Origin of the sequence: Arthrobacter sp. CAN_A212, from assembly GCF_015752345.1 — a bacterium.
GTDB lineage: Bacteria > Actinomycetota > Actinomycetes > Actinomycetales > Micrococcaceae > Arthrobacter_D.
Map to the genome: position 1 here is coordinate 114544 of NZ_JADOUT010000004.1, position 57053 is coordinate 171596.

The 57053-nt window shown below is 66.2% G+C and carries 53 protein-coding genes, 4 tRNA genes, 1 pseudogene and 1 riboswitch (1 of these 59 running past the window's edge); of the genes and pseudogenes, 20 read left to right on the forward strand and 38 right to left on the reverse strand.

Translation table 11 applies throughout. The features are described from left to right. The first annotated feature begins 370 nt into the window (after nucleotides 1–370). Nucleotides 371–1711 (forward strand): HNH endonuclease signature motif containing protein, encoded by a 1341-nt coding sequence (locus tag IWX64_RS05605; RefSeq protein ID WP_334683172.1) that lies wholly within the window; start codon nucleotides 371–373, stop codon nucleotides 1709–1711. A gap of 393 nt (nucleotides 1712–2104) precedes the next feature. Here IWX64_RS05605 and glpK read toward each other — a convergent pair whose 3' ends face one another. The 3 genes from glpK to IWX64_RS05620 all read right to left on the reverse strand — a co-directional run bounded on the left by glpK (nucleotide 2105) and on the right by IWX64_RS05620 (nucleotide 6331). After that, nucleotides 2105–3619, reverse strand: coding sequence for a glycerol kinase GlpK (glpK, locus tag IWX64_RS05610; RefSeq protein ID WP_196866174.1), 1515 nt, complete (start codon nucleotides 3617–3619; stop codon nucleotides 2105–2107). A gap of 84 nt (nucleotides 3620–3703) precedes the next feature. Next, on the reverse strand, nucleotides 3704–4450 hold the full coding sequence (locus IWX64_RS05615) for an MIP/aquaporin family protein (protein WP_196866175.1): 747 nt from the start codon (nucleotides 4448–4450) through the stop codon (nucleotides 3704–3706). A gap of 132 nt (nucleotides 4451–4582) precedes the next feature. After that, the gene (locus tag IWX64_RS05620; RefSeq protein WP_245345626.1) at nucleotides 4583–6331 is read right to left on the reverse strand and encodes a glycerol-3-phosphate dehydrogenase/oxidase; all 1749 of its coding nucleotides are present in this window, start codon (nucleotides 6329–6331) and stop codon (nucleotides 4583–4585) included. A gap of 183 nt (nucleotides 6332–6514) precedes the next feature. Between IWX64_RS05620 and IWX64_RS05625 the strand changes: the two genes are divergently transcribed. The 5 genes from IWX64_RS05625 to IWX64_RS05645 are packed head-to-tail and all read left to right on the forward strand — an operon-like array spanning nucleotide 6515 to nucleotide 10863. Next, nucleotides 6515–7474 carry a sugar-binding transcriptional regulator gene (locus IWX64_RS05625; RefSeq protein ID WP_196866226.1) on the forward strand — a complete coding sequence of 320 codons (960 nt, stop codon included), beginning with the start codon at nucleotides 6515–6517 and terminating at the stop codon, nucleotides 7472–7474. Between the two features lie 28 nt (nucleotides 7475–7502). Next, a complete protein-coding gene (locus IWX64_RS05630) occupies nucleotides 7503–8339 on the forward strand; it encodes an aldo/keto reductase (protein WP_196866176.1) in 837 nt (278 codons plus the stop codon). A gap of 3 nt (nucleotides 8340–8342) precedes the next feature. After that, a complete protein-coding gene (locus IWX64_RS05635) occupies nucleotides 8343–9233 on the forward strand; it encodes an alpha/beta fold hydrolase (protein WP_334683173.1) in 891 nt (296 codons plus the stop codon). Continuing rightward, nucleotides 9230–10339 carry a glycosyltransferase family 4 protein gene (locus IWX64_RS05640; RefSeq protein WP_196866177.1) on the forward strand — a complete coding sequence of 370 codons (1110 nt, stop codon included), beginning with the start codon at nucleotides 9230–9232 and terminating at the stop codon, nucleotides 10337–10339. The genes IWX64_RS05635 and IWX64_RS05640 overlap by 4 nt, the downstream gene beginning before the upstream one ends. Further along, on the forward strand, nucleotides 10336–10863 hold the full coding sequence (locus IWX64_RS05645; RefSeq protein ID WP_312883976.1) for a GNAT family acetyltransferase: 528 nt from the start codon (nucleotides 10336–10338) through the stop codon (nucleotides 10861–10863). The genes IWX64_RS05640 and IWX64_RS05645 overlap by 4 nt, the downstream gene beginning before the upstream one ends. An 81-nt stretch (nucleotides 10864–10944) precedes the next feature. On the opposite strand, the gene IWX64_RS05650 is transcribed toward IWX64_RS05645, so the two are convergent. The 13 genes and pseudogenes from IWX64_RS05650 to pyrR all read right to left on the reverse strand — a co-directional run bounded on the left by IWX64_RS05650 (nucleotide 10945) and on the right by pyrR (nucleotide 26089). Continuing rightward, entirely contained in the window at nucleotides 10945–13248 is a 2304-nt protein-coding gene (locus tag IWX64_RS05650; RefSeq protein ID WP_334683174.1) for a primosomal protein N', read from the reverse strand. Then, a complete protein-coding gene (metK, locus tag IWX64_RS05655) occupies nucleotides 13214–14428 on the reverse strand; it encodes a methionine adenosyltransferase (protein WP_196866178.1) in 1215 nt (404 codons plus the stop codon). Before metK ends, IWX64_RS05650 begins: the two co-directional genes overlap by 35 nt. Before the next feature lie 114 nt (nucleotides 14429–14542). Beyond that, nucleotides 14543–15787, reverse strand: a complete 1245-nt coding sequence (gene coaBC / locus IWX64_RS05660; protein ID WP_196866179.1) for a bifunctional phosphopantothenoylcysteine decarboxylase/phosphopantothenate--cysteine ligase CoaBC — start codon at nucleotides 15785–15787, stop codon at nucleotides 14543–14545. 48 nt (nucleotides 15788–15835) lie between these two features. Beyond that, a complete protein-coding gene (gene rpoZ / locus IWX64_RS05665) occupies nucleotides 15836–16099 on the reverse strand; it encodes a DNA-directed RNA polymerase subunit omega (protein ID WP_019482806.1) in 264 nt (87 codons plus the stop codon). Between the two features lie 56 nt (nucleotides 16100–16155). Beyond that, the gene (gene gmk, locus IWX64_RS05670; protein WP_196866180.1) at nucleotides 16156–16725 is read right to left on the reverse strand and encodes a guanylate kinase; all 570 of its coding nucleotides are present in this window, start codon (nucleotides 16723–16725) and stop codon (nucleotides 16156–16158) included. Between the two features lie 37 nt (nucleotides 16726–16762). After that, the gene (mihF, locus tag IWX64_RS05675; protein WP_196866181.1) at nucleotides 16763–17092 is read right to left on the reverse strand and encodes an integration host factor, actinobacterial type; all 330 of its coding nucleotides are present in this window, start codon (nucleotides 17090–17092) and stop codon (nucleotides 16763–16765) included. 104 nt (nucleotides 17093–17196) lie between these two features. After that, nucleotides 17197–18090 carry an orotidine-5'-phosphate decarboxylase gene (pyrF, locus tag IWX64_RS05680; RefSeq protein ID WP_196866182.1) on the reverse strand — a complete coding sequence of 298 codons (894 nt, stop codon included), beginning with the start codon at nucleotides 18088–18090 and terminating at the stop codon, nucleotides 17197–17199. Then, on the reverse strand, nucleotides 18077–21391 hold the full coding sequence (gene carB / locus IWX64_RS05685) for a carbamoyl-phosphate synthase large subunit (protein ID WP_196866183.1): 3315 nt from the start codon (nucleotides 21389–21391) through the stop codon (nucleotides 18077–18079). The genes pyrF and carB overlap by 14 nt, the downstream gene beginning before the upstream one ends. Continuing rightward, nucleotides 21392–22603 (reverse strand): glutamine-hydrolyzing carbamoyl-phosphate synthase small subunit, encoded by a 1212-nt coding sequence (gene carA / locus IWX64_RS05690; RefSeq protein WP_196866230.1) that lies wholly within the window; start codon nucleotides 22601–22603, stop codon nucleotides 21392–21394. A 114-nt stretch (nucleotides 22604–22717) separates the two neighbouring features. Beyond that, nucleotides 22718–23158, reverse strand: a pseudogene (locus IWX64_RS17260) (PH-like domain-containing protein); the annotation flags it as partial. Continuing rightward, nucleotides 23146–24483 carry a dihydroorotase gene (locus tag IWX64_RS05695; RefSeq protein ID WP_196866184.1) on the reverse strand — a complete coding sequence of 446 codons (1338 nt, stop codon included), beginning with the start codon at nucleotides 24481–24483 and terminating at the stop codon, nucleotides 23146–23148. The gene IWX64_RS05695 and the pseudogene IWX64_RS17260, both read right to left, overlap by 13 nt. Continuing rightward, on the reverse strand, nucleotides 24480–25493 hold the full coding sequence (locus IWX64_RS05700) for an aspartate carbamoyltransferase catalytic subunit (RefSeq protein WP_196866185.1): 1014 nt from the start codon (nucleotides 25491–25493) through the stop codon (nucleotides 24480–24482). The genes IWX64_RS05695 and IWX64_RS05700 overlap by 4 nt, the downstream gene beginning before the upstream one ends. Further along, a complete protein-coding gene (pyrR, locus tag IWX64_RS05705; protein ID WP_196866186.1) occupies nucleotides 25490–26089 on the reverse strand; it encodes a bifunctional pyr operon transcriptional regulator/uracil phosphoribosyltransferase PyrR in 600 nt (199 codons plus the stop codon). Before pyrR ends, IWX64_RS05700 begins: the two co-directional genes overlap by 4 nt. A gap of 144 nt (nucleotides 26090–26233) precedes the next feature. Here pyrR and IWX64_RS05710 point away from each other — a divergent pair, with 144 nt between their 5' ends. Then, entirely contained in the window at nucleotides 26234–27406 is a 1173-nt protein-coding gene (locus IWX64_RS05710) for a PrsW family intramembrane metalloprotease (protein ID WP_196866187.1), read from the forward strand. Between the two features lie 3 nt (nucleotides 27407–27409). Here the strand turns inward: IWX64_RS05710 and nusB are convergent, their stop codons facing one another. From nusB to IWX64_RS05775, 13 genes are all read right to left on the reverse strand, one after another. Then, nucleotides 27410–27820 (reverse strand): transcription antitermination factor NusB, encoded by a 411-nt coding sequence (nusB, locus tag IWX64_RS05715; RefSeq protein WP_171587123.1) that lies wholly within the window; start codon nucleotides 27818–27820, stop codon nucleotides 27410–27412. Further along, nucleotides 27817–28380: an elongation factor P gene (efp, locus tag IWX64_RS05720; RefSeq protein ID WP_019482818.1), complete on the reverse strand. Its 564-nt coding sequence runs from the start codon at nucleotides 28378–28380 to the stop codon at nucleotides 27817–27819. Before efp ends, nusB begins: the two co-directional genes overlap by 4 nt. A gap of 136 nt (nucleotides 28381–28516) precedes the next feature. After that, nucleotides 28517–29608 (reverse strand): 3-dehydroquinate synthase, encoded by a 1092-nt coding sequence (gene aroB / locus IWX64_RS05725; RefSeq protein ID WP_196866188.1) that lies wholly within the window; start codon nucleotides 29606–29608, stop codon nucleotides 28517–28519. Continuing rightward, a complete protein-coding gene (locus IWX64_RS05730; protein ID WP_196866189.1) occupies nucleotides 29598–30191 on the reverse strand; it encodes a shikimate kinase in 594 nt (197 codons plus the stop codon). Before IWX64_RS05730 ends, aroB begins: the two co-directional genes overlap by 11 nt. Further along, nucleotides 30191–31390: a chorismate synthase gene (aroC, locus tag IWX64_RS05735; protein ID WP_196866190.1), complete on the reverse strand. Its 1200-nt coding sequence runs from the start codon at nucleotides 31388–31390 to the stop codon at nucleotides 30191–30193. The genes IWX64_RS05730 and aroC overlap by 1 nt, the downstream gene beginning before the upstream one ends. 32 nt (nucleotides 31391–31422) lie before the next feature. After that, complete coding sequence (locus IWX64_RS05740; RefSeq protein ID WP_196866191.1) at nucleotides 31423–32328, reverse strand: shikimate dehydrogenase; 906 nt, start codon at nucleotides 32326–32328, stop codon at nucleotides 31423–31425. After that, nucleotides 32329–33600: an endolytic transglycosylase MltG gene (gene mltG, locus IWX64_RS05745; RefSeq protein WP_196866192.1), complete on the reverse strand. Its 1272-nt coding sequence runs from the start codon at nucleotides 33598–33600 to the stop codon at nucleotides 32329–32331. It lies immediately after the preceding gene. Beyond that, nucleotides 33597–34187 carry a Holliday junction resolvase RuvX gene (gene ruvX / locus IWX64_RS05750; RefSeq protein ID WP_334683175.1) on the reverse strand — a complete coding sequence of 197 codons (591 nt, stop codon included), beginning with the start codon at nucleotides 34185–34187 and terminating at the stop codon, nucleotides 33597–33599. The genes mltG and ruvX overlap by 4 nt, the downstream gene beginning before the upstream one ends. Nucleotides 34188–34220: 33 nt before the next feature. After that, nucleotides 34221–36899, reverse strand: coding sequence for an alanine--tRNA ligase (gene alaS, locus IWX64_RS05755; RefSeq protein WP_196866193.1), 2679 nt, complete (start codon nucleotides 36897–36899; stop codon nucleotides 34221–34223). Between the two features lie 177 nt (nucleotides 36900–37076). Beyond that, nucleotides 37077–37322 (reverse strand): DUF6167 family protein, encoded by a 246-nt coding sequence (locus IWX64_RS05760; protein WP_171587115.1) that lies wholly within the window; start codon nucleotides 37320–37322, stop codon nucleotides 37077–37079. A 19-nt stretch (nucleotides 37323–37341) separates the two neighbouring features. Further along, nucleotides 37342–37716, reverse strand: coding sequence for a DUF948 domain-containing protein (locus IWX64_RS05765; protein WP_196866194.1), 375 nt, complete (start codon nucleotides 37714–37716; stop codon nucleotides 37342–37344). 146 nt (nucleotides 37717–37862) lie between these two features. Continuing rightward, the gene (gene rpsD / locus IWX64_RS05770; RefSeq protein ID WP_019482828.1) at nucleotides 37863–38489 is read right to left on the reverse strand and encodes a 30S ribosomal protein S4; all 627 of its coding nucleotides are present in this window, start codon (nucleotides 38487–38489) and stop codon (nucleotides 37863–37865) included. A 302-nt stretch (nucleotides 38490–38791) separates the two neighbouring features. Then, nucleotides 38792–40183 carry a replication-associated recombination protein A gene (locus tag IWX64_RS05775; protein ID WP_196866195.1) on the reverse strand — a complete coding sequence of 464 codons (1392 nt, stop codon included), beginning with the start codon at nucleotides 40181–40183 and terminating at the stop codon, nucleotides 38792–38794. Between the two features lie 111 nt (nucleotides 40184–40294). Between IWX64_RS05775 and IWX64_RS05780 the strand changes: the two genes are divergently transcribed. Next, the gene (locus IWX64_RS05780; RefSeq protein ID WP_334683176.1) at nucleotides 40295–40951 is read left to right on the forward strand and encodes an acVLRF1 family peptidyl-tRNA hydrolase; all 657 of its coding nucleotides are present in this window, start codon (nucleotides 40295–40297) and stop codon (nucleotides 40949–40951) included. 98 nt (nucleotides 40952–41049) lie between these two features. Here the strand turns inward: IWX64_RS05780 and rpe are convergent, their stop codons facing one another. The 5 genes from rpe to IWX64_RS05805 all read right to left on the reverse strand — a co-directional run bounded on the left by rpe (nucleotide 41050) and on the right by IWX64_RS05805 (nucleotide 45992). After that, nucleotides 41050–41721, reverse strand: coding sequence for a ribulose-phosphate 3-epimerase (gene rpe / locus IWX64_RS05785; protein WP_196866196.1), 672 nt, complete (start codon nucleotides 41719–41721; stop codon nucleotides 41050–41052). Nucleotides 41722–41821: 100 nt separating this feature from the next. Continuing rightward, on the reverse strand, nucleotides 41822–43342 hold the full coding sequence (locus IWX64_RS05790; RefSeq protein WP_196866197.1) for an RsmB/NOP family class I SAM-dependent RNA methyltransferase: 1521 nt from the start codon (nucleotides 43340–43342) through the stop codon (nucleotides 41822–41824). A 13-nt stretch (nucleotides 43343–43355) separates the two neighbouring features. Beyond that, nucleotides 43356–44318, reverse strand: coding sequence for a methionyl-tRNA formyltransferase (gene fmt / locus IWX64_RS05795; protein WP_196866198.1), 963 nt, complete (start codon nucleotides 44316–44318; stop codon nucleotides 43356–43358). After that, the gene (def, locus tag IWX64_RS05800; RefSeq protein WP_334683177.1) at nucleotides 44315–44920 is read right to left on the reverse strand and encodes a peptide deformylase; all 606 of its coding nucleotides are present in this window, start codon (nucleotides 44918–44920) and stop codon (nucleotides 44315–44317) included. The genes fmt and def overlap by 4 nt, the downstream gene beginning before the upstream one ends. A gap of 193 nt (nucleotides 44921–45113) precedes the next feature. Then, on the reverse strand, nucleotides 45114–45992 hold the full coding sequence (locus IWX64_RS05805) for a cytochrome (protein ID WP_196866200.1): 879 nt from the start codon (nucleotides 45990–45992) through the stop codon (nucleotides 45114–45116). A 173-nt stretch (nucleotides 45993–46165) separates the two neighbouring features. Here IWX64_RS05805 and IWX64_RS05810 point away from each other — a divergent pair. The 4 genes from IWX64_RS05810 to IWX64_RS05825 all read left to right on the forward strand — a co-directional run bounded on the left by IWX64_RS05810 (nucleotide 46166) and on the right by IWX64_RS05825 (nucleotide 46592). Beyond that, a tRNA-Gly gene (locus IWX64_RS05810) sits at nucleotides 46166–46239 on the forward strand. Nucleotides 46240–46294: 55 nt separating this feature from the next. After that, a tRNA-Cys gene (locus IWX64_RS05815) sits at nucleotides 46295–46368 on the forward strand. A 25-nt stretch (nucleotides 46369–46393) separates the two neighbouring features. Then, nucleotides 46394–46465, forward strand: a tRNA-Val gene (locus IWX64_RS05820). Between the two features lie 50 nt (nucleotides 46466–46515). Next, a tRNA-Gly gene (locus tag IWX64_RS05825) sits at nucleotides 46516–46592 on the forward strand. 399 nt (nucleotides 46593–46991) lie between these two features. Here the strand turns inward: IWX64_RS05825 and IWX64_RS05830 are convergent. After that, a complete protein-coding gene (locus IWX64_RS05830) occupies nucleotides 46992–47306 on the reverse strand; it encodes a DMT family transporter (protein WP_196866201.1) in 315 nt (104 codons plus the stop codon). A 15-nt stretch (nucleotides 47307–47321) separates the two neighbouring features. Next, nucleotides 47322–47383: riboswitch (guanidine-III (ykkC-III) riboswitch) on the reverse strand. Nucleotides 47384–47543: 160 nt separating this feature from the next. Here IWX64_RS05830 and IWX64_RS05835 point away from each other — a divergent pair. After that, the gene (locus IWX64_RS05835) at nucleotides 47544–47795 is read left to right on the forward strand and encodes an antitoxin (protein WP_196866202.1); all 252 of its coding nucleotides are present in this window, start codon (nucleotides 47544–47546) and stop codon (nucleotides 47793–47795) included. 113 nt (nucleotides 47796–47908) lie between these two features. Here IWX64_RS05835 and zapE read toward each other — a convergent pair whose 3' ends face one another. Beyond that, complete coding sequence (zapE, locus tag IWX64_RS05840) at nucleotides 47909–48943, reverse strand: cell division protein ZapE (protein WP_196866203.1); 1035 nt, start codon at nucleotides 48941–48943, stop codon at nucleotides 47909–47911. Nucleotides 48944–49097: 154 nt separating this feature from the next. On the opposite strand from zapE, the gene IWX64_RS05845 reads away from it, so the two are divergent. Together IWX64_RS05845 and IWX64_RS05850 are read left to right on the forward strand one after the other, a co-directional pair. Next, nucleotides 49098–49997: a sulfurtransferase gene (locus IWX64_RS05845; RefSeq protein ID WP_196866204.1), complete on the forward strand. Its 900-nt coding sequence runs from the start codon at nucleotides 49098–49100 to the stop codon at nucleotides 49995–49997. Beyond that, on the forward strand, nucleotides 49994–50437 hold the full coding sequence (locus tag IWX64_RS05850) for a SufE family protein (protein ID WP_196866205.1): 444 nt from the start codon (nucleotides 49994–49996) through the stop codon (nucleotides 50435–50437). Before IWX64_RS05845 ends, IWX64_RS05850 begins: the two co-directional genes overlap by 4 nt. 24 nt (nucleotides 50438–50461) lie before the next feature. On the opposite strand, the gene IWX64_RS05855 is transcribed toward IWX64_RS05850, so the two are convergent. Next, complete coding sequence (locus IWX64_RS05855) at nucleotides 50462–51703, reverse strand: alpha/beta hydrolase family protein (RefSeq protein WP_196866206.1); 1242 nt, start codon at nucleotides 51701–51703, stop codon at nucleotides 50462–50464. Between the two features lie 112 nt (nucleotides 51704–51815). Between IWX64_RS05855 and IWX64_RS05860 the strand changes: the two genes are divergently transcribed. The 4 genes from IWX64_RS05860 to IWX64_RS05875 all read left to right on the forward strand — a co-directional run bounded on the left by IWX64_RS05860 (nucleotide 51816) and on the right by IWX64_RS05875 (nucleotide 55018). After that, complete coding sequence (locus IWX64_RS05860) at nucleotides 51816–52307, forward strand: hypothetical protein (RefSeq protein ID WP_196866207.1); 492 nt, start codon at nucleotides 51816–51818, stop codon at nucleotides 52305–52307. 14 nt (nucleotides 52308–52321) lie between these two features. Beyond that, nucleotides 52322–52744, forward strand: a complete 423-nt coding sequence (gene msrB / locus IWX64_RS05865) for a peptide-methionine (R)-S-oxide reductase MsrB (RefSeq protein WP_196866208.1) — start codon at nucleotides 52322–52324, stop codon at nucleotides 52742–52744. Nucleotides 52745–52961: 217 nt separating this feature from the next. Beyond that, a complete protein-coding gene (locus IWX64_RS05870; protein ID WP_196866233.1) occupies nucleotides 52962–54281 on the forward strand; it encodes a DUF6421 family protein in 1320 nt (439 codons plus the stop codon). Continuing rightward, nucleotides 54278–55018 (forward strand): SDR family oxidoreductase, encoded by a 741-nt coding sequence (locus tag IWX64_RS05875; protein ID WP_196866209.1) that lies wholly within the window; start codon nucleotides 54278–54280, stop codon nucleotides 55016–55018. The genes IWX64_RS05870 and IWX64_RS05875 overlap by 4 nt, the downstream gene beginning before the upstream one ends. A gap of 12 nt (nucleotides 55019–55030) precedes the next feature. Here the strand turns inward: IWX64_RS05875 and IWX64_RS05880 are convergent, their stop codons facing one another. Beyond that, nucleotides 55031–56590 carry a sulfatase-like hydrolase/transferase gene (locus IWX64_RS05880; protein ID WP_196866210.1) on the reverse strand — a complete coding sequence of 520 codons (1560 nt, stop codon included), beginning with the start codon at nucleotides 56588–56590 and terminating at the stop codon, nucleotides 55031–55033. A 227-nt stretch (nucleotides 56591–56817) separates the two neighbouring features. On the opposite strand from IWX64_RS05880, the gene IWX64_RS05885 reads away from it, so the two are divergent. Next, nucleotides 56818–57053 carry the beginning of a threonine aldolase family protein gene (locus IWX64_RS05885; RefSeq protein WP_196866211.1) on the forward strand. Its footprint extends 850 nt past the window's final position, so the window shows 236 of its 1086 coding nt (coding positions 1–236); the start codon lies at nucleotides 56818–56820; the stop codon falls past the right edge of the window.

The window sequence follows — 57053 nt, forward strand, 5'->3', positions numbered from 1 at the left end:
GTCCACCGATACGTCCACAGGGGCTTCCTCAGGCTCTTCCTCGGGGTATGGGCCAGCTGGTCCGTTGGGTGTTGAGTCGGTGTGGACGGCCCCGGTCGTAGTGCCTCCGGAGCCCACGACAGATACGGAGCCGGCGGAGGCTGATCCGAACAATGCAGATTCTCCGGAGTCTGGTTCTCCCGAGCCCGGTTCGACAGGGTCGGATTCCGATTCAGCTGGTCCGGATTCGGCGTGGTTGTTCTCTGAATCGTGGGGTTCCTTTCACCTGGGAGATGACCCGGATGAACGGGTCCGTTCCAGCAGTGCACCTCCCGCACTGACTGGGCAGCTTCAACTGGCGGCGGTGGGTGGTTTGGACGCCTGTCAGGCGTTGGACACGTTGAAAGACATCGACGAAGCACGGTCCTGGCTCGACGCCCAGGAAGCCAAGATTGTTACCCGGGTCCTGAACCTGCAAACCGAACAAACCCGCCACGACCCCCGAGGTTGGGGTTACGAAGCAACCCTCACCGCTAGTGAGGTTGGGGCGGCGTTGCACCTGCCGGACCGGACGGCGGGGTTCCTGGTCGAGCACAGCACCCTGTTGACCCGGTACTACCCGGCCACCCTGGAGGCATTGGAGGCCGGGAAACTCAGCCGGCGGCACGCCTGGGCCGTGGTGGAGGAAGCGACCAGCATCCCCGACACCGACCCCACAGCGACAGCCGAGTTCGAGGCTCGGCTTATTGAGGTGGCGTCCCGGACGACCGTGGTGAAGTTTCGCCAGCAAGCGAACCGGCTCCGGGAACAACTCCACCCCGAATCCGTTGCCAGCCGGCACCGTAAAGCGGTGAAGGAACGCGGGGTATTCCTGACCCCGAGCTATGACGGGATGGCCTGGCTCGAAGCCTACCTACCGGTCGATCAGGCTGCCGGGATCTTCCACCGCGTCGACACCGCCGCCCGCGCATTCCAAGGCCCCGACGAACCCCGGACCCTCACCCAGTTACGCGCCGACGTCCTCACCGATGTCCTGACCAGCGCAGGCGCCACCGGCCACATGAGCGTAAGCCCCGATGGCCCCGCCACCGGAGAACCCGCCACCGATGACTTCAACGGCGGCGGTGCCAGCGAACCGGATGGTCAAGTTAGCCCGGATACACCGGATGGCACGGGTGGGCTGGATGGCACGGGTGGGCTGGACGTCCGTAATGGTGCACAGGCTTACTGGGGTGTGCAGGCGAAAGTATTCGTCACCGTCCCCGTGATGACTCTCCTCGGCGGGGATACCCCGGGTGAACTCGAAGGGTACGGGCCGATCGACCCCGACACTGCCAGGAAACTCGCCGGGCACGCACCATCTTTCACGAGGATCCTCACCCACCCCTTCACCGGTGCCAGACTCGGTGCCGACGCCACCACCTACCGGGTCCCCCAAGACCTCAAGGACGCAGTCAGAGTGCGGGACCGGACCTGCCGGCACCCCGGGTGTAACCGGTTGGCGGTGTTCTGCGAACTCGACCACACAAAGCCCTGGTCACAAGGCGGGAAAACCAGCTACGGCAACCTGGCAGCACTGTGTAAACGCCACCACAAACTCAAATCCGAAGGCTACTGGCACTACCGACAACCCGAACCAGGAATGATCATCGCCATCTCACCCATGGGCGAAACCTACCTCACCCGACCAGACCCACCACCGGCACCACAGGACGACCCGCCACCCTTTTAGAGTCCTGAGCCAGACACTCTGTACTTGAGTGTTGCGGGTGCACGGCATGGGACATCCACTCGGCGCTGTACCTCTCTTCCACCTCATGGCTCCCGGGATCCGCACGTGGATCGTTGCCCACCCGCGGTTCCATCCTCACTCTTGAACGACCCCGCCGGATATCCGAACAGATGCCGAGCTTCACCCGTCGCGGCGGAATGAGGGGCGAGCACCTGCGCGGGGCATTCCTCAGAGGAGCGGGACGTGATTCCACCGACCCAGACAACGCTCGGGAAGGAGCACCCCCAAGCACTCACCCCGAACAAGCAGCAGGGGTGGTGACTATCCTCCCGGATAGTCACCACCCCTGCTGGTCTTGCATAATTGGTCAAGCAACCACAGGTGAAGCTAGACCTACTTCACGTCCTCGTCGACCCAGTCGAACGTGCGCGTGACAGCCTTCTTCCAGAGGCGCAACTGGCGGTCCCGCTCTCCTTCGTCCATTGAAGGCGTCCAGCGCTTGTCTTCGGCCCAGTTGGTTGCCAGCTCGTCGGTGTCCTTCCAGAACCCGACGGCCAGACCGGCTGCGTAAGCCGCGCCGAGGGCGGTGGTTTCGGTGACCTTCGGGCGGATCACCGGAATGCCGAGGATGTCGGACTGGAACTGCATCAGCGCATCGTTGGCGACCATGCCGCCGTCGACCCGCAGGTCCTCCATGTCCACACCCGAGTCTGCGTTCGCGGCATCCAGGACCTCGCGGGTCTGGAACGCCGTGGCCTCAAGCGCGGCACGGGCAATGTGACCCTTGTTCACAAAGCGAGTGAGTCCCACGATGGCGCCGCGGGCTTCGCCGCGCCAGTAAGGGGCAAACAAGCCGGAGAACGCCGGCACGATGTAGACGCCTCCGTTATCTTCAACGGTCTCGGCCAGCTGCTCCACCTCGGGAGCCGTTTTGATGATGCCCAGGTTGTCGCGCAGCCACTGGATCAGCGACCCGGTCACCGCGATCGAACCTTCGAGGGCGTAGACGGGCTTGGCATCGCCGAGCTTGTAGCAGACGGTGGTCAACAGACCGTTCTTGGAGTGGACGATCTCCTCGCCGGTGTTGACGATCATGAAGTTACCGGTGCCGTAGGTGTTCTTGGCGCCGCCCTTCTCGAACGCGGCCTGGCCGAAGGTCGCCGCCTGCTGGTCACCGAGGATGCCCGCCACCGGCACCTCGCGCAGCAGCTGGGATGTGTGGACGGTGCCATAGACCTCGGACGATGACTTGATCTCCGGCATCATCGAACGTGGCACTCCAAATGCCTCAAGGATTCCATCGTCCCAGGACAGGGTCTCAAGATCCATGAACATGGTCCGGGAGGCGTTGGTGACGTCGGTGATGTGCACGCCGCCGTCGGTGCCGCCGGTGAGGTTCCAGGTGACCCACGAGTCGGTGTTACCGAAGAGCAGGTCGCCGGCCTCCGCCTTCGCCCGCGCCCCGTCGACGTTGTCCAGGATCCATTTGATCTTGGTGCCCGAGAAGTAGGTGGCCAGCGGCAGCCCGACCTTCTGCTTGAACCGCTCCACTCCCCCATCAGCCGCGAGTTCGTCGACGATGGACTGGGTCCGTGTGTCCTGCCAGACAATGGCGTTGTAGACAGGCTGGCCGGTGTTCTTGTCCCAGACCACTGCAGTCTCACGCTGATTGGTGATGCCGACGGCGGCAATATCGTGCCGTGTCAGGTTCGCCTTCGACAGCGCGTTGCCGATGACCTCCCGAGTGTTGTTCCAGATTTCCATCGGGTCGTGCTCAACCCAGCCGGCCTTCGGGAAAATCTGCTCGTGTTCCTTCTGGCCTGAGGACACGATGTCCCCACTGTGATCGAAGACAATGGCCCGGCTGGAGGTGGTGCCCTGATCGATTGCGATGACGTACTTCGACATGTAGTGCTCCTCTTTGAGTATTTCCGTCGTGAATAGTCCCAGCCTGCGCGGTAGAAGGACCGAGCTGCCGGGGTGTACTGATTGTTAGCCGGTGACAGCCGGGAAGGTTATCAACATGGCGACGAGGCCGCCGAGAACGCCACCAACGAGGGGGCCAACCACTGGCACCCAGGAGTAGCCCCAGTCGCTGCCACCCTTACCCTTGATGGGCAGCAAGGCGTGGACGATCCTGGGACCGAGGTCACGCGCAGGGTTGATGGCGTAGCCGGTGGGACCACCGAGGGATGCACCGATACCCACAACGAGCAGAGCGACAGCCAATGGGCCGAGGCCCGAGGGCGTCCCTGCGAACGAAATGACCACGAACACCAGGACGAACGTGCCGATGACCTCGGTGACCAGGTTCCAGGCATTGGACCGGATGGCCGGACCGGTAGAGAACACGCCCAGCTTGTTGGCGGGGTCGGGCTCAGCATCGAAGTGCTGCTTGTATGCCAGCCAGCAGAGGAAGGCGCCAAGCATGGCGCCGATCAGCTGGGCGGCGAAATAGGCCAGCACGTTGACGAAGGTCTTGTCGATATCGGGGCCGAGCGTCGCAACATCAGAGTTGACCAGCAGGCCGACCGTCACGGCCGGGTTCAGGTGGGCGCCGGAGAGCGCAGCCACATAGACACCGGCGAAGACGCCGAGCCCCCAACCGAAGTTCACCATCAAGAATCCGCCATTATTGCCCTTGGTACCGGCCAGCGCGACGTTGGCAACGACACCTGTACCTAGCAGCAACAGCAGCATGGTGCCGAACATTTCGGCAACGAATGCTTCCAGAGACATCTTTGACTCCTTTAATTATTCATTTTTAGCGAACCCAGCCTGCGGCTGTGGCTCTCTTGCTCCCCCCGGCAACAGCTGCCGTTGGTCCTGCATCCGCTCCGGGAGCGGCAATGGTTGCGTGCCTGACAGCGGCTACGCCACCAAATCTTCGACCTGAACGTTATGCCACTGAAGCAGCACCTGCTCAGCCAGTTCTACCTCAGCCGACACTTTTTCGACGCTCCAGCCCAGCAGCGGGGCCAGCGTTTCCGCAAGCTCGTGAAGCAACTCACCGGTCACCAATCCCCGGAAGGCGATCGACGTCCGGCGGATCAGAACATCAGCCAGGTGCCCCACCTGCTCGTGCGCGACCATGTACTCCAGCTCCCGCTGGCTCAACTCACGGGTGGAGGAGAACTGACGGTCCTCCCCCGCACGCAGGTACTCGATGACATCGACGGCGCGGGTCCCGTAACGGGTCAGCAGCACCTCGACTCGCTCAGCTGAAAGTCCCGGCTCCACATGAGCGCTCACCCAGGCTTTCTCCGCGGACGGCGTCCGGGGGAATCCCTGGCCGCCGCCGATGGCGAGCCCCGCCGTCGTCGTCGTCCGTCGTTTTCCCAGGATCTCGAGCACATCGTTGGTCATGTGCTCCGAGAGGGCGCGGAAGGTGGTCCACTTGCCGCCGACCAGGCTGAGCGTGGTCACCGGCTTGGTGCCGGTGCTGTCCTGGCGCTTCTCGATCCGGTAGTCGCGTGACACGAAGCCGGGCTGGGTGTCGTCGTGCCGTGGCAGCGGGCGGACCCCGGAGAAGCTGTAGACGACGTGGTCGTGCTGGACGGTGATGGCCGGGAAGACGTGCCCGATCAGTTCGATGAAGTAGTCGACTTCCTCGGGCGTGCACACAGCGGGCTCGTCCACATCGGTGTCGATGTCGGTGGTGCCGACCAGTACCCGGTCGCCGATCGGGTAGACCAGAACAATGCGGCCGTCCGTGTGTTCGAAGAAGATCTCGCGGCCCGCGCAGGCGGCGAGCAATTCCGGGTGGTCGAGCACAATGTGGGAGCCCTTGGTGCCGCCCATGAAGGTGCTGCGTTCGCCCAGTGCGCCGTTGGTACCGTCCACCCAGGCGCCGGTTGCGTTCACGACGACGTCGGCTGCGAAGGTGAATTCCTCGCCGGTCAGTTCGTCGCGGAGGAGCACCGACTCGCCGTCGCGCCCGATCGCGCTGACATAGTTGCTGGCCCGCGCCTCTGGATTGGCGGCGAGGCCGTCGCGGAGCACGTCGAGGGTCATCCGCTCGGGGTTGTGAACCGACGCGTCGAAGTAGGTGGCCGTGTAGCGCACGTCAGGGCGCAGATCCGGGAGCTGGGCGAGGGAAGCCTTGCGGCCTGCGAACGTGTGGCGCGGCACGGCGCCGCCGTCGCGGGAAAACCAGTCGTACATGGTCAGGCCAACCTTGATCAGGAAGGCACCGCGTTCGCGGGGCTGGCCGTGCTGGCGGTGGGTGAGGAAACGCAGCGGCGCCGCCAGGATGCCCGAGAAGGTGCTGAAAATGGGGATGGTGGTCTGGAGGGGCTTGACGTAGTGGGGCGCGGTTTTCAGGAGTGCGTTCCGCTCGACCACTGATTCGCGGACCAACCGGAACTCACCGTTTTCGAGGTACCGGATCCCGCCGTGGATCATGTGGGATGACGCCCCCGATGCGCCCTGGCAGTAATCTCCCCGCTCTACGAGCGCGACGTCGACGCCCTGCAGCGCAAGGTCGCGGAAGGTTCCTACGCCGTTGATTCCGCCACCAATGATGAGGACAGACGCTCGGGGGGTCTCCCTGAGGCGTGTCACCCCTGCTCGCTCAGCGGGTGTGCTTGTGGCACCTTTGCCGGTAGCGGACTCAGCCAAAACATTCTCCTCAACAGTCTGCACGCTGCACTGGATCCGCAGCCGTTCCACCTATTCTTGAAATGCTGGGAATAATAGTCAATGGTGATGCACATACGTGCAGATGTGACGGAGGATTTGGCTATGAACGTTCGACCCGAGGCTGAAAGGCCCGACCCCGCTGCACAATCTTCCGCTGAGGACTTGAAGCGTTCACGGAGCGGGGACGCGCTGCGGGCAGCCCAGATGTATTACCTGCAGGACCTGACCATGAACGCCATCGCCCGGGAGCTGAGGACCTCCCGATCGACTGTTTCCCGGCTGCTGTCGATGGCCCGGGACACGGGGCTCGTGCAGATCCAGGTCAACAATCCGCTGCAGCGGGCACCGTCCCTTGAGCAACAGATCCGGCGACAGTTCGGTGTGGAGGCCCACGTGGTTCCGGTCACCGACATCGTCAGCGACTCGGAGGTGCTGGACCGGGTGGCGATCCAGGCGGCCCGGACCATCGGACCGCTGGTCGATTCGAACGCCATCATCGGCGTCGCCTGGGGGTCCACCCTCAGCGCGGTCAGCCATCACCTGACCCGCAAGGTCACGCATGACAGCACCATCGTGCAGCTGAACGGCGCCGGCAACACCCAGACCACCGGGATCACCTACGCCAGCGAGATCCTGCGCCGGTTCGGCCAGGCCTACGGCGCCCGAGTGGAGCAGTTCCCCGTACCGGCCTTCTTCGACCACGCAGAAACCAAAACGGCCATGTGGGCCGAACGCAGTGTCTTGCGCATCCTCGACCTGCAGAGGCGGATGACCATGGCCATCTTCGGGGTTGGCTCCATCGACGCCAACATTCCCAGCCACGTCTACTCCGGTGGATATCTGGACGACGACGATCTGCGTGCGCTGGATGAGCACCAGGTGGTGGGCGACGTCGCGACCATGTTCTTCCGCGCCGACGGCACCCACAGCGACCTCCTCCTCAACCAGCGGAGCACCGGCCCTGAGCTGGATCTGCTCCGGCAGGTACGACGGCGCATCTGCGTGGTGTCGGGGGAAACCAAGATCAACGGGTTGCGCGGGGCGCTGGCCGCAGGGCTGGCCACGGACCTCATCCTCGACGAAGGGTCGGCGCGACGGCTGGTGCACGGCGGGTCCCGCTGAGCCAGAGCCCCTTCGGTATTGTCGAGGTATGCATAAGGCACCGAAAATCGCGCTCAACAACGGGGTACAGATCGACCAGGTTGGCTACGGTGTGTACAAGGTGCCGCCCGAGACGACGGCCGACCTCTGCGCCCAGGCCCTCGAAGTGGGGTACCGGACGATCGACACCGCCGCCATGTACGGCAATGAGGCGGGGGTGGGCCGGGCGGTCACGAATGCCGTCGACGCCGGCTGGCTGGAACGTGACGACGTTTTTGTCACCACCAAGCTGTGGAACGACAACCACGGCTACGATGCGACGCTCCGGGCGTTCGACGCTTCCCAGCAGGCACTCGGCCTGGACGACGTCGACCTCTACCTGATCCACTGGCCCTGCCCCGACAAGGACCAGTACGTTGACACCTTCCGCGCCATGGAACAGCTCTACCACGACGGGCGGGTACGGGCCATCGGGGTGTCGAACTTCCAGGTCACCCAGCTGCAGCGGCTGTTGGCGGAGACGGGGGTGGTTCCTGCCGTGAACCAGATCGAGCTGCACCCGTACCTGCAACAGGATGAGCTCCGGCAGTTCCACGACGTCCACGGGATCCGCACCCAGGCGTGGAGCCCCCTGGGCCGGGGGGCCATCCTGGCTGACCCGGTGATCGGTGGGATCGCCGCCGACCTCGACCGGACGCCAGCCCAGGTGGTGCTGCGCTGGCACGTGCAATCCGGCAATCTGGTCATCCCCAAGGCGAGCACCCGGGCCCGGATCGCCGGCAACCTCGACATTTTCGGGTTCGAACTCACTCCCGGGCAGCTCGCGGCAATCCGCGGGCTCGAACGGGACACCCGGTTCGGCTCCCATCCGGACCGGGTGAACTAACTGGTGCCTTCCCCGATAACTGTGCGCCGCCAGGCCTCGGTGGTGACCCTGACCTATCTCGGAGCCGCTCAACGCTACTGGATTTTCCCGTCCCTGGCCGTCGGCGGCACTTCGCCGACAATCTTCATGGTGCATGGTTTCAGGGGTGACCACCACGGGTTGCTCCGCATCATCGAGGAACTGCCCACGCACCGGGTTGTGGTGCCGGATCTTCCCGGCTTCGGCCAATCCGGGGCCCTCGAGGGCGTGCACGACGTCGACGCATACGCGGGGTTTGTCGGTTTCAGCCTTGCGGAGCTCGGGTTGGGCTCCGATACGGTACTGCTCGGCCACTCCTTCGGGTCGATCGTCGCGTCCCGGTGGGCAGCAGATCATCCCACCGCGATTGCCGCCCTGATCCTGATTAATCCCATCTGTGAGCCTGCGTTGGAAGGTTCCAACCGCCTGGCCTCCACCGCGGCTGCCCTGTACTACCGGGTCGGCGCTGCGCTCCCGGAGCGGTTGGGAATGGCGCTGCTGGGGAATCCACTCATTGTGCTCGGCATGAGTTCAATGATGGCGAAGACCCGGGACCGGGCACTCCGGAAGTACATTCACGGCCAGCACATCAGCTACTTCAGCAAGTACGCCAGCCGACGGGTCCTGCTCGAAGCGTTCCAGGCGTCCATTACGGGAACGGTCAGAGACAGTGCGGCGCGGCTCGCCATGCCCGTGCTGCTGATCGCTGCCGAGAAGGACGACCTCGGCTCGGTCGCCGGACAGCGTGCACTTGCCGGCCTGATCCCCCGCGCGCGGCTCGAAATCATCGACGGGGTGGGCCATCTGGTGCACTATGAGACCCCCCACGAAGCGGCCCGGCTGATCGAAAGTTTCCTGGGAGGGACACACGAATGAGGATCCTGTTTGATGCTCGGTTCACCCGTCTGGACCACCATGACGGCATCAGCCGGTATGGTGCCAGCCTCATTGCCGCCGTGGCGGAGCGGGCCGACGTGGCGATGCTCGTTTCCGACCCCAGACAGCTTGCCCTCCTGCCCGCTGTCCCCTCCGTCCTGATCACATCGCCGCTCTCCCTCCGGGAACTGTTCGTGGCCTCGACGATCAACCAGCTGGCGCCCGACGTCGTGATCTGCCCGATGCAGACCATGGGGAGCTGGGGACGGAAGTACCCGTTGGTGCTCACCCTGCATGACCTGATCTACTACCAGAACCCCCAGCCACCCGGTTTCCTGCCCTGGCCGGTCCGCGCGCTGTGGCGGCTTTACCACCTGGCCTACTGGCCGCAGCGCCTGCTGCTGAACCGGGCCGACGTCGTCGCCACCATCTCGGAGACCACCCGGGGGCTGATGCAGGAGCACCGGTTGACCAGTCGTCCGATCCGGCTGGTGAGCAACGCTCCCCAGGCGGACACCGAGGTCCGCCCCGAGGGGGTCCCACCCGGCAAGGACCTCCTCTACATGGGGTCCTTCATGCCCTACAAGAACGTCGAAACTCTGGTGGCGGGCATGAATGGTCTCGACGGGTACACCTTGCACCTGCTCAGCCGGATCACCGACGACCGGCGGACAGAGTTGGAGCGGTTGATCCCGCCGGGCCAGCGCGTCATCTTCCACAACGGCGTGACCGACGAGCGGTACCAGGAGCTGCTGCGGTCAGCGGCGGCTTTAGTGACACTCTCGCGGGCCGAGGGCTATGGCCTGCCGGTGATCGAGGCGATGGCGGCCGGGACCCCCGTGATTGCCGCCAACACGCAGATCTTCAGGGAGGTCGGTGGCGACGCCGCGCTGTATGTGGACCCCGACGACCCCTCGGCGTTCACCGCAGCGGTAAAGACCCTCGCCGCACCTGACCGGTGGGACGCGGCCTCGCATGCCGGCAAGGCGCAGGCAGGCTCCTACTCCTGGGACCGCTCAGCCGACCAGCTGCTTGAGGCTGCCGCCATCGCCACCGTCGAACACGCGGGCCGCTCAGGCCTCGGCCGACTACTCCGGCGCCAGTGACGGCTGGCAACGACCCGACGGCTGATGCTTTCCCGACGGCTGGCAACGACCCTGCGGCAGGCGCGGTCCCGACGTCCGGGGACGTCCCGACGGCCCCTGCCGAAAGAACTGACTGGAACGTGGGCCCGCTGACCCCTGATCGCTATGGCGAGGCAGCGGCCCTATGGGAGGTGACCGGGTTGACCCGGCCGTGGAATGATCCGCTCGAGGACATCCGCCGCTCCTTGGTCGGGCCGGCGTCCACGGTCCTGGCGTGTGTTGTCCAGGACCGGCTCGCTGCGACCGCGATGGTGGGCCACGACGGGCACCGGGGCTGGGTCTACTACGTTGCGGTGGAGCCCGGGCGCCGGACCTCCGGGCTCGGCCGGACGATGATGGCAGCCAGCGAACGGTGGCTCGCCGAACGAGGAGCCGTCAAGGTCCACCTGATGGTGCGGGAGTCGAACGAGCAGGTGATCAGGTTCTACGAGCACCTTGGCTACGAAAGATCGCAGGTCTCGGTGCTCGCGAAGTGGCTGCCCTAGATCGGGTCCGCAGCTTGATCAGGGCCGCCACTTGATCAGTGCCGCGGCTCGACCAGATCCCCAGCTCGATCAGGCCCGCTACTAGATCAGGTCCGCGGCATCACAGCGGATGTGGACCGGTTCGGACGTCCCCTTCGCTGACAATGACGCCTTGCGGGCCTTCAGCCAGGCGGTCGCCGCCGGTGCACTGCGGTAGCTGAAGAACAGCAGTAGCCGCTGCTGGTCAGCGCTGGAGGTCTGCGTCTCGGGTGCGTCGCGGCGCACCCCGGGTCCGGCCTGACGTCCCCCCGGGGCGCGGCCCGGCTGCGGTGCAACCGGCATGGGGCCCACGGTGCGAAGGAACAGGGCCGGATCGAGGTCGGCCGTGAACGCGGTCAGAGCTTCCCGGGACCCGGTCAGGGCGGCGAAGCGGACGGCGGGCGGCAAACCCAGTTCGGTCCGGGTGGACAACTCCCGCCCGGCAGCGCCCTGCGGATCCCAGCGCACCAGGTGACCCACCGCAGTGGAATCATCAGCGGTGATGACCACCAGGCCGCCGTCGCTCGCGGGGCGCGCGAGCAGCGATGCGGTAAACCAGCGCCGCAGGGTGTCCTCCCCAGCCCGGAGGGATTCCCGGGACAGCATCGTCGACCCGTCCAGGAGGATCACCGCCGCGTAGCCGTTCGGGGCGAGCGGCTCAGCCCCGGGCGTGGCGACGACGACGGCTGGACGGTCGGGTACTGAGTCCAGGATGTGCTCGCCGGCAGAGGAATAGACCGTCGCCCCGGGAAAGGCGCGCCCCAACTCTTCGGCGGTCCGAATGGCACCGGCGACTGTCGCACGTAACCGGTGGCTTCCGCAGTTGGCGCAGGCCCACCGTGGGTCAGGCCGTCCGCACCAGCGGCACCCGGGAGGTCCGCCCCGCCCGGTCTGGGCCAGCGGGCCGGTACACACGGTACAGCGGGCCGGTTCCCGGCAGTCCTCGCAAGCCAGTGCCGGTGAGAATCCGGTCCGTGCCACCTGCAGGAGCACCGGCCCCCGGGCCAGCCCGTCGGAGGCAGCCTTCCACGCTGCGTGCGGGATCCGTGCGCGGGCCGCCAGCGGATCGCGGGCCGTCTGGAACTCGTCCCCGGTGTGGAGTACCCGCGGGCTGCTGCGCCGGACCTCGGCGCGGTCCGCGGCGACCGACTGCGCCCAGCCAGTAGCCACCAGACGGTGCGCCTCGGTGCTTTGCGATCCGGCTGCGAGCAGCGCGGCGCAGCTCTGGAGCTCTGCCCGGAGCAGCAACACTTCGCGGGCATGTTGGTAGGGTGCCCGTTGCTCCTGGTGCAGGTCGTCGCCGTCGTCCCAGATGCAGACCAGCCCCAGGTCCTGCACCGGTGCGTAGGCAGCCGACCGGGTGCCGACCGCCACCCGTACCTGCCCGTGCAGAAGTTTCAGGAAGTTGCGGTACCGCGGCGTCGGCCCGTCCTCGGCGGTCAACCGCACCATGTTGTCGGAGCCCAGCCGCAGCGCCAGGGCGGCTTCAACCCGAGCCAGGTCCCGCTGGTCGGGGACGACGACGACGGCGCCCCGGCCTGCATGCCACACAGTGGCGACCGCCTCAGCGATTTCTGCGGGCCAGTCCCTGGCGCCGTACCCTCCCAGGCTGGTGAGGACCGCCCGGGGGCTGTGCCCCGCTGCCAGATGCCTGAGGAAGCTGGCCCCGTTGGCATAGCGGGTCAGCAGCGGTGCGGAGGGCTTCCCTGGATCGTTGTGACCTGCAAAGCTGGGCTTCTCGTCATGCTCCGGCTCGTCGGCTCCCATTTGTCCGCTGCCCGGCTGTTCCGCGACCATTTCATCGAAGCCCGCGTCCACCCGCGCCATCCGCGGTGGGATGGCGACCTTGAGGATATCGCTGACGGTCCCGGCATACCGGGCGGCGACGGCACGGCCGAGGGCCAGCACCTCGGGGGTGAGGACAGGCTGCGCGGAGAGGACCTTGCCGAGGGGCAGGAGCCGGGTGGTGCTGTCGGAGGTGGCCGCCCGGGCGACGATGAATCCGGTGAACTCCCGCCCGCTGAAGCGCACCTTGACCCGGACCCCGGGTTGGGCCGAGTCCGCCAGCTCCTCGGGGACGGCATAGTCGAACACCCGGTCCAGGTGCGCCAGCGGAGAATCGAGCAGAACCTGCGCCACCGGCAACTCTCCGGCCGGCACCGGCGCCCCGGCGGCCCGTGGTGCGGCCGGGAATCCCTGCAGCAGCGACAGCTGAACCGCCCCATGATCGCCGGCGGTACCGGCCGTCGACGAACGCGGGGTGGCGCCGGGGTGCTGCCGGGTCGCGCGTCCGCCGGAAGTGTCCCCGTTGCCGTTGCCGGGCGGGCGCGTGCTAGGCGTTGAAATAGCTCCGCAACTTGTCCACACGATCGGTCAGTTCCCAGTTGAAGCCGACGTCCTCGCGGCCGAAATGGCCGTGCGCGGCGGTCTTCTGGTAGATCGGCCGCAGCAGGTCCAGAGCGTTGATGATGCCGAGCGGACGCAGATCGAAGACTTCGCGGATGGCGGCGCCGATGGCGGCAGGGTCAACCGTCTCGGTGCCGAAGGTCTCCACGTAGATGCCCACGGGCTGGGCCATTCCGATCGCGTAGGCGATCTGGATCTCGGCGCGCTTGGCCAGGCCGGCCGCAACCACGTTCTTGGCAACCCAACGCATGGCATAGGCCGCTGAACGGTCAACCTTGGACGGGTCCTTGCCGCTAAAGGCGCCGCCGCCGTGCCGAGCCATTCCGCCGTAGGTGTCGACAATGATCTTGCGTCCGGTCAGGCCCGCATCGCCCACGGGGCCGCCGATGACGAAGTCGCCGCCCGGGTTGAGGATGTGGCGCACATTGCTGATGTCCAGCTCCGATGCCGCCAGCACAGGATCGATCACGTGGGTCACAAGGTCGGCGCGCAACTCATCGAGGTTGACGCCCTGCGCATGCTGGGAGGAGACGACCACCGAGTCCACAGAGACGGGCACATCGCCGTCGTATCCGATGGTCACCTGGGTCTTGCCGTCAGGCCGGAGGTAGTCCAGGGTGCCGTCCTTCCGGACGGTAGTCAGGCGCTCGGACAGCCGGTGGGCCAGCCAGATGGGGGTGGGCATCAGCACGGCGGTCTCGTCGCTGGCGTAGCCGAACATGATCCCCTGGTCGCCTGCCCCCTGCGCGTCGTAGGGGTCCGCGCTGGTTCCCTGGCGGTTCTCCAGCGAGTTGAACACTCCGCTGGCAATTTCCGGCGACTGCTGCCCGATGGACACCGAGACGCCGCAGCGTGCGCCGTCGAACCCGTTCGCAGATGAGTCGTAACCGATGTTCAGGAGCGTCTGGCGGACCAGTTCGGGGATTTCGACGTACGCCTCGGTGGTGACCTCGCCGGCGACGTGCACCAGCCCCGTGGTCACGAGGGTCTCGACGGCGACCCGGGACTTCGCGTCCTTCCGAAGCATCGCGTCCAGGATGGCGTCGCTGATCTGGTCGCAGATCTTGTCGGGGTGGCCTTCGGTGACGGATTCCGAGGTAAACAGGCGCAGATCGCTGCGAACGGGATTGGCTGACTTCACGTGATCACTCTACTTGGTTCGACCGACAGAATTGCGGCTTGTGTGACGGACTGTGTGACTGCTGGATGGGGTTGCTGACGGCGACGCCAACAGCACTGGCGGACCGGTGCTTGGTTAGCCTCGGCCCGTCAGAGCGGCTGCCACCCGGGCCACCACTGCGGTGGCGACGTCGGTTTTGGTACCGGCAACCTCAACTGGTTCGGCGCCGTGGGCGTCGAGGATGGTTGCGACCGTGTCATCGAGTCCGAACACCTTGCCATCGCCCACCTGGTTGAGCACCAGGAGGTCGCAGCCCTTCCGGACCAGCTTCTGGCGGGCGTGGTCGAGCGGGTCGGCGGTCGGGTCACCGGTCTCAGCGGCGAACCCCACGATCACCGGCCCCGCGCCCGCAGCGTCACGCTGCTCCACGGCTTCTCGCAGGATGTCGGGGTTGCGGACCAGGGTAATCACGGGGTCGACGCCGTCGGCGCGCTTCTTGATCTTGGTGAGCACCGGCTCGGCTGGCCGGAAGTCGGCGACGGCTGCGGCCATGATGAGGGCGTCGGCCTGTTTCGCCGCACGCAGTGTCGCGGTCCTGAGCTGTTCCGCGGTTTCGACCTGAACCAGGTCGACGCCGTCGGGAGCGGGCACCTCCACGTGGGCGACGATCAACTCCACGGTGGCTCCCTCGGCGAGGGCTGCGGCGGCCAGCGCCATCCCCTGCTTGCCCGACGAGCGGTTGCCGAGGTAGCGGACGGGGTCAATGGGTTCGCGGGTGCCACCAGCGGTGATTACCAAATGCCGGCCAACGAGCGAGCCGGGTGCCGACGCTGTGGGAGACCTGTCGTGATTGGCGCCCTCGCAGGCCGCCATCGCGGCGGCAAAGATGTCGGCCGGTTCGGGCAGCCTGCCGGCACCGGAATCGGTGCCGGTCAACCGTCCCGAGGCGGGATCGAGCACCAGCGTGCCCCGGCTGCGGAGGGTGGCAATGTTGGCCACGGTGGCAGGGTGCTCCCACATCTCGGTGTGCATGGCGGGGGCCATGAGGACCGGACAGCGGGCCATCAGCAGGGTCCCGGTCAGGAGATCGTTGGCCATCCCGGCGGCAGCGCGGGCCACCAGGTCGGCCGTGGCCGGGGCAATGACCACCAGGTCGGCGAGCTGGCCGAGGCGCACGTGGTTGACCTTGTCGACGTCGTCGAACACGCTGTTGCTGACCGGGTTGCCGGAGAGAGCCTCCCAGGTGGCGGTCCCCACGAACCTGGTCGCGGCATCCGTGGGAATGACGGTGACGTTGTGCCCCGCCTCAGTGAAGAGTCGGAGAAGGGACGCCACCTTGTAGGCGGCGATCCCTCCCCCGACTCCCAGAATTACGCGCACTTGCTCGGCATTCGGTTCGGCTCGGCTGCAATCACAAGGACGGCGAAATTACTGCTCGGTTGATTCGACCGGTGTGGCGACGAGCATGCCCTCGTTGATCTCGCGCAGGGCGATCGAGAGTGGCTTCTCGTTCAGACGGGTGTCGACCAGCGGGCCAACGTACTCGAACAGTCCCTCGTGCAGCTGGGAGTAGTATGCGTTGATCTGGCGGGCACGCTTTGCACCGTAGATCACCAGGGCATACTTCGAATCCGATGCCTCCAGCAGGGAGTCGATCGGCGGGTTGATGATGCCTTCAGGCTGTGTTGACACAAATACTCCGTAAATGGTTCAGATTGTTGGTGGGACAGCGGCTACCAGGTCACGCGCTAGCGTGCCTGAGGGCTTAGTCCCATCAGTGATACAAGCTCGTCCGCTGCGCGCTGAACACTGTCGTTGACCACCGTGTGGTCGAATTCAGGCTCAGCGGCAAGTTCTAGTTTAGCGGTTTCCAGCCGTTGCTGCTGTTCCTGCTCCGTTTCGGTCCCCCGGCCGATCAAACGGCGGACCATCTCGTCCCAGCTGGGCGGTGTCAGGAACACGAAATTCGCCTCGGGCATTGACTCCTTGACCTGCCGGGCACCCTGCAGGTCAATCTCCAAAAGCACCGATTTCCCGTCGGCCATTGCCGCGTCGACGGTACGCCGGAGGGTGCCGTAGCGGTTGCGGCCGTGGACCAGCGCCCACTCCAGCATCTGGCCCGTGGCGACCAGGTCGTCGAATTCCTCGTTGCTGACGAAGAAGTAGTGGACTCTGTCCACTTCGCCCGGCCGCGCGGGCCTGGTGGTGGCCGATACGGACAGCCAGACCTGCGGGTAGTTGTCACGGATGTAGGTGGATACGGTTCCCTTACCGACGGCCGTTGGCCCGGCGAGTACTGTCAGCCGAGGCTGCGACACGTGGTTCCTTACTTACAGGTCTGCTGCCTTGCCCCGATCAGGGCGAAGGGTCCTGCTTTGCTAGATGTTCGATCAATGCCTGGCGCTGGTGCACACCCAGCCCCCGCACGCGGCGGGTTGAGGCGATGCCGACGTCGTTCATGATGCCCGAAGCACGCACATCCCCCACGCCCGGCAACGCCTTCAGCAGGTCGAGCACTTTGAGCCGACCCACCGCGGGATCCATTGACATGCCGTTGACGACGTCGCTGACCGAGGTTTCCCCCGATTTCAGCTTCACCTTCAGATCTGCCCTGACCGCACGTGCGGCGGTGGCCTTCTCGCGCGCTTGTGTCCGTTCGGAGTCCGATAGCGGCTTCAAGCTCACAAGTGCTCCCCTGCAGTTGGCACCGTGCCGCGCTGGACGCTCGGGTAGATGCAATTCTTGTGGAATGGGCTTCCACTGAACCTATCTGTAGAGGTGGCACAAAATCAATTGCGCAGTTCCGCCGTCGCGTGCTCCGCGGCCGCCCGAAGCTTGCCGCTGTCGGGTCCAGCCCGCAGGATGCTGCGGCTCGCGCTTCCGACCACGAGGGAGGATGCGGGCCCGAACGTGTCGGCGACTTCTTTCCCGCCGGCACCCTGCGCGCCGATGCCGGGGGCAAGGATGGGTCCGTTGAGGTTCTGAAGGTCAAGGCCCAGGGTGCGCACGGCCGTGCCGGCCGTTGCTCCGACGACCAGGCCCACCGATCCCAGCCCGACGGCGTCGCGGTTCTCCCGCGCAGCCGCGTCGGCGATCAGCCGGGCCACCGCGTGACCGCTGGGTGGGGTGTTGCTGGGCCTGTCGGCCACTGGTTCGCCGGTCTGGCCCGACACTACCGCGTGCTGGATGGCGGCGCCCTCCGGGTTGGAGGTCAACGCCAGCACGAACACACCGCGTCCGGTGGCGGCCGCGAGGTCCAACGCGGGACGCAGGGATTCGAACCCCAGGTAGGGGTTGAGCGTCACCGCGTCGGCCGCCAGCGCTGACCCGTCCCGGAGCCAGGCATCGGCGTAGGCGGCCATGGTGGAGCCGATGTCTCCCCGTTTGGCGTCGGCAATGGTCAGCACCCCCTGGTCAGCGGCGTCGGCCAGCAGCCGTTCCAGGGCTGCCATTCCGGCAGAGCCGTGCCGTTCAAACAGCGCCACCTGGGGTTTGAGGATGGCCGCCGTCTCGCCGACGGCCGCCAGCACGGTCAGCGCGAAGCGTTCGCACCCTGCGGCGTCGTCGGTCAGTCCCCAGTCACGCAGCAGGGCCGGGTGCGGGTCGATTCCCACACACAGGCTGCCGCGCTCCTGCATGCGGGAGGCCAGACGGACCCCGAAGGAAGGCCTATCGTGCGGCATCGCGGGCCTCGGTTGCCGCCTGCAGGTTGGCGGCGTGTTCCTGGAGGCTGGTCACCGACCACTCGTAGGAGCGCATGGCCTCGATCGCTTGGACGGCAGCGCCGAACTCGGGGACGGTCGTGATGACCGGAAGCCCGTAGGAGGTCGCGGCCGCCCGGATCTCGTAGCCGTCGCCGCGGGCCTGACCGCCCGAGGGGGTGTTGATAATCATGTCGATGGTGCCGTCGGTGATCAGGTCAACGACGGTGCCTTCACCGTGCTCACCGGTGCCCTCGGCGATCTTGCGCACGGTGGTGGCCTGGATGCCGTTGCGGCGCAGCACATCGGCGGTGCCGCCGGTCGACAGGATCTCGAAGCCCAGATCGACGAGCCGCTTGACCGGCATGATGATCGAGCGTTTGTCCCGGTTCGCCACCGAAACGAAGACCCGGCCCTCAGTGGGGAGGGCCGCGTTGGCGGCTGACTGGCTTTTCGCAAAAGCGGTGTCGAAGTACTTGTCGATCCCCATCACCTCGCCCGTTGAGCGCATCTCAGGGCCCAGCAGCGAATCGACGACGGTCCCGTCGGGGGTGCGGAACCGGCTGAAGGGCAGGACCGCCTCCTTCACGGAAACCGGTGCGTCCAGCGGGAGGTCCCCGCCGTCGCCGCGGGCGGGCAGGAGGCCGTGCTCGCTGCGCAGTGCGGCGATGGACACCCCGGTGCCGATCAGGGCGGCAGCCTTGGCCAGCTGCACTCCGGTCGCCTTCGACACGAAGGGTACGGTGCGGGAGGCACGCGGGTTGGCTTCGAGCACATAGAGCACATCCGAGGCCAGCGCGAACTGGATGTTGATGAGCCCACGGACCCCTACCCCATCGGCGATCGCGAGGGTCGCTTCGCGCACACGTTGCAGGATGTCGGCGCCCAGGGTGATCGGCGGCAGGACACACGCCGAGTCGCCGGAGTGGATTCCTGCCTCCTCGATGTGTTCCATGATGCCGCCGAGGTACATGTCGGTGCCGTCGTAGAGGGCGTCGACGTCGATCTCGATGGCGTCCTCAAGGAACCGGTCGATCAGGACCGGGTGGGCTTCGGTGATTTCAGTGGCGTTGGCGATATAGCGGGAGAGATTCGCCTCGTCGTAGACGATTTCCATTCCGCGACCGCCGAGAACGTAGGACGGCCGGACCAGGACCGGGTAACCGATCTCGTCGGCGATCTTCTTGGAGTCCTCGAAGGACACGGCGGTGCCGTTCTTCGGCGAGACCAGTCCGGCCGCGTCGAGGACCCTGCTGAACGCACCCCGGTGTTCGGCCAGGTCGATCGCCTCGGGTGACGTGCCGAGGATCGGGATGCCGGCGTCGGCCAGTTCCTGCGCGAGCTTCAGCGGGGTCTGCCCGCCCAACTGCACGAAGACACCCAGCACGCCGCCGCTGCGGTCCTCGGCCGCAATCACCTCCAGGACGTCCTCGAGGGTGAGGGGCTCGAAGTACAGGCGGGTGGAGATGTCGTAGTCGGTGGACACCGTTTCCGGGTTGCAGTTGACCATGACTGTTTCATAGCCGGCCTCGCGCAATGCCATGGTGGCGTGGACGCACGAGTAGTCGAACTCGATGCCCTGCCCGATCCGGTTCGGACCGGAGCCCAGGATGATAATGGACGGCTTCGCGTGCGGGCCCACCTCGTCCTCCTCGTCGTAGGACGAGTAGTGGTACGGGGTGTAGGCCGCGAACTCCGCGGCACAGGTGTCAACCGTCTTGTAGACCGGGCGCACGCCGAGGGCGTGGCGGACTCCACGCACCACCGCTTCGGGGGTGTGGGTCAGAGCACCGATCTGTTCGTCGGAGAAGCCATGCCGTTTGGCCAGCCGCAGCATCTCCTCGGTGAGCGCGGGCGCCTCCCGGACGGTCGCAGCCACCTCGTTGAGCAGCACCAGCTGGTCCAGGTACCACGGGTCGATGCCCGTCGCCTGGTAGAGCTCATCGATCGTGCCACCGCCCAACAGTGCCTGCTGCACCTGGGCGAGGCGTTCGGTGGTGGGCCGCTTGGCGGCGGTGATGAGGGCCGGCACATCGATGTCCGCTGACGTGTCGAAGGACAGCTGGGAGCCCTTCTGCTCCAGGGATCGCAGGGCCTTCTGGAGTGCCTCGGTGAAGTTGCGGCCGATCGCCATCGCCTCACCCACCGACTTCATGGTGGTGGTCAGGGTGGGATCCGCCGCCGGGAACTTCTCGAACGCGAACCGGGGCACCTTGACCACGACATAGTCGAGGGTCGGCTCGAACGAGGCGGGGGTCTTCTGGGTGATGTCGTTCGGAATTTCGTCGAGGGTGTAGCCGAGGGAGAGCTTGGTGGCGATCTTCGCAATCGCGAAGCCGGTGGCCTTGGAGGCCAGGGCCGAAGACCGGGAGACGCGCGGATTCATTTCGATGACGACGATGCGGCCGGTGTCGGGTTCGATGGCGAACTGGATGTTGCAGCCGCCCGTGTCGACGCCCACCTCACGGATGATCGCGATCGAGATGTCACGCAGCCGCTGGTATTCACGGTCGGTGAGGGTCATAGGCGGGGCGACGGTGATCGAGTCACCGGTGTGGACTCCCACCGGGTCGAGGTTCTCGATGGAGCAGACAACCACCACGTTGTCGTTCTTGTCCCGCATCATCTCGAGTTCGTACTCTTTCCAGCCGAGGATGCTTTCCTCGAGGAGGACCTCCGTGGTGGGGCTGTACTGGAGACCCTGGCCCACGATGCGGCGCAGATCCTTTTCGTTGTAGGCAAGACCCGAGCCGAGCCCGCCCATGGTGAAGGAGGGGCGCACCACCATCGGGTAGCCGAGGTCGGCTGCCGCCTCGAGCGCGCCGTCGATGGAGTGGATGATCATGGATCGCGCCGACTCGGCCCCGCAACGGGCGACAACACCCTTGAACTTCTCGCGGTCCTCCCCCAGCTCGATGGCGGCGATGTTCGCGCCGATCAGTTCCACGCCGTACTTCTCCAGGACACCGTTTTTGTCCAGGGCGATGGCGGCGTTCAGTGCGGTCTGCCCGCCGAGGGTGGGGAGGAGGGCGTCGGGGCGCTCCTTCTCAATGATCTTGGCGACCACCTCGGGAGTGATGGGCTCAACATAGGTGGCATCGGCGAACTCGGGATCGGTCATGATGGTGGCCGGATTGGAGTTGACGAGGATGACCCGCAGGCCCTCCTCCTTCAGCACCCGCAGCGCCTGCGTTCCCGAGTAGTCGAATTCGGCGGCCTGGCCGATGACGATCGGCCCGGAGCCGATGACCATGACGCTTTTGAGGTCGGTTCTGCGTGGCATCTAGTTTTCTTCCTTATCGTTTGCGTCGCTGCTCAGCTGGTGACCGGACCGGGTGTCGGTCATCAACTGGATAAACCGGTCGAACAGGTACGCCGAATCGTGGGGACCGGCTGCCGCTTCCGGGTGGTACTGGACGGAGAAAGCAGGCAGGTCCAGGCAGGCCAGGCCCTCGACGACGTCGTCGTTGAGGCTGACATGGCTGACCTCGACCCTCCCAAACCGGGCCTCAGGCGCCAGGGCCGGACCGTCGAGGGGTGCGTCGACGGCGAACCCGTGGTTCTGCGAGGTGATCTCCACCTTGCCGGTGCGTCGGTCCAGGACGGGCTGGTTGATACCGCGGTGGCCGTAACGGAGCTTGTACGTGCCGAAGCCGAGGGCACGGCCCAGGATCTGGTTGCCGAAGCAGATACCGAAGAACGGGATCCGCGCGTCGAGCACCTCCCGCAGCAGGCTGACCTGGGGGTCGGCGGTTGCCGGATCGCCCGGCCCGTTGGACATGAACACCCCGTCGGGTGACTCCCGCGCCACCTCCGCGAAGGTGGACGTGGCGGGAAGGACCACCGTGCGGACCCCCCGCTGCGCGAAGTGCTTCGGGGTCATCGACTTGATCCCCAGGTCCAGGGCGGCGACGGTGAATAGTGGCTCGCCCTCCCAGCCGTTGTCGGACGGCTCCACCACGTAGCGTTCGACGGCGCTGACCTCCTCGGCCAGCCGGGCACCCGTCATCGACTCCTGGCCGAAGACCTGCGCCAGCAGTTCGGCGTCGGACCCCGATGCTGCCGGGCCGGAGAAGATTCCGGCCTTCATCGCACCGCGTTCGCGGAGGTGCCGGGTCACGGCGCGGGTATCGACGCCCTGGATGCCGACAATCCCCTGGTCCCGGAGCTGCCCGTCGAGGCTCTGCTCGGACCGCCAGTTGGAGGGGCGGCGGGCGGCGTCGCGCACGATATAGCCGGCCACCCAGATGCGGCGGGACTCGGCGTCGTCCTTATTCACCCCGGTGTTGCCGATGTGGGGGGCCGTCTGGACCACCAGCTGGCGGGCGTAGGACGGGTCGGTGATGGTTTCCTGGTAGCCGGTCATGCCGGTGGCGAAAACCGCTTCGCCCAGCGCAGTGCCCTGCGCCCCGTAGCTGCGGCCACGGAAGGTGCGGCCGTCCTCAAGGATCAGTACTGCAGCGCTCTCGGTTGCTGGCTGGCTGGATTCTGTCACGGTGTGTCCTTCATGGGGTTTTGACTCTGTGCCGGGGGGGGTGTGGGTGTTGGGAGACGGCTGAGGGCTGGCGGGGGCGAGGGCCGCGGCGGCGCCCAACAGCCCGTTGCGGTCCTGGGCCTGGCGGGTGCGGAAGCCGGTGTCGACGGGTGTCCCGTTCAGTGCCCAGGTGAAGACCACCAGGCCGTCCTTCTCGACGAATTTGCCGGCCATCCCGCGGTCCAGCCGGACGCTCCTGAGGTCGGCACGCCTGATGAACAGGTCGCGGGCGCCGCTGCGGACCACCATGATGCCCTCCTCGTGGACGCTGGCGGTCGCGTTGGATTTCACGCCCAGGCCGTGGACGGCGATCCGGTCAAGCCAGTCCCCCGCCGTCGTCGTGACCACGTACTGGCCGTTGGCGACGTACACCGGGTCGCTGAGCACCTCGGGTGCTTCGGGAGGGGCGGGGACGTCCCGCTGCCGGGCCAGGCGGCCGCGCCACCCCAGTACCCCGAGGGTGATGACGGCGGCGATGATGCCCGTGGAGAGGGCGACGGGCATTAGCCAGTCCATGTGGATTCCTCAGCTGCTGTTGGGTGCGGGGTGTTCAGGCGGCCGTCCAGCACGGTCGGGTGGCCCCGGAAAAACGTGGCGTGGACGGCCCCGGGTAGCTCCGTGCCGGCAAATGGGCTGTTGCGGCCCATCGTGGCCATTTTATCCGGATCGACTACCCATCGTGCCTCCGGATCAACGAGTGTGACGTTAGCTGCCTCGCCCTCGGCCAGTGGCCGGCCCTGGCGCTCCAGGCCGCCGATCGCTGCGGGGGTGTGGGAGGTGACGCGGGCGAAACCCTCCCAGTCCATCAGGCCGGTGTTGATCATGGTGTGCTGCACCACCGACAGTGCCGTTTCCAGCCCGGTCATGCCCATGGCGGCCTGCGCCCACTCACAGTCCTTGTGTTCGGACGGGTGGGGTGCGTGGTCGGTGCCGACGACATCGATGGTGCCGTCGGCCAGGGCCTCCCTGAGGGCCTGCACGTCTTCGCCGGTACGTAGTGGCGGGTTCACCTTGTAGACCGGGTTGTAGGTGCGCACCAGCTCATCGGTGAGGAGCAGATGGTGGGGGGTGACCTCGGCGGTGACCCTGATGCCGCGGGCCTTGGCCCAGCGGATGATCTCCACCGATCCGGCGGTTGAGACGTGGCAGACGTGGAGGCGGGACTGCACATGGTGCGCCAGGAGGACATCCCGGGCAATGATGCTCTCCTCGGCGACCGCAGGCCAGCCGGTCAGGCCGAGTACGGCCGAGACGGCCCCCTCATTCATCTGGGCTCCCTCGGTGAGCCGGGGTTCCTGGGCGTGCTGGGCGATCACGCCGTCGAACGCCTTGACGTACTCCAGCGCACGGCGCATCAGGACCGGGTCGTTGACGCACACGCCGTCGTCGGAAAACACCCGGACGCGGGCGCGCGAGTCCGCCATCGCACCGAGCTCGGCGAGCTGGGTGCCGCCGAGCCCCACGGTGACGGCACCAACCGGGCGGACCTCCACCCAACCGGCCCGGCGGCCCAGGCTGTAGACCTGTTCCACGACGCCTGCGGTATCGGCGACGGGGGTGCTGTTAGCCATGGCGTGGACCGCAGTGAAGCCGCCCCTCGCCGCGGCGCGGGTGCCGGTTTCAACGGTTTCGGCGTCCTCCCGGCCGGGTTCGCGGAGGTGGGTGTGCAGGTCTACCAGCCCGGGCAGGGCGACAAGGCCGTCGGCGTCGATCACCGTTGCCCCTGCGGCCGAGAGGCCCGGTCCGACGCCGGCGATCACACCGTCAGTGATCAGCAGGTCGGAGCGTTCCCGGCCGAGCAGCGCTGCGCCGCGGATGAGGTAGCGGGCTGATGCGTTCATCGGTGGTTCTCCTGGGTGGGGGTGGGAAGTGCCGGAGCGGGACCCGTCTGGTCCTCACCGGCGAGCAGCAGGTACAGCGCAGCCATCCGGACCGATACTCCGTTGCGCACCTGCGCCAGCACGGTGGAGCGGGACGAATCGGCTGCTGCGGCCGAAATTTCCAGACCACGGTTCATCGGCCCGGGGTGCATGATGACGGTGTGGTTGAGCCCGTGCGTATCGAGGGCCGCCAGCCGTGCGTCGTCGAACCCCCAGCGGCGGGAGTATTCGCGGGTGGAGGGGAAAAAGGCGGCGTTCATCCGTTCGGCCTGGAGCCGCAACATCATGACCGCGTCGGGGCCGGCGGCGAGGGCTTCGTCCAGGTTGTAGGTGATCCGGCAGGGCCAGTCTTCGGCTCCGACCGGGACGAGGGTGGGCGGCGCCACCAGGGTCACCGTCGCGCCAAGCGTCACCAGGAGCCACAAGTTGGACCGCGCCACCCGGGAGTGCAGCACGTCGCCGACGATGGTGACCGCCATGCCCGAGAGGTCGGACCCGTGGGAGGGGACGCCGTTGAGCTTCGCCCAGTGGCGGCGCAGGGTGAAGGCATCCAGCAGTGCCTGGGTGGGGTGTTCGTGCATCCCGTCCCCCGCGTTGATCACCGCGGCGTCGATCCAGTCCGACGTCGCCAGCCGGGCGGGTGCACCGGAGGCCCAGTGCCTGATCACGACGGCGTCCGCGCTCATCGCTTCAAGGGTCTGCGCTGTGTCCTTCAGCGACTCGCCCTTGGACACGGACGACCCCTTCACTGCGAAGGTGATGACGTCGGCGGACAGGCGCTTGGCTGCCGCTTCGAAGGAGATCCGGGTCCGGGTGGAGTCCTCGAAGAACAGGTTCACCACGGTGCGACCGCGGAGGGTGGGAAGTTTTTTTATCTCCCGCTCCCCCACTGCCGCCATTTCCTCAGCCACGTCGAGGATCCGGATGGCGTCCCACCGGGACAGGTCGCGGGTGGACAGCAGGTGCCTCATGCGGGGCCCTCGATGACAACCTCGTTGATCGGCTGGCCGTCCACGGCGTCGATTTCGGCGAGGTGGACGCGTACCTTCTCCACGGAGGAGGTGGGAAGGTTCTTTCCCACGTGGTCGGCCCGGATGGGGAGTTCCCGGTGCCCGCGGTCCACCAGGACTGCCAGCCGGACGGCCCGCGGTCGCCCCAGGTCCACGAGGGCGTCGAGGGCGGCACGGATGGTCCGCCCGGAGTACAGGACGTCGTCGACGAGCACCACCACTTTGTTGTCAATGCCCGACGGCGGCAGCTGGGTCCGCAGCGGCGAGCGGGTGGGGTGGTGGCGGAGGTCGTCCCGGAACATGGTCACGTCGAGTTGTCCGACCATGGCGGCGGGGTCGAGCGAGGATCCGGTGGCCTGGTTTTCGGCGGCCGCGATCTTGCGGGCCAGCCGTTGGGCGAGGGGGTAGCCGCGGCGTGGGATACCCAGCAGCACCAGATCGGCGGTCCCCTTGTTGGCCTCGAGGATCTCGTGGGCAATGCGGGTGAGCGCACGGTCAATATCGGCTTCGGCGAGAACGACACGCGAGAGCACATTCTCAGACTGAGGTGCAGGCATGTTCATTGGACGCTTCCTCCTTCCCCGCCTCACAGGACGGAATTTAAAGGTTGGTTGCGCTGTCAAAACTATCACAGCACATGCCGCGTTCTGAGCTGTCGCTCCTTTATATGACGCCCTGCCGCGACGATCTATTGTGTGAGGATGAACATCACCGCCCCACCGCACTGGGAATCCCCACAGCCTCTACGCCCGGTCTGGAAGCAGGGGGTGCGTCGGGGCCCCGGCGTCGTGAATGTCCTGCTGGTGGCGGTGGCCGCCCTGGTCCTGGTGCTCCTCGCCTGGTTCCTGAGTACCACCCTTGGCGGCGTCGCACTGATTCTGTGCGGGATCCTTGCGCTGATCCCGCTGTCCATCTGCGTGGCGGGTCTGATGTGGATCGACCGGTGGGATCCCGAACCGCGGGGTGCGCTCTGGTTTGCGTTCCTGTGGGGGGCCGGAATCTCGGTGGTGGCGGCCCTGGTGTTGGGCAGTTATGTGACCGAACTGCTGTCCGTGGCGCTGGCTGCTACGCCATCGGATGTGATTGGCCCGGTACTGCAGGCACCGCTGGTGGAGGAGATCGCCAAGGGGCTGGGCGTGCTGGTACTGGTGTTCTCCAGGCGCAGCCACTTCGACGGACCCGTCGACGGGATTGTGTACGCAGGAATGGTGGGGGCAGGCTTCGCCTTCAGCGAGAACATTCTGTACTTTGGCGCGGCCGCGTTGGACGGCGGCGGGCTGGGCGGCCTGGTCTCGGTGTTCGTGATCCGGGGCCTGTTCTCCCCGTTCGCCCACGTGATGTTCACCGCCGCCCTTGGCACCGTGGTGGGTTTGGCGGTGGCCCGCAGCGGCCGGCGCTACATCTTCCCCGCGTTCCTGGTCGGTCTGGTTCCCGCCATCGCTGGGCACATGTTGTGGAACGGTGGCCTGCTGGTGCTGTTCACCGATTTCTTTGAGTTCTATTTCCTGATCCAGTTCCCCCTATTCCTCGCCGCCCTGGCCAGTATCGTGGCCCTCCGGCGTGCCGAACGACGTCTGACCGAGGATCGGCTCGGTGGGTATGCGGCGGCAGGCTGGTTCACCGCCCAGGAGGTGCACATGCTGGCTACCCCCGGGGGTCGTTCGCAGGCCCTCGGCTGGGCGCGGCGGTTTGGCCGCCAGCAGACCATGAAGGCGTTCATCCGCTCGGCCACCCGGCTGGCGTTCACCCGCCAGCGCATCGTCGCGGGCCACGACCGGCACCTGAACATCGCCCGGGAACAGCTATTGCTAGCGGATGTCACCCGATTACGGAACGAGCTGTTTACGGCGGCCCACCGGCACACCAACGCCTGAGTGCTAGGCGAGCAGTGTCGGCTTCAACTGCTGAAGACGACCAAGGAGGCCGTTGATAAAGGCGGGCGACTCATCGGTGGAGAGCATTTTCGCCAGTTCCACGGCCTCGCTGACTGCGACGCCGTCGGGCACGTCCGAGTTGTAGAGCAGTTCCCAGGCGCCAATGCGGAGGATCATCCGATCCACGGCTGGCATCCGGTCGAGGGTCCAGCCCTGCGAGTAGGTGCCGAGAAATTCATCGATCTGCTCGCCCTGGGTCATGACACCCTCGATGATATCCACCGAGTAGGGAGCGACGATGGTGTCGGTCTTTTCCCGTCGGGCCTTGAGCGCCTCGAGGGGTGAAACGGCACGCTGTTCCGCTTCGAAAAGGATGTCCAGTGCCCTGCGGCGGGCTTTACTGCGGGCACTCACTCGTTGACGCGTCCCAGGTAATCGCCGGTGCGGGTGTCGACCTTGACCTTGGTGCCGGTCTCCAGGAACAGGGGAACCTGGATGTCGTAGCCGGTTTCGACCGTCGCTGGCTTGGTGCCGCCGGTGGAGCGGTCGCCCTGCAGGCCCGGCTCCGTGTAGGTGACCTCGAGGACCACTGAGGGTGGCAGTTCGACGTAGAGGGCTGATCCTTCATGCATGGCGATGGTGACCATGAGGCTCTCGAGCATGAAGTTTTCGGCCTGGCCGACGGTCTTGCCGGGCACGGTGAGCTGATCGTAGTCCGACGTGTCCATGAACACGAAGTCTTCGCCGTCCTTGTACAGGTACTGGTAGTCCCGGCGGTCCACCGTGGCGGTCTCGATCTTCAGGCCGGCGTTAAAGGTCTTGTCGACCACCTTGCCGGACAGGATGTTGCGCAGCTTCGTGCGGACGAAGGCGCCACCCTTGCCGGGCTTGACGTGCTGGAACTCGAGAACGTTCCACAGGTTGCCTTCAAGCTTCAGCACCGTGCCGTTTTTGATGTCGTTTGTGGTAGCCACAGAGTCTCTTTCGTTCGAACACATCGTTCCCCGGGCAGTAAGTATCCGGGGCCACATGCAGTGGGGTGGGAAAAGTCCAGAGCCTATTCTACCTTGTGGGACGGCCCACGGCTGCGGCGGGCCCTGCAACGGGTGGTTAGGAAGCAATCTCCTGGTACGCGGCGAACAGGAGCGACGTGTCCGGCACCTCCAGCATGCTGGGCCGGGCGACGTCGTCGAGGACGACGAAGCGCAGGAGGTCCCCGCGAGACTTCTTGTCCCGACGCATACCGTCGAGCAGTGCCGCCCACCGGTCCTTGCGGTAGGTGACCGGAAGCTCCAGCGACTCAAGGACGCTGCGGTGACGATCAGCTGCCTCGTCGCCGAGCCGACCGACCATGCGGGAGAGTTCAGCCGCGAACACCAGACCCACCGAGACGGCCGCACCGTGCCGCCAGGAATACCGTTCGGCCAATTCGATGGAGTGCCCGAGCGTGTGCCCGTAGTTGAGGTATTCGCGACGGCCGTGGTCCTTGAGGTCGCCGGAGACGAAGTCGGCTTTGACCGCGACCGACCGTTCGATGAGTTCCCGGACCGTTGCGGATCCGCCGTCGGACACCGCCGCCGGGTCGGCCTCGATCAGCTCGAGAATCCGCGGGTCGGCGATGAAACCGCACTTCACCACCTCGGCCATCCCGGTGAGGAGTTCGTTGCGCGGCAGGGTCTGCAGGGTGTCCAGATCCGCCAGGACCGCGGCCGGCGGGTGGAAGGCCCCCACGAGGTTCTTGCCCTCGGCCGTGTTGATCCCGGTCTTGCCGCCCACGGCGGCGTCAACCATGCCGAGGAGGCTGGTGGGCAGGTGGACCACCTTGACGCCGCGCAGCCAGGTAGCGGCAACAAACCCGGCGAGATCCGTGACCGCGCCGCCGCCGACAGCCACGACGGCGTCGGAGCGGGTGAAGTCGTTCTGGCCGAGCACCTGCCAGCAAAAGGCCGCCACCTGGATGTGCTTGCCTTCTTCAGCGTCGGGGATCTCGGCCGTCACGGCGGTGAACCCGGCATCCGCGAGTTCCGCGCGCACCGTGTCGCCGGTGCTGCGCAACGCCCGGGGATGGATGACCAAAACCCGGCGGACCCGCTCACCCAGTACTGCTGGAAGCCGCTCCAGCAGTCCGTGCCCGATCACTACGTCGTAGTTCTCGGCGGTGGTGGTCCCGGTGACCTTGATGACGGTCGGCTCATTCGGCATGACTGTCCCCCTCATTGTTTGAAAGCTTGTCGTGTTGCTGCTTGTGGTGGTGATGCTGGTCGGGTGGAAGCTGAAGTTGTGTGCCGAGCTCGGTGACAAGCTGGTCGATGCTGCGGCCCCGGGTGTCCAGCACGATGTTGGCAAGGCGTTCGTACAGCGGTCGACGCTCACGGTCCATCCGGGTCCACGCCTCTACCGGGTCACCGGCCAGGAGGGGCCGGCTCCTGTCCCGGGTGATCCGGCGGCGGACGGTGGCCAGGTCCGCGTCGAGGAAGACCACCCGGGAGCCGGCGAGCAGCGCCTGGGTGCCCTCGTCGAGGACCGCGCCACCTCCGAGGGAGACCACCGTTTCGGCGGAGGCCCCGGTGAGGACCTCGGCGACCACCTCGGCCTCGAGCCGCCGGAAGGCCTGCTCCCCCTGCTGGCTGAAGATCCTGCTGATCCGTCCGTGGCGGGCGACGATCAGCTGGTCGGTGTCGATGAACGTCCAGCCCAGGCGGGATGCCAGCTGGGCACCCACCACTGACTTCCCGGTCGCCATCAGCCCGATGAAGGCCACCGGCCCCCGGACTGCTGAGTCCATTAGTTCCCGGCCGAGTTCAGTGCGGTGGGGATGGCCTCCAGATACGACTGGAGGTTGCGGGCGGTCTCCCCGACCGAGTCCCCGCCAAATTTCTCGGTCACGGCCTCGGCGATTACCAGGGCCACCATGGCTTCGGCGACGACGCCGGCGGCGGGCACGGCGCAGACGTCTGACCGCTGGTGGTGCGCGCGGGCGGCATCACCGGTGCTGACGTCGATGGTGCGTAACGCGCGTGGCACGGTGGCGATGGGTTTCATGGCTGCCCTGACCCGCAGGGTGTCACCGATGCTCATGCCGCCCTCAATGCCGCCGGCGCGGTTGCTGGCGCGTTCAATCATGCCGGAGTCTCCGCGGACAATCTCGTCGTGGGCGCGTGAGCCGCGTCGGGACGCGGTGAGGAATCCGTCGCCGACCTCAACGCCCTTGATTGCCTGGATGCCCATCAGTGCGGCCGCCAGCCGGGAGTCGAGCCGCCGGTCCCAGTGGACGTAGCTGCCAAGTCCCGGGGGCAGACCATACACGACCACCTCGACGACTCCGCCCAGGGTTTCGCCTTCCTTGTGGGCGGCATCCACCTCGGACACCATGGCCAGGGACGTCTCATGGTCAAAGCACCGCAGCGGATCCTGATCCAGGGCGATCACGTCGGAGGGAATGGGCAGCCGCGACCCTTCGGGGACGGCGACCGAGGCGATCGCCACGGTGTGGCTGACCAGGCTGATTCCCAATGCTGACAGGAAGCGCGAGGCCACCTCGCCGAGCGCGACCCGAGCCGCTGTCTCCCGGGCGCTGGCCCGTTCGAGCACCGGCCGTGCCTCGTCGAACCCGTATTTTTGCATGCCGGTAAAGTCGGCGTGGCCTGGGCGGGGGCGGGTGAGCGGCGCGTTTCGGGCCAGCTCGGCAAGTTCGCCTGCGTCCACTGGGTCGGCGGACATGATCCGGTCCCACTTGGGCCATTCGGTATTACCGACCTGAATGGCCACCGGCCCGCCCTGGGTCAGCCCATGACGGACACCGCCGATGATGCTCACCTGGTCCTGTTCGAACTTCATCCGGGCGCCGCGGCCGTAGCCGAGCCGCCTGCGCGCCAACGCAGCTTGAATGTCGCTGCTCGTGATCTCCACGCCTGCAGGCATTCCCTCAATAATTCCCACCAGTGCCGGTCCGTGGGATTCTCCGGCAGTTAACCAACGCAACATGCTTCCAATCCTGCCACGGTGACGCGGCTGTTTCAGCGAGCGGGCGCTCCGACCGCGTCACACATGACTTTTAAGACCCGTGCTGGATCAGGAAATCTGGATCCAGTGAAGAGTCTGACCTGCTCCACGGCCTGGTAGATGAGCATCTCCAGTCCCGGCACGATCGTTCCGCCGCGCGCCTCCCAGGCTGCGGCGAGGGGGCTCGGCCAGGGGTCGTAGGCGACGTCCAGGAGGACCGGCCGGGTGGGGTGCACCCGCGGTGCGCCCAGCTGGCTGGCCAGCGCGTCGGCGCCCCCCGGGGGCAGGGTGGAGATGACGACGTCGGCCTCGAGGAGTCCTGTGGCCGCCGCGTCCCATTCGCGCAGCTGCACGGGAACGCCCAGGGAGTCGCCGAGCGTGCGCAGCGGGGCGGCGCGCCCGGGTGACCTGGCGAACACGGTGACCCCGGTGGCCCCGAGCTGCTGCAGGGCCGCCAGCGACGCCGCCGCAGTGCCGCCGCCGCCGAGGATCACCGCGGAGCGGGGAGCTTCGAGCACCCCGCCGTGACGGAGGGCACCAATAATCCCGGCGACGTCCGTGTTGTGGCCGGTCAAGACCGGCCGGGGCCCTCCGGTATCAACAGTCACCGTGTTCAGGACGCCCAACACCCCCGCCAGAGACGTGACGGAATCCACCAGGTGCACCATCGCCGTTTTGTGGGGCATGGTGACCGATAGTCCCCGCCAGTTCCCGGCGGCGCGGACGCTCTCGACGAAGGCCGGGAGGTCCTCCGGCGACACGTCGATCGCCTCGTAGCTGCAGTCGAAGCCCAGCAGCTGATAGGCAGCCCGGTGCAGGGCTGGTGACTTGGAATGACCGATCGGTGACCCGATCACTGCCGCCCGCAGACTGTGCCCAGGGCTGGCTGGTCCGGCGGCGGAGTGCGCCGTCGGGGTCACCTAGCTGCACCTGCCGGGGTTGTCGGCGCACCAGGCCTGGTACTCGGCGACGTAGACGGCGTGTTCGGCCAGTGTTTCGGAGAATTTGGTTTCCCCGGTGTCCAGGTCGACTGTCACCCAGTAGTAGAACGGAACGTCGGCCGGGTTGACCGCCGCGTCAATGGCTTCCGCACCCGGGGATCCGATGGGCCCGACGGGCAGCCCCGGGTTGGCGAACGTGTTGTAGGGGTTGGAATCGTCCCGGCGTTCGTCCTCGGTAAAGTCGAAACTGCGCCGGTCCAGCCCGTAGGTGACTGTCGCATCGGACTGGATCAGCCCGTTGGTCTCGGTGTTGTCTTCCTTGAGCCGGTTATCGATCGAACCGGACACGGCCGCGTAGTCGGCTTCGCCGGCCTCGGCTTCAATGATGCTGCCGATGGTGAGAATCCGGAACTGCTCGGCCGGGTCGGTGACGCCAGCATCCTCCAGCAGGGCAAAACTGTTGTCGACCATGATCTGGATCATTTCCACGGCGGTGGCACCGACGTCGAACCGGTACTCCCCTGGCGCCAGATACCCTTCGAGGCTGGGGGCAACCTCGGGGATACCGAACTGAGTGGGGTCGGCGGCCAGTTCCTCGAAGGCATCCCGGGGGACTCCGGTCGATTCGGCAAGAATGTCGAGTGTCTCACCCTGGCGGAGGCCCTGGGCGACGGCCGCGTAGAGCACCTGGTTCGCTTCGACGTCGAGCAGGGCGAGGGCGGCGCCCTCAGACGACATCTGGTAGCTCAGCTCGTATTCGCCGGGCTGGACCTCACGCCCGTCCGCCACCTGCTGAAGGGCCATCACGAACTCCGACCCGTCCGCGACAATGTCTTGGGCCTCAAGGCCGGTGCCGATGGCCAGGGGGCCTGCGCCGTCGGGAACCGTGAAGACCACGCTGCCCTCACCCGGTCCGGCGTAGTCGGTGATGTCGTCCAGCCCCAGAAGGTCGCGCAGCATCAGGGAGACTGCCACCACCACGCCGATGAAGCCGAGGACCACCACCAGCATGATCACTGTGCGGCGGCGACGTCGGCGCTGCTTGGCTTTGGCCGCCCGGTGGCGATGGTGGCCGGTGGGCGCTTCGAAGAACTGGTCCACCGGTTCGACGTGCTCGTCGTGGTGGTCGTATGCCTCGTCATGCACGTCGTGCTCGTCGTGGTGGTCGTATGCCTCGTCATGCCCGCCGTCGTTGGCGTGGCGCTCGGGCTCGCTGTCGGCGGCCGGGAACTGGGGGTGTTGGTGGCTCACAGTTCCGGGTTCCTTTCGCGGGTGTTCTCCGTAATGACTGGCTCCTTGGTAGGGGTCAGCGGATCCCCTTGTGGATGATCCCGCCGACGTGCGTCGACCTGATCCCCCACATCCCGCATTTGTGACCTTTGCATGTCCATGGCGTGCTGGAGAATTTTCACAGCCGCCACCTGATCTACCACCTTACGGTGGTCGCGGGTATTCAGGCCAGCTTGCCGGAGCGACCGGTGCGCCGAAACCGTGCTCAACCGCTCATCGATCAGCCGGACACTGACCGCCAGGCCGGCCCGGCCGATGGCGTTGGCCAGCTCCTGGGCGTACCCGCGCGCCATCTCAGCCGACGCCGACTCGGTGCCGCTCAGGTTTCTTGGCAGCCCGACAAAGACCTGGACGGCCTCCCGCTCGGTGATCTCCCGAATGAGTATGTTGAGATCCGATTTTTTCTTCAGATCCCGTTTCATGGTCCGCACCGGCGTGGCGAGCAGCGAACCGCTGTCGCTGCTCGCCACCCCCACGCGGACCATCCCGACGTCAACGCCGATCTTGACGCCCCGCGGATAGTTGCCGTCGGTGCCGTGCTCACTCATTGTCAGTGCTCACCGGTCGCTTGGGTTGCTGGCTCAGCGGGCCGCGACGGCTGCACGGATCGCGCTCAGGGCCGGTTCCACCTTGGCGGGATCGGACCCACCGCCCTGTGCGACATCGTCCTTGCCGCCGCCTCCGCCACCGAGAATCCCAGCGGCGACGCGGACCAGTGCTCCAGCCTTCACTCCCGCGGCGCGGGCCTCCTCATTGGTGGCGACCAGCACCAGCGGGCGGTCGTTGCTCACCCCGGCGGTCGCGACCACTGCGGCACCGGATCCGAGCCGGTTCCGGAGGTCGAGTGCGAGGGTCCGCAGATCATCGGCGCCTCCGATGGTTCCGGCGTCGTGCACCAGCAGGCGGACGCCGTCGACGTCGACAGCGCTACCGACGAGGGCAGCCGCCGAAGCGCTCAGCGCCTCCTTGCGCAGCCGCTCAAGTTCCTTCTCGGCTGTCTTGAGCTTCGCCAGGGTCGCGGACAGCCGTTCGGGCAGCTGAACCGACGGGACTTTGAGCATCTCGGAGAGCTCGGTGACCAGGGCCCGCTCGGCGGCCAGATGGCGGAACGCGTCCATGCCGACCAGAGCCTCGACCCGCCGGTTGCCTGATCCGACCGACTGTTCGCCGAGCAGGGTCAGCGACCCGATCAGCGAGGTGGACCCGACATGGGTGCCACCACAGAGTTCCCGTGACCAGTCACCGTCGATCTCAACCACCCGGACGGTGTCACCATAGGCTTCACCGAAGAGGGCGGTCGCGCCGAGGGCTTTTGCCTCGTCCAGTTTCATCAACTTGGTGTCGACGGTGTGGTTGTTGCGGATCGCAATGTTGGAGACCTCTTCGATCTCCGATTTGGCGCCGGCGCTGATACCCTCGCCCCAGGAGAAGTCGAACCGTAGGTAGCCCGCCTTGTTGAAGGAGCCACGCTGCAGGGCCTCCGGGCCGAGGATCTGGTGCAGGGCTGCGTGCACAATGTGGGTGCCCGAATGGGCCTGCTCCCCCGCGTGCCGTCGCTGCCGGTCGACGGCCGCGACTACCGGGGCACCGACCGTGACTTCGCCCTCCCTGACGACCGCACGGTGGACGCTCAGACCCTTGACCGGGCGCTGGACATCGAGGACCTCCACCACGAAACCGTTGCCGGTGATGAGCCCGACGTCGGCGGCCTGGCCACCAGCCTCCGCGTAGAACGGGGTCTGATCCAGGATCAGGTCGATCTCTGCTCCCTGACCCGCTGCGGGCACCGTGACGCCGTCACGGACGATGCCGGTGATCAGAGATTCGGTGGTGAGCTCGTCGTACCCGGTGAACACGGTCTGACCGTCGGCCAGAAGCTCGGTGAAGACCGACAGGTCGGCCTGGCCGGCTTTTTTCCCACGGGCGTCCGCCTGGGCGCGCTGCCGCTGCTCGAGCATCAGGGCACGGAACCCGTCGGCGTCGACCGCGAGTCCCGCCTCTGCTGCCATTTCGAGGGTCAGATCGATGGGGAAACCGAAGGTGTCGTGCAGGGCGAAGGCGTCCTCCCCGGACAGCGGCCGGCCAGCGGCCTTGGATTCGACAACTGCACCCTCGAGCCGGGCGGTTCCGGAGGCGATCGTGCGGAGGAAGGCGCGCTCCTCGGCGTAGGCGATCCGGCTGATCCGCTCGAAATCATTCTCGACCTCGGGGTAGGTGCCCTTCATGGCGTCGCGGGAGGCCGGCAGGAGTTCGGGCAGGCAGGCGCGTTCGACGCCGAGCAGCCGCATCGCGCGGACGGCGCGGCGGATCAACCGACGGAGCACGTAGCCGCGGCCCTCGTTGGAGGGGGTGACGCCGTCGGAGATGAGCATCAGGGCGGAGCGGATGTGGTCGGCGACCACCCGCATCCTGACGTCGTCGGTGTGGTGCGGGTCGGTGTCGGACTCAGCGCTGGTGTAGGTCTTGCCGGAGAGTTCGGCCGCCCGGTCCAGGACGGGACGCACCTGGTCGGTCTCGTACATGTTCTCGACACCCTGGAGGACCAGCGCGAGGCGCTCCAGTCCCAGGCCCGTGTCGATGTTCTTGGCCGGCAGCTCGCCGGCGATATCGAAGTCCTCTTTGCTGCGCACGGCGGAGAGCTGGTACTGCATGAACACCAGGTTCCAGATTTCGATGTACCGCGGTGAATCCGTGGCGGGCCCGCCGGCGATGCCGTACTCGGGCCCACGGTCGTAGAAGATTTCCGAGCAGGGACCGCCGGGGCCCGGCTGGCCCGTGCTCCAGTAGTTCTCCGCTTCGCCGAGCTTCTGGATCCGTTCGGCAGGGACGCCAACCTGGTCGCGCCAGATGGCGAGTGCCTCGTCGTCGTCCTGATACACGGTCGCCCAGAGGCGGTCCGGGTCCAGGCCATAGCCGCCGTCGTCGAGCGGGGAGGTCAACAGTTCCCACGCCATCATGATGGCGCCTTCCTTGAAATAGTCACCGAAGGAGAAGTTGCCGCACATCTGGAAGAACGTCCCGTGGCGGGCGGTCTTGCCCACCTCTTCGATGTCGCCGGTCCTGATGCACTTCTGGATGCTGGTTGCACGGTCGAAGGGCGCCTTTTCGCGCGCCGTCAGGTACGGGATGAAGGGGACCATTCCCGCGATGTTGAACAGCAGGGACGGGTCGGTCGACACCAGCGACGCCGACGGCACCACCGTGTGTCCCTTGCCTTCGAAGTACGCGAGCCAGCGGCGGGCAATCTCATGGGATTTCATGGAAAGTATCAGTCCTTATGGTCTTTTCTGGGGCCGGGAACCCGGGAGCCTTGTTCCTCGGGGAGCCTGACGCCTTGTTACCTCTCAGGCCCTGGTCCGATGGCAAGACTGGCCGGTCGGTGAAGCTGGGGCCGGCGGCGTTCCCTGAGGCGGTGCCACCTGGTGGGCACGGGGCAGTTACTGGCCGGGGCGTTCCGGGGCAACGTCGGCGGGATTGATTCCGAGGGCAGCGCGGAGGTCGGACTCCCGCTCCTGCATCCCCGACCGCAGGGCATCAGCAAAGCTGGCGACGCTGTCAGAGACTTCTCCCATGGCCCGGTTCAGGCCCGCTGGCCCGTAGCTATCGGCAACCGAGGACAGTTTACGGACGGCGATGACGCCAATGGCGACGCCGGCACCCATCCAGATGACTCGCATGATCATTGAATTCCTCATCGTTTCCTCAGCGGCTTCGGCGGCGGGGGGCGGGCTTGCCGCGCGCTGCCAGGGCAGAACGGACACCGTAGGAGAAGGCTGCGACCTTGATCAGCGGAGCGCCGAGCGTTGCCGCGACAAGCGACGACAGGGCGGAAAGATTCGCTGTCGCATCGGAGACGTTGGACGTGATTCCGTCAACGTTCTTCAGCTGCTGATGGGTGGTGGTGACGGTGCTCGTCACTTCTTCGATCAGCGGTGTGGTTTCGTTGCTCACACTGCGGATCGTGGTCCGGAGCTCATCGAACACTTTCCCGAGTTTCCATACCGGCACAGCCAGCAGTGCCACCAGCACGGCGAACACTCCGGCCGCGATGAGACCGGCGATATCTCCACCAGACATGGATCGTGTCTCCTTCGTTAATCAGGTAGGCCGCCCGGGCTTCGGTCGCTCGGCGGCAATAACGTACTTCTGTACCTTACCTACTCAAAGGCCCGCGGCGTGTGCCGCGGGCCTTTGAGTAGGTCCTTGCTTAAATAGCTAAGGAACTAGCGTGCGTAGTACTCCACCACGAGCTGCTCTTCACAGGTCACGGGGACCTCTGAGCGCTTGGGGCGGCGAACCAGGCGGGCCTGAAGCTTGTCCAGCTGGACCTCCAGGTAGCCGGGAACTGCGGGCAGCACATCGCGGTGCGCGCCTGCGGCGGCAACCTGCAGCGGGTCGAGGACCTCGCTGCGTGGGTGTACGTGAATGAGCTGTCCTTCGGCGACGCGGTAGGACGGGCGGTCAACGCGTGAACCGTCGACCATGATGTGACGGTGAACAACCAGCTGACGGGCCTGCGCGCTGGTGCGGGCGAAGCCGGCGCGGAGCACCAGGGCATCGAGACGCATTTCGAGCAGTTCGATCAGGTTCTCACCGGTCAGCCCCTTGGTGCGGCGGGCTTCTTCGAAGACCCGGGTCATCTGGGCTTCGCGGATGCCGTACTGGGCGCGCAGACGCTGCTTTTCGCGCAACCGTACAGCGTAGTCGCTGTCCTGCTTGCGACGGGCACGTCCGTGCTGGCCGGGCGCGTACGGCCGGCGTTCCAGATACTTTTCGGCCTTGGGGGTCAGAGCAATGCCGAGGGCACGCGAAATGCGGACCTTGCGGCGGGCACGTGTGTTGTTAGCCACGAATACCTTCCATTTATTTTTGCGGCAAAGCAGCTCAGCTGAGTCCAGTCGGTCTAACCCGGCCGGACGGCTGGCACTTTCAGTGTCGCTGGCCTCCACTTGCGGAGAGCCGGGAGTGGCCGCTTCCCGGTACTACAGTGCGCAGTTTGCGCAACCTCCACGGAAGGGAACCGCCGAAACGGATCACACTTGAGCGAATCAAGCCTTCAATGATGGGATGCGCAGAACGCGACTTGCCAGTCAACCGACAATCCTAGCAGTGCGCCCGGCCCGCCGTGGAATCGCTGGGGCCGCCCCGGGAATCACTTGCCGCGGATGATGCGGCGAAGTCTCGCCAGACGGGAACCGATGTCCCGTTCCGCGCCCCGGTCGGTCGGCAAATAGTAGTCGTGGCCCGCCAGGTCGTCGGGGGCGTACTGCTGGGCGGCGATCCCGTGGGGCTCGTCGTGGGAGTAGATGTAGCCGCTGCCATGCCCCAGTTGTTTCGCACCCGGATAGTGGGCGTCCCGTAGGTGGGAGGGGATCCCCTGCCCCCGCCCGGCCCGGACATCTGCCACGGCCGCGTTGATCCCGTTGTAGGAGGCATTGGATTTGGGTGCAGTCGCGATATGCACCACCGCTTCGGCGAGGATGATCCTGCCCTCGGGCATCCCGATCAGCGCCACCGCCTGGGCGGCTGCCACCGCGGTTTGCAGGGCAGTCGGATCCGCCATCCCGACGTCCTCGGCCGCCGAGATCATCAGCCGGCGGGCGACGAAGCGTGGGTCCTCCCCCGCCTCCAGCATCTTCGCCAGGTAGTGGAGGGCGGCGTCGACGTCCGAGCCCCTGAGCGACTTGATGAAGGCGCTGGCCACGTCGTAGTGCTGGTCCCCGGCACGGTCGTAGCGCAGGGCTGCCACATCGACTGCCTTTTCCGCGTGCTCCAGCTCCACGATGACTGGTTCCCCTGGATCGTCCGTCGCCGAATGGGCAACCCCCGCCGCGGCTTCCAGAGCAGTCAGTCCGCGGCGGGCATCGCCTGCGGCGAGCCGGACCAGGTGTTCCATGGCGCCGTCGCTGACCCGGACCGACCCGTCCAGCCCCCGCGGGTCCTGGACCGCACGTCCCAGGAGGGCGGCGATGTCTGCCTCGGTCAGGGGCTTGAGCGTCTGGAGCAGCGACCGGGAGAGCAGGGGGGACACCACCGAGAAGGACGGGTTTTCGGTCGTGGCCGCGATCAGGACCACCCAGCGGTTCTCGACGCCGGGCAGCAACGCGTCCTGCTGTGCCTTGTTGAACCGGTGAATCTCGTCCAGGAACAGGACGGTGGTGGTGCGGTGCAGGTCGCGGGCGGTGAGCGCCTCGTCCATGACCCGGCGCACGTCCTTCACCCCGGCGGTAATGGCCGACAGCTCGACGAACGTCCTGCCGCGGCCCCGCGCAATCACGTGGGCAAGGGTGGTTTTACCAGTGCCCGGCGGTCCCCACAGAATGACCGACGACGGGCCGGCCGGTCCCGTACGGTCTGCGTCGCCGGCCAGGGTCCGCAACGGCGAGCCGGGGCCCAGCAGGTGCTGCTGGCCCACTACCTCGTCGATGGAGCGTGGACGCATCCTCACGGCGAGGGGGCTGCGGTGACGCTCGGCGCTGGTCGCGCTCCGGGCGGGTGCGTCGTCGTCGTCAGACCCGTAGGCGGCACTGAATAGATCATTCACACTGCCAAGGCTACTGTGAAGCACTGACGGCAGAGATATCGGCCGTCCGCCAACCGCGGGCCGCAGCCGGCCTTCCGGAAAGAACGGCGTCGCGCCGGATCGGAGTCAATCGTGGGATCACCCCGCCACGTACTGGTGTCTCCGGAGCGGCTGCCCGGCTGGGTGGAGCGGTTCGCCGCCGGCAACGGCGGGTTGAAGTCCACGTCCGGGCACGACGCCGACGCACGATCGCGTGGAGGGCTGCTGCTGTGGGGGGCGAACGGGTGTGTGGCCGAACTGTACCCACCCCGGGAGGCCCCTGCCCCCGGGTCCGGCGCTGATCCGTCGGTGGACGGGCTGATCGCCTCCGCGACCAGCGAAGACCCGATTGGTCTGCTCCTGGTCCGGCGGGGAGGTTATGCGGTGGGAGTTGCCGAGGCAGGGAAATTGCTTGTCTCGAAGACCGGCACCAAGTACGTCCAGTCGCGTACCGCCGCCGGCGGCTGGTCGCAGCAGCGTTTCGCCCGACGTCGGGCCAATCAGGCGTCGGGGCTTGCCGACGCTGCAGCAGTCCACGCCGCGCGACTGTTCGGCGAGCACCCGCCCGGTAGCCTGCAGCTCGGCGGCGACCGCACGCTCGCGGCCGAAACGCTGGCCAACCCGGTGTTGCGCCGGTTCCAGTCAGTGCCGCAGTTGAGGTTCCTGGTGGTGCCCGATCCCCGCCTGGACATCCTTAAACAGGCAGCCGGCGATGCGCGCTCCATCAGGATCACGATCACCGACCCCTAAGCTGACCCCGAACCTGCCGACGGTGATGGCGTCGCTGCTGCACCCTGGCGCTACCGCGCATCAGCGCCCTCGCGCTACCGCGCATCAGCGCCCTGGCGCTACCGCGCGTTGGAGGCGCGTTGGGCCGCGCTGCGGAGCCGCCCGACGGCGTCGTCCGGGTTGTCCGCCCCGTAGACCGCCGACCCTGCGACGAAAACCGTCGCCCCGGCCTCAGCCGCGCGAAGAATGGTGTCTTCGGTGATACCGCCATCCACCTGGAGGGCGACCGGAAGGTTGGCGCCCCGGATTGCTTCAGCTGCCCGGCGGATTTTGGGGAGCATGACATCCAGGAAGGACTGCCCGCCAAAGCCCGGTTCGACAGTCATGATCAGCAGCAGGTCCACTTCGCCCAGCAGGTCCAGGTACGGCTCGACCGGCGTTGCCGGTCGCAGCGCCAGCCCCGCTTTCGATCCGATGCTGCGGAGCTCGCGGGCGAGACGAATCGGGGCGGCCGCGGCCTCGGCGTGGAAGGTAACCGAAGCGGCACCCAGTTCGGCGTAACCGGGAGCCCAGCGGTCGGCGTCGTCAATCATCAGGTGCACATCGAGCGGGAGGCTGCTGACCTCCTGGATGCGCTTGACCACCGGCAAGCCCAGCGTCAGGTTGGGGACGAAGCTGTTGTCCATCACGTCCACATGAACGGCATCCGCCGAGGCGATGCGACCCAGCTCGCTCTGCAGGTTGGCGAAGTCGGCGGACAGGATGCTCGGGTTGATGCAGCAGGCGGTCATGGAACTCCTTGAGCGGATGTGTCGGTGGTCTTCCCACAACCTACCCCGATCGGGTGGGGTACCCGGTTCTGGCCGGTCCGGTTTCCAGGCGGTCCGCTTTCTAGGCGGTACGGCGGATCAGCGCGAGGAACATCGCATCGGTGCCGTGGACGTGAGGCCACAGTTGGGCGGTCTTCTCGTGGCCGGCCGCCAGCGAGCCGGTGAGGCTGACCTCGTCGAGGGCCTCCCCCGCGTCGATCAGTTCAACGTCGTCGCGGCGCCGCAGGCAGTCCTGCACCACTGCCGAGGTTTCGGCGGGATGTGGCGAACAGGTGACATAGGCCACCACGCCGCCGGGGCGGACTGCTGTCAGGGCAGCCGCGAGCAGATCACGTTGCAACGCCCCGAGTCCGCCGATATCCGAGGGCTTCCGCCGCCAGCGGGCTTCCGGACGCCGGCGGAGGGCCCCCAGCCCGGTGCAGGGCGCATCGACGAGAATCCGGTCGAAGGTGTCCGGGAAGTCATCGGCAACCGTTCGGCCGTCCCCCACCCGCACGGTCCAGACGGCAGGATCGAGCGGCCGCAGGGCCTGGCGGACCAGCTGGGCGCGGTGTTCGGCCGGTTCGTTCGCCACCAGGGTATGACCACCCTGTTGCGCGAGGGCGCCGAGCAGTGCGGCCTTGCCACCAGGCCCGGCGCAAAGGTCGAGCCACTGCTCGGCGCCGTGGTCGGCCGACGTCGGGCCGCCGTCGAGCGACACAGCGGCAAGTGCCCGGGCGACCAGCTGGGAGCCGGCGTCCTGGACCCGGGTGGTTCCGACCCTGATGCTCTCGAGCCGGCCCACATCACCCGCCGAGAACAGAGCCGAGTCCTCGGCGAGCTCGCCCGGCACGGCTCCGGCGTCAAACGCTTCATCAAGGGATCCCAGTCCGGGGAGGGCGAGCAGGTTGACCACCGGCGCGGCATTGTTGGCGGCGAGGAGAGTCTCGATTTCGGAGACATCCCTGCCGTGATCGACCAGCGCACCTCGGAGGGCGCGGACAATCCACTCCGGGTGGCTGTGGGTGATGGAGCTGATCTTCGTAGCGTCCGTGAGATCAGCGGTCAGTTCAGCGACCCATTCCTCAAGCGACTTGGCCGACACCCGCCGCAGCACCGCATTGATGAGTGCTGAGGGTCCGGCGCCGATCACGGCCCGGGCCAGGCCGACTGTCTGGTCCAGGGCCGCGTGAGCGGGCACCCGCATCGCGAGGAGCTGGTGGGTTCCGATCCGCAGGGCATCAAGAATGGCCGGGTCAAGTTTTTCCAGCGGCCGGTCGACGCACCTAGCCAGGACAGCGTCGTAGGTTCCCTGGCCACGAAGCGCCCCGTAGGCCAGTTCAGTGGCGAAGCCCGCATCGCGCTTGTCGAGGCGGTGCTTGCGGATGCTGACGGGCAGCACCAGGTTCGCGTAGGCGTCGTCGGCCTCGACGGCGCGCAGCACCTCGAAGGCTACGAGCCGTGCCGGGTCGGCCCGTCGTGTCCGCTCGGAGGGCGCGGCGGTGGAGAACCCGCGCGGTTCGGCACGGTTGCGTTCCCGTCCGGCCGCATTACGGCGTCGTTCCGGCCCGCCCTTGCTGCCCTGTCCCTGTTGCTTGGTCACGAAATCTGCCTCGTCACGAAAAAACCAGCTCTCCTTGTTGTCCTGCGCCGCGCGCCCAGTCGGCTGCGCGCATCTTCTTTTTCCCAGCCGGCTGAACCTCACCGAGGACGACTGCACCCGAGCCAGTGCCCACGATTACGGAGCCGGCTTCGAGGGACACCACACCCGCGGCCAGGTCGGCGACCGCATCAGTGGAGGCCGGATCGGTGGAGGCCGCATTAGTGCGTTGTTCCAGCAACGACACCGGACCCAGCTTCACCCGCTGGTCTCCGAGGAGGGTCCAGGCACCCGGCTCGGGGGTGACACCGTTGATCCGCCGCCGGACGGCAAGGGCAGGCTGGGCCCAGTCCACCCGCGCGTCGTCGATAGTGAGCTTGGGCGCGAGGGTGATGGGACCCGCTTGGGGCACTGCCTCGGCCCGTCCCGCGTCCACCGCGGAGAGGGTCTGGACCAGCAGCACGGCCCCACCCTGGGATAACCGCTCCAGCAGGTCACCACTGGTGTCGCCGGGCCGGACCGCTTCGGTCATGGTGCCGAAGACCGGACCCGTGTCGAGGCCCGCTTCGAGACGGAAGGTCGAGGCCCCGGTGATCTCATCGCCGGCCATGACGGCGTGCTGGACGGGGGCGGCTCCGCGCCACGCGGGCAGGAGGGAAAAGTGCAGGTTGATCCAGCCGTAAACCGGGATGTCCAGGGCCGGCTGAGGGACCAGTCCGCCGTACGCAACGATTGCTGCCACGTCGGTGTTCAAGGCGGCGATCTGCTCTGTGACCGCGGCGTCGATCCGGTTGGCGCGGATCACGGGTAACTCCAGTTCGGCTGCCCGCGCCGCTACGGGGCTGGGTGTCATGATCCGTTTGCGCCCCAGCGGGGCGTCCTCGCGGGTCAGTACCCCGACGACGTCGAACCCGGCATCCACGAGTGCGTCGAGGGACGGCACCGCCACACCGGGCGTCCCGGCGAAGAGGACCCTCATCGTCTGGTTCCGTGGGTGCTGGGCTGGCCGCCCTGCACGGTTGACGCGGTGCCAAGCCCGAAGCTTGAGCCGATGCTCTCCGACCGCTCGCGGGTGGTCTGGTCCGCCACCGAGGAATAGCTGGAGCTCCGGATTGCGCGCATGGCGTCCTTCCGGTGCTCCCCCACCAAGCGGTCAATGTACAGCGAGCCGTTCAGGTGGTCTGTCTCGTGCTGGAAGCAGCGTGCGAGCATTCCGGTTCCTTCAAACTCGACCGGTTCACCGTTGAGGTCGAGGCCGGTCACCCTGGCCCAGCTCACGCGTGGCACGGGGTAGCCGAGTCCCGGGATGGACAGGCACCCTTCCGGTTCCTCGGGTTCGGGTTCGGTGCCCACCTCGAGTACCGGGTTCACCACGTGGCCCGACGCGTCGCCGATCCGGAAGGTAAAGACCCTCAGGCTCACCCCCACCTGGGGTGACGCAAGGCCTGCTCCATGCACGTCGTCCATGGTTTCCACCATGTCAGCTACCAGCCGGGCCAGCTCCGGACCGAACTGGGTGACCTCGGCGGCGGGGGTTCTCAATACCGGGTCGCCGATGATCCGAATGCTCAAGACGGCCATGCTGTGAGTGGTCCTAACGTCGTGGATGGTGTGCTGCATGATGGGCAACTGTTGTCAGTGGGTCACTGTTGTCAGTGGGGCACTGTTTTGATGGGTGAACTGATCTGAATCGTGGGTCCTGCTCTTCAATAGTGCGCTGTGATGCGATGCCATTCTAGGCGCGAACCCGGCCGCACCCTCAGCCGGCCCGTTCTCAGTGGGCAGATCCGCTTGCGACGGCGCCACCTGCGGTGACGGGAGGTGGCCCGATGGGGAGCAGCGCCCGCCCGGCGGCGGCCGCATCCAGACCGGCTTCCCACGACCGGCGCAGCGCGCAGAAGCGGAACCAGTGCTCCTTGAGGACCTCAGGGTTCGCACGCATGGCGCGCACCTCGGTCTTGCCGATTGCGACGCCCAGCAGGATCAGTTCGTGGTCGTACTTCCATGGCTCCCAGGTGCCAGCCTCCCCGTCGACCAGGCTCTCCTGGGCCTTCATGCCGGCGACGAGCTGCATCACCACCTTGTCATCGAGGGGCTTCACCTGCCCGTCGCGGTCGGTGTTTTTGGTTTTGAAGTCGATCAGGCACAGCCGTCCACCGATTTCGGCGAGCAGGTCGAGCGTGCCGGCGTAGCCGACCTCGTGGTTCCAGACGGTGAGTTCGGCAGCGATCGGCCGCACCTGGTACTGGGTCCACCATTCGTCGAAGCGGGCGGCGAACGCTTCCTCGTCGTTCTCAGCGAGGGCTGCCCGGGCGCCGTCGACGTCGTGAGGCTTCTCCAGGTCCCGAAGGGCAACCTGTTCGCAGTAGTAGTGCACCCGGGTGCCCCGGTCGGCGGCCTCGTCACGGTAGCGTTCCGCGGCCACGGAGGCGTCCTTGACCACGGTGCGCAGCTGCGAGGGGTTGTCCAGCGCGGCGGGCACCCGCGGATCGTTCGCGACGGCGTTGGCAGCCATGTAGCCGATCCAGCCATCGAGGGAGGCGGTGGCCTGCGAGATGACGGTGGTGATCGAGGGGACGATCGGACGGTCGGTGGTCGAACGGGAATACATGCGTCCGTGCTCAGTCGAATGAGCCAGCAGCGGTTGAGTCATACATCCAGTCTGACACCGGATACTGACAATCTATAGTCGGCCCCATTCCGGCGTCGTTCGACCCGGATTGGACGAACCCCATTTCCTCCTATAGAGTTTTTACTCGTTGGAAAACGACGAATAACCCTGCAAATCCACGGATTTTCATGAGGTTGTGAATCATCAATCAACATGCGGACGTAGCTCAGCTGGCTAGAGCACCACCTTGCCAAGGTGGATGTCGCGGGTTCGAATCCCGTCGTCCGCTCGCAAGTCACTGTAACTATCGGAGCACCTTTCGATGGTCTTGGTTTACCAGGCACGGTGGGGTGGCCGAGAGGCGAGGCAGCGGCCTGCAAAGCCGTATACGCGGGTTCGAATCCCGTCCCCACCTCCAGTACGGAGCTTGCACCCATCTCGATGGGCGATTGGCGCAGCGGTAGCGCGCTTCCCTGACACGGAAGAGGTCACTGGTTCGATCCCAGTATCGCCCACTCAGAGCGGTTCCCGTGGTTCTTCAGAATTCACCGGGTACCGCTTTTTCGCGGACGTAGCTCAGCTGGCTAGAGCACCACCTTGCCAAGGTGGATGTCGCGGGTTCGAATCCCGTCGTCCGCTCCACTTCCACCACCCGCGTCTTACACATGATCCCGGCTACGGCCGGGGTATTTTTCTTTAACGAGCTTTGACCAGGAACGCCTCGCGGCTCCCCCACCCGGTTGCCGGCTCGATGCGGGCCAACACAAGTGCTCACCAACCCGGCAACTGCAGTGAGCATAGACGCTCATGCTCAGCAGCTCCCCGCGGTGAATGAGCACTTGTGCCGGGCCCAGCGGTATTCCAGCCCACCCAACGAGCTCAGTCAGTGGGACTGTCTAGACAATCCCACTGACCAGCCTCGGTCAGTGGGATCTCGGGATAGGAACACCCCATTCCAGGTAAGTCACCAGCCAGAGCGGCATGATTCCAGGTAAGTCACCAGCCAGAGCGGCATGCGGGCCAACAGGAGGGCCTCTGCAGTTAGTGCAGCAGTTTCAGCCCGATCACGCAGGCTACAATCCCGAGTACCAGCAGCACCTTGATCACCGAGGCGGATTCGCCGTCGAAAATCATCGCGTACGCCACGGTCAGCGACGCGCCAATGCCCACCCAGACCGCATAGGCGGTCCCTACGGGAAGGGTGCGCATCGCCCACGCCAGGCCAACCATGCTGAGGGTCACCGCCACACCGAAGATGATTGACGGAACCAGCCGGGTGAATCCCTCCGACTTTCCAAGGGCTGTGGCCCAGACGGCTTCGAGGACGCCGGATACCACTAGAACAATCCATGCCATGACAGTCTCACTCCTGAAACGCCGTCTTGTCGCTGGCCGGGTACGGCGCACCTCGTCCGGGTGCCATCTGGCTTTTCAAGGCTGTCACATCGCCGCCCCAGCGGCAATACAGCCCGGAAATACGCCGTCGGCGGACACTCAGGCAAACCACAGGCTGCGTGCTTGGAACTGCCAACCGAGCGCCCTAAGATGGCTCGCAGAGGGAGCATCAGGTTCCCGGATCGAAAGGAGGTGCCTGTGTCTGTATTTGACGGGCTCAAAGGCAAGGCCGGAGTGCTGAAGGAAAAGGCAACCGAGCTGGTGGGCGAGAACTCTGGAAAGATCAAGGAAGGCATCGGTCACGCTGGCAACTTCGTTGACAGCAAGACCGGAGGCAAGTACGCCGACAAGATCGACAAGGTTCAGACCAAAGCCTCCGAAATGGTTGACAAGACCGACCGCGGGGACACCGACCGGCCAGCTGGCCCCGGAGTTCCTCCGGCCGTGTAAGGCCTATTGCTCGACAAAAGAAGCGCCGGTCCTGCCGTGAGGCAGTACCGGCGCTTTTTGCATGCTCACCCGGTGTCCGGGCCGGGTCTGGCCGATCCGGCCCAGGGCGGGAGCTAAGCTTCGCTGCCCTGACGGGCCAGGGCCGTCAACCGGGACACGGCCCGGTGGTACTTCTTCATGTAGCCGCCGGTCATCATTTCCTCGGTGAAAAGCTGGTCGAATGCGACGCCACTGGCAAAGACCGGAATGTCCTTGTCATAGATGCGGTCCGCGAGGACCACGAACCGCAATGCGACCGCCTGCTCCGAGATGGTGCCCACGTTGTGCCAGGCGATGTAGTCCACGCCATCGATCAACTGGCGGTACCGGCTCGGGTGCACCCCTGAGAGATGTTTCACCAGGTCACTGAAGACGTCCTCGGCCAGCATGCCATCGGGCCCGTCCTTGAGCTCGCGCACGCGGTCATGGAGACCTGATTCGCTGAAGGGCTCAGGCGCCTCGGGGAGCCCACGGTGGCGGTAGTCCTCACCGTCGATGCGCAGCACGTCGAACTGGTCAGCGAGCACCTGGATTTCCCGCTGGAAGTCGACGGCCGCAAACCGTCCGTCGCCCAGCGAGCCGGGCAGTGTGTTGGAAGTCGCCGCGAGCTTGACCCCGGCGTCGGCGAGCTCACGCATCAGCCGGGACATCAGCACCGTATCTCCCGGATCGTCGAGTTCGAACTCGTCGATGCAGACCAGCGCGTACCCACTCAGCGCGTCGACCGCGCGTCGAAAGGACAGAGCGCCCACCAGGTTGGTGTACTCCACGAAGGTACCGAAGGCCTTCTTGCCCGAGGTGGCGTGCCAGAGCGACGCCAGGAGGTGGGTTTTACCGACGCCGAATCCGCCATCGAGGTAAATTCCCGCTCGTGTGGGGGCCTTCTTTGCGCCGAATAGTTTCCGCAGGCCGGTCGGTTCGGGCTGGTTGACCGTGTCCGCGAAATCGGACAGCGCCTTGACTGCCTCTGCCTGGGACGGCTGGTCGGGGTCGGGACGGTAGCTGTCAAAGGACACGTCGCCGAACCGGGGGGACGGATAGAACCCGGTCAGCAGTTCGTCGACCGAAACTTTGGGGGTCCGCTGGGAAAGCTGTTCGATAGTTGCCACGGTAGGCAAGAATACGGCACATCCACCGGAGCACGTGTCCCGGGACCACCCATCGCGGGGCATTTGTGGCGTGCGGTGAACCTCTGGAAATATTTCAGGGCAGGCGTGGTTACGCTAGTAGAGACCACATATTCTTCGCGAGAAAGGCCTACGGATGTCAGTCGCAGCAGATTCCGATGAGAAGTTCGCTCACTATGCCCACCCCGAACGGCTCGTCTCCACCGCCTGGCTGGCGGACAATCTCGACACAGATTCCCTGGTGGTGGTCGAGTCGGATGAGGACGTCCTCCTCTACGACACGGGCCACATCCCCGGTGCAGTGAAGGTGGATTGGCACACCGACCTCAACGATGAGGTCACCCGCGACTACGTTGACGGCGCCGCTTTCTCCCGCCTGATGTCCGCCAAGGGCATCACCCGGGACACTACCGTTGTCATTTACGGTGACAAGAGTAACTGGTGGGCAGCCTACGCCCTCTGGGTCTTCACCCTGTTTGGCCACGAGGATGTCCGGCTCCTCGACGGCGGCCGCGACAAGTGGCTCGCCGAGGGGCGCCCGACCACCACGGACGTGCCAGCCGTTCAGAACGTCGAGTACCCGTTGGTGGAGCGCAATGACGCTCCGATCCGCGCGTACATGGGCGACGTACTCGAGCACCTGGGGAAGCCCCTGATCGACGTCCGCTCGGCCGACGAATACACCGGTGCCCGCACCCACATGCCGGCCTACCCTGAGGAAGGCGCACTCCGCGGTGGGCACATCCCCTCCGCCGCGTCGGTCCCCTGGGCCCGCGCCGCTGCCGAGGACGGGACGTTCCGCAGCCGGGCCGAGCTCGATGCCATCTACCGTGACGAGGTGGGTCTGAAGGACGACGACGACGTCGTTGCCTACTGCCGCATCGGCGAACGGTCCAGCCACACCTGGTTTGTCCTGTTCCACCTGCTCGGTTTCAGCAAGGTACGCAACTATGACGGCTCCTGGACCGAGTGGGGCAACGCGGTACGGGTCCCCATCGTCAAGGGCGAAGAGCGTGGCGAGGTTCCCACGTCATGACCGCGCCGCTACCCGCCAAGCTCGACGAGATCGTCGAGGATTTCCAGGCGCTGGACGAGCCTGACCGGTTGCAGTTGCTGCTGGAGTTCTCCCAGGGGCTCCCGGCTCTCCCTGCCCATCTCCAGGAACACCCGGAGTTGCTGGAGCAGGTCGTGGAGTGTCAGACCCCTCTGTTCCTTAGTGTGGAAATCGGCGACAGCCCCGAGCGGATTGTGCACCTCTACTTCTCCGCGCCGCCGGAGGCTCCCACCACCCGCGGGTTCGCCGGGGTTCTCCATGAGGGCCTGGACGGGCTTCCATCGGCTGAGATCCTCGCCATCCCCGACGACGTTCCGGACCGTCTGGGCCTGACCCGGGCGATCACGCCGCTGCGGATGCGCGGCATGACCGCCATGCTCGGCCGAATCAAACGGACGGTGCGTGCGGGCCAAACCGCCTAGGTGTCAGGTCACGATCCGGAAAGATCAGTTTCTGACGCCGGGCCGGGCCCTGCCGTGCAGCACCGGCGCCAACCAGTTGGCGACGGTCTGCTCCCATTTCACCGGGTCGACATTCCATTCCTTGGTGTGCCTGGCCCGGTGGAACCGTTCGAACCTGACAAACGCCGGGTTCCGCTCGGCGAGTTCTTCGGAGGCGCCCACCGGGACGAATTCATCATCCTCGCTGTGGATGATCAGGGTGGGGATAATCAGCTGCTCGGCCCGGGCCACCCAATCGAGACTCTTCAGATCGAGCGGTGCCGCCAGACCGGTGGCCTTCCGTCCGGCACGGTTGGTCAGGAGCCACTGCCCCAGCCGCCCGATGGGTGCTGGGATGCGGTTGAGCTGGGCGTGATAGGCGAGAACCTCGATCCAGTTGACCACCGGCCCATCGAGGACCAGGGCCCTGATGCGTTGCCGGTGACGGGAGAGGTCGGCGGTCTGCAGGCAGATGGCACCACCCATCGACCAGCCAAAGAGCACCACACCCTCGGCACCGTGGGCCACCGCGTAGTCAATGGCGGCCTCGACGTCCCGCCACTCGGTCATTCCCAGCCCGTACCGGCCATCGGCTGCGTGGGGGGCTTCGCCGTCGTTCCGGTAAGACGCTAACAGGGAGGTCATTCCGAGCGAGCGGGCCAGGCGCACCGCCCGCAACCCTTCGGTGCGTTGCACTCCCCTGCCGTGCACCATCACCGCCCAGTCCGTTGAGGTTTTCTCGGCACGAATCAGCCACGCGGGTGCAACTCCCCCTTCGACGGGGATGCCCACCTCTTCATCAGCAAAGCCGACGGACGACGGCGAGGAAAAGACTGCGCCGCTCCACCACCCGCGGGTGGCCCCGGCAAGGTTGCCCGAATAGACGGTTTCCACCTCCCGCTGCACGGTACCCTCACGGGGAACGTAGGAGCGGATGGCACCGATGCGCGCGTGGCCCCGGCCGCCGTCGAAATACAGGCTGTAGGTACCCTCGACAGTCGTGTCGTCATTGGCGGGGAGGATGACCTGCTGGCCTGTCCCGGAACCGATCACCGCCAGTATGTCCAGGTTCTCGTCCCTGACGCGCGCCGGGGTGACGACTTGCCGCGCGAAGTGTGCGGCAAGACCCGAGGTGGCTACCGCGACGGTCGAGCCAACTGCGCTGCCGATACCCACCCCGAGCATCGTCCAGCGGAGCCAGGGTGCAGTGGTGGAAGACTCCGACGCGGTGACGGGGAAATTTCGCATACCCCATTCTTGCCTGTGCTCCCTGCGATCGGTGGCAAACCATTGCGGGGTGTCGCAGGCTCCGCCGTCGCTAAAGCTAGGGTCGCGGGAGGTTGAGCACTAGTCTTGGCTCATGGCCGAGACGATAGTGGTACTGACCGAAGAGAGCCTCAACGATGGCGACGCAAAGAACCTGCTGACCCTGGTCGGAGAGGAACCCGCCACGCTGCTGGTCTTGATTCCCGATGACCGGCACAAGAATGTGATGGTCGAGTTCTTCCACCACCTGAGCCTGCTGGAATTCGCCGACGCCTTCCGCGAACTGTCCAAGGGGCAGCAGTCCGCCCAGGAATCCCGGGGGACTGCCGAGGCTGCCCTCGAGGCTTCCCTGCGGGTTGCCGAGAACCACGGGCTCCGTGCGCGCGGGTTCATTGCGGCCGGCAACGCCGTGGAGGCGATGGTCGACGCCGTCAGCGAGCATGACGCACGGCAGGCGGTGGTCATCACCCGGCCGCACGCCGTCGCGGACACGCTGCACACCGACTGGGCCAACCAGGCCCAGGACCGGCTGGGAGTGCCTGTGCTGCATCTCTATTCCGGTTCGGGATTTATCGGGGGTTCCTAGGCGTTGAAGAAGTCATGAGCACAACAGAACCCAGCGAAGTCCCTGTCCAGAAGACCGATGACGAGTGGCGTTCCGAGCTAACCAGTGAGGAATACCGCGTCCTCCGTCAGGCTGGCACGGAGCGGCCCTACACCGGCGAGTACTACGACACCACTACCAAGGGCGTGTATCAGTGCCGCGCCTGCGGCCATGAGCTTTTCACCAGTACCGAGAAATTCGATTCGCACTGCGGCTGGCCCTCCTTCTGGGCCCCGCTGGCCGAGAACACCGTCCGCTATCTGCATGACAATTCAATGGGGATGCAGCGCACCGAGGTTCGCTGCGCCAACTGCGATTCACACCTTGGCCACCTGTTCGAGGGAGAGGGCTACGGCACACCCACCGACCAGCGGTTCTGCATCAATTCCGTCTCCATGAAGCTGGTGGAACAGGCCTAGGCAAACCCCGGGGGAGGTCCAGCATGTCTGGGCCTCCGCTGCCGTGCGCTTCAACGAAGCATAAGAGTTACTTATACTCGATGGAATATTCGGTAAGGAAACCTTGAGGGTTGCTACGCTCATTTCCATGACCCCGACGACGACGAACCCCAACCTCACGGCAGCAGGCGCAAGCCCCCTCCAGACCACGGACCGGACGGCTGGCTCGCCCCAGAACATGCCGGCGTGGCATCGGCTCAAGGCTGCCGCCACGTCCCTCCAGACACTCCAGGTCAAGGACGGCTCGGTCCCTGAGCCAGCCGACCACCAGAGCGCCTCGGCGGCAGTGGACACGATTGTCGAAGCCATTGAGGAGCTTGCCCCGTCCTTTCCCCACGACGCCGGATACCTGACAGCCGCCGTTCAGGACTTCACGACGTGGCGCGACGCGGGCTTCGGCGTCCCCAACTTCCTTGCCTCCCTCCTGAAGTTCCAGCCCCAGCAGCACCGGGTCGACGGGCTCCAGCACCTGGTGGTGTTCCCCATGTACACCCAGAATGGCAGCACCAACCGGCTCGTGGAGGCCGTCCTCATCGAGGTGCTGTGGCCCGAGTTCATTGCTGAGCTTGAGGCCGGCGACTACTCCAACAAGCTCTTCGTCCCCATCCGTTTCCTCGACTTCACCGCCGGTTACGACACCAACTCCGCTGTCCTCTTCCCGGAAACAGTCGCGGTCAGCTCCACCCCCCAGTTCACGTGGGGTGCCATTTTCGCGGACCGCGAGGCGGCACGCTTCCGGAGGGTTGTCGCTGCCGCGGCCGGGATCACCCAACTGGACCTTCCCGCCGAGGCCGCGGAACTCGTCGCGGACCAGCAGCTTGCCGAGCGGACCTTCGTGATGTGGGACCTCATTCACGACCGCACCCATATGCGCGGCGATCTGCCGTTCGATCCGTTCATGATCAAGCAGCGCATGCCCTACTTCCTCTACTCGCTCGAGGAACTGCGCTGTGATCTCACGGCCTTCCGGGAATCGGTGCGGATCGCCCTGGACGAGTCGGCTCCGGACGAGACCCGCCGTCATGCCCGGCTGGTGCAGTACGCGGTCATCTTCGACCGGATCTTCCGCTTCTCCATCACTGGTAGCAGGGTCCGGAACTACGACGGCCTGGGAGGTCAGCTCTTGTTCGCGTGGATGCACCAGCACCACGTGCTGCACTGGACCGACAGCCGCCTAAGCATCGACTGGGCGGAGGTTCCCGCCGTCGTCATCGCCCTTGGCGAGAAAATCGAACAGCTCTACTGGCGCTCGATCGATCGGCCCAAGATCGCCCACTGGCTTGCTGCCTACCAGCTGGTGACCGACACCGTCACGCCGCACCCGGCGTCGGTGTGGGCGAAGGGTCCCGACGCGCTCGAACTGACCGGTCCGCCGCGCGGGCTCACCGATGCCGTTCTGGACGATGAGTTCCCCCTGTCGATGTTCTTTGAAGCTCTGGATCGCAAGATGAAGCCAGTGATCGAATCCACCGCGGGCATCACCGGGACCGCAGCGTGAGCGCAGCCGTGCCCTCACTCGACGGCCTGACCATCGTCGTTGCCGGCGCTGCCGGAGCGTCAGGGGTAGCCTGTGCAACCCTGTTGGCGGGGCACGGCGCAACGGTTGTCGCCGTGGGGTCCCATGCTGGCCGGCTTGAGAAGGCCCTCGGCCACCTCGACCGCGTCGACCGGCGGGTGTGCGACCTCGCCGACGCACCCGCCGTCAACGATCTGGCCCACGCACTGGCGACCGACTACCTCTCGGTCGATGGACTGATTCACCTGGTGGGCGGGTGGCGCGGTGGGAACGGAATAACGGGACAGGCCGACGACGATTACAACGCCCTTCACACCAGCGGCTTCACCACACTGCGCAATACCAGCCGCGCCTTCTACGCTCCGCTGCTCGCCTCGTCGACGGGCCGGCTGGCGATTGTCTCCTCCACGGCCGTCCAGCGCCCGACGGCGGCAGTCGCCTCCTATGCGGCCCTCAAGTCGGCGGCGGAGACGTGGACGCGAGCGGTCGCGGACGGGTTCCGGAGCGACCAGCAGGCAGGGGACGACGGCACGCCGCTCACCGCCGCGGCCACCATCCTGGTGGTCAAGGCACTCCTGGATGACGGGCTACGGGCGAAACATCCGGACCGCAAGTTTCCGGGCTACACCCACGTCAATGATCTGGCGACAGCGGTGGTCGGGCTTTACGCCGCGGACGCGCGTTCGATCAACGGTGAGCGGCTCGTCCTGGCGGGGTGAGCGCTGCCGTCGCTATTGCGCGGCCGCGTCCTCGCCGCTCCAGGCCTCCGCGTAGAACTCCGGGGAAAGGGAGGTCACCAGCTCGGCATAGTGGCTGGGTTCCAGCGCCTGAGCGGATCCGGCGGGGGCCTCGGGTGCGAACGCGGAGATCCCCAGCCCGGCTTCCCGGCCAGCCAATGTCAACCCTGCGGCCTCCAGGATCGTGGGGTACATGCTCAGTTGGTCCACCCGGGGTCGCAGTGCGGCATTCCCCTCCCCGCCCGGCAGCCAGATCCGGTTGAAGATTGTGCGGTTGCGGTGGTCCCCCAGTTGCTCCTGGAACGCATGGCCCCCGCCGATCTGCTTGAGATGGTCGCCCATGATCACCACCGCAGTGTCCTTGAGATAGCCCTGCTGTTCCAGGTGCTCCACGAAGCCAGCCACCTGGGTCATTGAACAGAAGAATGCCGAGGTGACCTCGTCCTGGGTGTCCACCTCGCAGTAGTCGTAGATGTGGACCGGCTCGTGTGAATCCAGGGTCAGCAGCGAGAGGTTGAAGGGTTGACCGGTCCTCTCGGCGGTGGCGTGCAGCTCGTCGACCTCGTCCCTGGCGTTGGCGAGGAGGCGTTCGTCGCTGAGCCCCCAGTCGCTGCGGAAGGCTGTGGCAGGCTCACCCGCGGCGCGCCAATAGGACAGGTCCTTCACTTCCGAGTAGCCGTGGCTGCGCAGGAAAATATCCTTCGCGGCGAATGAGGCGTTCGCACCGCCCAGGAAGACATTCGTGTAGCCGTGCTGACCGAGAACATCACCGAGGCAGGTTGCACCGTCGAGGTAGCTCTCGACCTTGCCGCCCAGCGCGTTGTACGCGCCGCCGCCGGAGCTCGAACCAATACCCTTGAGCGGGATACCGCACTGCGTCGAGGTAATGCCGGACATGGTCCAGCCTCCACCCTCGTACTGCTGCAGGTCGTCAACGGTCTGCCAGCCCTCCGCTGCCGGCGTGACCTCCTTGAGCGGGGCGAACGCGTCCTTCTCAAACAGCTCGTCGTCGGCAAGAGTCCCCTCGCCTGACTCAAGATAGATGAGGACCAGATTGCGCTTGTCCGTGTCGCTGGTGACGGTCGGCTCGATATAGAAGTCGTCGACCTCGTAGTCGGAGTTGACTGCCTCGATGTAGTCCCTCACGCCCACTGTCGCGGCAAAGGCGGCCGAGCCACCGATGACCACTGCGGCCACCAGCACAGTGGAGACCGTGCGCATGATCCAGGGGGCGCGGCGCGGCCGGCTGATGCCACCATTGTTGCGGACCTTGCGGCGGCGGAAATACTGCCAGAGAGCGAGCCCCACCGTGATGAGCAGCGGCGCGACGCCGATCCCCAGGATACTGATCCAGACGATGGGTCCGCCTCCCCCATCGGTTTCCACAGCGACAATGTTCAGGAGCATCTGGTTGACGGAGATTTCGCCCCAGAAGAACTGGATGATGGCGGCGGCGATCAGCAGCGCCAACCCTACTCCGATCAGGGCATGGACCACTACCCGTCCCACGACGACACCGACCCGTCGGGTCGCGGAGAAAACATGGTCGTACATGGCACCCTCTGCCTTCTTTGATGGCTGGATCGTGGGCTGAACGCCATGACATCCAGCCGGTTTTCGGGCCCACAAGAGCGTAGTACCGATAGCTGCTGCATTCAACAGATGCCCGGCTCCCGGCATCGGATTGTTATCCCAGCTCTGACGGCCGCTGGAACGTCTTCGTCACCCCTGACGGGGACGCCGACGCCCGTCGCAGGCGCTGGCTGGGTGATAATTGAGAAGTGACTGAAACCATCGCCCCCATAGCCTCCCTGCACAACCCCGATATCCGCGGCTTTGCGTCGGATAACTACTCAGGAGTGCACCCTGAAGTCCTCGCCGCGCTTGCCGCTGCGAACGGAGGACACCAGACCGCCTACGGCGACGACGTGTACACGCACCGGTTGCAGGAAATCATGCAGGAACACTTCGGGGCGGGCACCGAGGTATTCCCCGTCTTCAACGGTACCGGGGCCAA

Excerpts from the sequence above, each read along its gene's own strand:
- glpK (WP_196866174.1), bottom strand. The coding sequence starts at position 3,619 with ATGTCGAAGTACGTCATCGCAATCGATCAGGGCACCACCTCCAGCCGG.
- IWX64_RS05615 (WP_196866175.1), bottom strand. The coding sequence starts at position 4,450 with ATGTCTCTGGAAGCATTCGTTGCCGAAATGTTCGGCACCATGCTGCTG.
- IWX64_RS05630 (WP_196866176.1), top strand. The coding sequence starts at position 7,503 with ATGCATAAGGCACCGAAAATCGCGCTCAACAACGGGGTACAGATCGAC.
- IWX64_RS05640 (WP_196866177.1), top strand. The coding sequence starts at position 9,230 with ATGAGGATCCTGTTTGATGCTCGGTTCACCCGTCTGGACCACCATGAC.
- pyrF (WP_196866182.1), bottom strand. The coding sequence starts at position 18,090 with ATGCCGCACGATAGGCCTTCCTTCGGGGTCCGTCTGGCCTCCCGCATG.
- carB (WP_196866183.1), bottom strand. The coding sequence starts at position 21,391 with ATGCCACGCAGAACCGACCTCAAAAGCGTCATGGTCATCGGCTCCGGG.
- IWX64_RS05695 (WP_196866184.1), bottom strand. The coding sequence starts at position 24,483 with ATGAACGCATCAGCCCGCTACCTCATCCGCGGCGCAGCGCTGCTCGGC.
- IWX64_RS05700 (WP_196866185.1), bottom strand. The coding sequence starts at position 25,493 with ATGAGGCACCTGCTGTCCACCCGCGACCTGTCCCGGTGGGACGCCATC.
- pyrR (WP_196866186.1), bottom strand. The coding sequence starts at position 26,089 with ATGCCTGCACCTCAGTCTGAGAATGTGCTCTCGCGTGTCGTTCTCGCC.
- IWX64_RS05710 (WP_196866187.1), top strand. The coding sequence starts at position 26,234 with ATGAACATCACCGCCCCACCGCACTGGGAATCCCCACAGCCTCTACGC.
- aroB (WP_196866188.1), bottom strand. The coding sequence starts at position 29,608 with ATGCCGAATGAGCCGACCGTCATCAAGGTCACCGGGACCACCACCGCC.
- IWX64_RS05730 (WP_196866189.1), bottom strand. The coding sequence starts at position 30,191 with ATGGACTCAGCAGTCCGGGGGCCGGTGGCCTTCATCGGGCTGATGGCG.
- aroC (WP_196866190.1), bottom strand. The coding sequence starts at position 31,390 with ATGTTGCGTTGGTTAACTGCCGGAGAATCCCACGGACCGGCACTGGTG.
- ruvX (WP_334683175.1), bottom strand. The coding sequence starts at position 34,187 with ATGAGTGAGCACGGCACCGACGGCAACTATCCGCGGGGCGTCAAGATC.
- alaS (WP_196866193.1), bottom strand. The coding sequence starts at position 36,899 with ATGAAATCCCATGAGATTGCCCGCCGCTGGCTCGCGTACTTCGAAGGC.
- IWX64_RS05760 (WP_171587115.1), bottom strand. The coding sequence starts at position 37,322 with ATGATCATGCGAGTCATCTGGATGGGTGCCGGCGTCGCCATTGGCGTC.
- IWX64_RS05765 (WP_196866194.1), bottom strand. The coding sequence starts at position 37,716 with ATGTCTGGTGGAGATATCGCCGGTCTCATCGCGGCCGGAGTGTTCGCC.
- rpe (WP_196866196.1), bottom strand. The coding sequence starts at position 41,721 with ATGACCGCCTGCTGCATCAACCCGAGCATCCTGTCCGCCGACTTCGCC.
- fmt (WP_196866198.1), bottom strand. The coding sequence starts at position 44,318 with ATGAGGGTCCTCTTCGCCGGGACGCCCGGTGTGGCGGTGCCGTCCCTC.
- def (WP_334683177.1), bottom strand. The coding sequence starts at position 44,920 with ATGGCCGTCTTGAGCATTCGGATCATCGGCGACCCGGTATTGAGAACC.
- IWX64_RS05805 (WP_196866200.1), bottom strand. The coding sequence starts at position 45,992 with ATGACTCAACCGCTGCTGGCTCATTCGACTGAGCACGGACGCATGTAT.
- IWX64_RS05830 (WP_196866201.1), bottom strand. The coding sequence starts at position 47,306 with ATGGCATGGATTGTTCTAGTGGTATCCGGCGTCCTCGAAGCCGTCTGG.
- IWX64_RS05845 (WP_196866204.1), top strand. The coding sequence starts at position 49,098 with ATGTCAGTCGCAGCAGATTCCGATGAGAAGTTCGCTCACTATGCCCAC.
- IWX64_RS05850 (WP_196866205.1), top strand. The coding sequence starts at position 49,994 with ATGACCGCGCCGCTACCCGCCAAGCTCGACGAGATCGTCGAGGATTTC.
- IWX64_RS05855 (WP_196866206.1), bottom strand. The coding sequence starts at position 51,703 with ATGCGAAATTTCCCCGTCACCGCGTCGGAGTCTTCCACCACTGCACCC.
- IWX64_RS05860 (WP_196866207.1), top strand. The coding sequence starts at position 51,816 with ATGGCCGAGACGATAGTGGTACTGACCGAAGAGAGCCTCAACGATGGC.
- msrB (WP_196866208.1), top strand. The coding sequence starts at position 52,322 with ATGAGCACAACAGAACCCAGCGAAGTCCCTGTCCAGAAGACCGATGAC.
- IWX64_RS05870 (WP_196866233.1), top strand. The coding sequence starts at position 52,962 with ATGCCGGCGTGGCATCGGCTCAAGGCTGCCGCCACGTCCCTCCAGACA.
- IWX64_RS05880 (WP_196866210.1), bottom strand. The coding sequence starts at position 56,590 with ATGTACGACCATGTTTTCTCCGCGACCCGACGGGTCGGTGTCGTCGTG.